Genomic DNA, 57671 nt, shown 5'->3' on the forward strand with positions numbered 1-57671 from the left:
CGCCACGCTCACCAGCTGGCCCAGCACCGCACGTACCGCCTGTTCGAAGGCATCCAGCGCCCCCGGCAGGCGCAGCCCCGGCCGCGCCTCAGCCAGAGAGCCCAACGCCCCGGCGACCTGCCGCGGATCGCAGGCTAAATCAAACAGCTGGCCAATTCGCGCATAGCAGATCTCCGCCACCGGTTGCAGCCCCGGGGAGAGGGTCACCCGCAGGCCCTGCGCCTCTTCGTCCGCCACCAGATGAATCAGCCCGTGGTGGCCTGCAATGCCAAAGCTGCGACTATAGCCTCCTTCATCAAAGCGCTCGACGCCGGCGACAGCACGCGCCTGCAGAAAACCAACCATCCACGCCCAGTCGTAAGGCGGGGTCCAGGGTAACAACACCATAAGCTCTCCTTTATATAGCGTTTCAATGATAGTCGCCCTTGACCGTCAGCGCCTTGCTTTTAAATTCCAGTTGTCGCCATGGCGACGATCCGCTAAAGTCGCCCCCCTTCTTCACCGGCATGGGGATTTTGCAGACGATGTTTATTGGTTTTGACTACGGCACCGCCAACTGTTCGGTAGCCGTGATGCGGGAAAATACCCCTCAGCTGTTGACGCTGGAAAACGGCAGCGCGCTGCTGCCCTCGATGCTCTGTGCGCCAACGCGCGAAGCGGTCAGCGAGTGGCTCTATCGCCATCATGACGTCCCCACCCACAGCGATGAAAACCAGGCGCTGCTGCGCCGGGCCATTGCCGCCAACCGCGACGAAGACATCGAGGTGCTGCGCAACAGCGTGCAGTTCGGTCTCGCCTCACTGCATCAGTATGTTGAAGATCCGGAAGAGGTCTACTTCGTTAAATCGCCAAAATCCTTCCTCGGCGCCAGCGGGCTGAAGCCGCAGCAGGTGGCCCTGTTTGAAGACCTGGTCTGCGCCATGATGCTGCACATCAAACTGCAGGCTGAGAGCCAGCTGCCCGAGCAGATCGACCAGGCGGTGATTGGCCGACCGATTAACTTCCAGGGCCTCGGCGGCGACGACGCGAACGCCCAGGCGCAGGGGATCCTTGAGCGGGCGGCTCTCCGCGCCGGTTTCCGCGATGTGGTCTTCCAGTTTGAACCGGTTGCCGCCGGGCTCGATTTCGAAGCGACCCTCAATGAAGAAAAGCGGGTGCTGGTCGTCGATATCGGCGGTGGGACCACCGACTGTTCTTTGCTATTGATGGGCCCGCAGTGGCGGGAGCGCGCCGACCGCCAGCAGAGCCTGCTCGGCCACAGCGGCTGCCGCATCGGCGGTAACGACCTCGACATTGCCCTGGCCTTCAAATGCCTGATGCCCCTCCTCGGCATGGGCGGCGAAACGGAGAAAGGCACCGCGCTGCCGATCCTCCCGTGGTGGAACGCGGTGGCCATCAACGACGTGCCAGCGCAGAGCGATTTCTACAGCACCGCCAACGGCCGTCTGCTTAACGATCTGCTGCGCAGCGCCCGGGATGCCGACAAGGTGGCTCTGCTGCTGAAGGTCTGGCGCCAGCGTCTCAGCTATCGTCTGGTACGCAGCGCCGAAGAGAGCAAAATCGCCCTCTCCAGCGCCGCCAGCGTCGAAACCGCGCTGCCGTTTATTCAGGACGAGCTGGCCACCGCCATCGCCCAGCAGGGTCTGGAAGCCGCGCTGGATCAACCGTTGACTCGCATTATGGAACAGGTGCAGCTCGCGCTCGACAGCAGCCAGACCACCCCGGACGTGATCTATCTTACCGGCGGCAGTGCCCGCTCGCCGCTGATCAAAAAGGCGCTGGCCGCCCAGCTGCCGGGTATTCCGCTGGCTGGTGGCGATGATTTTGGCTCGGTAACCGCCGGGCTGGCCCGCTGGGCGCAGGTGGTTTTCCGCTAACCCCCTCCTGGCGCTGCCACACAGCAGGTCTGTCCTGATCGTGGCGCTGCAGATTACGCTGGAATATTCCTGGTCTCCCACGCAAAATGGCCTGTTCGTCCGGACAGGCCTGTCCATTCTCCCCCGCTTCCGGGGACGTATTATCCATACCGTAGCCAGACGTCTGCGGTCTGTATCGTTGGCATGCCGCAAGGGGGCGTGATTGAAAAGGGTGTCTGCGATCTTCGCAGCGGTCCGGCGTTGCCGGCCGCAGTTCCTGGCAGGCTGGCTGGTCAGCTGTGGATTACTCTTGCTGCTGGCCGCCCCACAGGCGCAGGCAACAACGTGCCAGGTGGGCATTGATATTCCGGTCCAGTGGTACGCGGACGCCAGCGGCCAGATGACGGTCGATCGCTTCGCCGCCCTGCCCGCGGACCAGCTCGCCACCACCCGGCAGATCCCCTCCTTTGGTTATTCGCGAAAAACCTGGTGGCTGCGCAGCGAGCTGCCGGGAACGTGGTTTGCCGGGGAGCCGCGCTGGCTGCAGCTGGGCCCCTCTTTTGTCGACCATCTGACCATTTACTACCGGCCACTGGGCAGCGATGCCCCCTGGACACAGCGCACCTTTGGCGACCGCGACGTCGCCCGCGAGAGCGACCTGCACTACCGGGAAAGCGTGCTGATCCTCCCCCCGCCGCCGACCGACGCCGGCTATGAGGTGGTCTTTCGCCTGCACAGCACCAGCACCCTGATCCTGCTGGCCTCGCTCTCCTCGCCGCAGGAATTTGTGCAGCGGGCGACCGCCGACACCGCTTTCTGGAGCTTCTATTTTGGTCTCGCCGCCGTCGCCAGCGGCGTGGCGCTGTGGCTGGCGCTGGCCCTGCGCCGACGCCTGCTGTGGGGCATTTGTCTTTTCTCGCTCAATTATCCGTTGGTCGCCGCGCTGCACGGCTTCCCGGAGTGGTTTTTCGGCAGCGCCGCGCTACCGTACCAGGACTTTATGATCAGCAGCCTCTCTCTGTTCAGCTATGCCACCGCCCTCTGGCTGCACAGCGAGATTTTTGATTTGAAGAAGAATATGCCGCGGCTTCATCAGCTACTGATCGCCGCGGTGGTCCTCAACCTGGTGCTGCAGGTCAGTATTCCGCTCGGGTTTTACGGCTTCGCGATGCAGATTGAAGGGGTGATATTTATCATTATCACCCCGGTGCTGCTGTTCACTTCCTGGTGGCTGTGGCGCAAGAAAGCCATCGACCGTAACACCCTGCTGCTGGGTCTGCTGCCGCCGTTCTACGTCGCCGCCGCGGTGCTGGTGCAGTTGTCGATCCACGGGATTATCCCGTTCCATATGGCGATCTATTCCCTCTGGCAGTATGCGCTGATCGTCCACATCATTACGGTACTGATCATTGCCATCCTGCGGGTACGCGCTGAGAACCGGCAGTTGGAGCAGAAGCAGCGCCTGTCGCGTGAACTGCAGATTGAGCGCGAAGCCAGCTTCCACCAGCGGCAATTTATGGGCATGGTGGCGCACGAATTCCGCACGCCGCTGGCGGTGATCCAGGCGGCGCTGGAGAATCTCCGCCTCTCGGCGGCCTCTGCCAGCCAGGAGGCGCGCTTCGATCGCATCGGGCGCGCCGCCACCCGTCTGGTCCAGCTCACCGATAACTGCCTCGCCGACGCGCGTCTGGCCTCCCACGACCTGCACGTCGACCGCCAGCAGACCGCCCTGCTAACGGTGATCAATATGGCGGCCTCGGTGGTGGCCATCTCCCACGACCATTACCTGAACATTCGCCATTACGGCGCGGTGGAAAGCCCGCAGCTGCAGGCCGATGCCGGTCTGCTGTGCATCGCTATCGCCAATTTGCTGGATAACGCGGTGAAGTATTCGCCCCCCGGTGAAATCGCCATCGATATCCGCTCCGATGCCGGGCACACCGAGTTGCGCATTCGCGACCACGGCCCGGGCCTGCCCGATGGGCAGGCAGAGCTGATCTTTGAGCGCTACCGTCGCGGCGAGCACACGTCGCCGGTGCCGGGCGGTACCGGTCTCGGTTTGTATGTTGCGCGTCAGATCGTGCAGGCCCATGATGGCAAACTGTGGCTGGCCGAGCATGGCCCGGACGGCTGCACCTTTATTCTTACCCTCCCCACGGTTGCTTAAGAGGAGAATGATCCATGGCTTTACGACTGGCAATAATTGAAGATAACCCCGATCTGCTGGATGAATTGCTGGCCTGGCTGGGCTATCGCGGCTTCGAGGTGTGGGGCACGCGCAGCGCCGAAGCCTTCTGGCGGCAACTGCACAGCCATCCGGTGGACATCGTGCTGATTGATATTGGCCTGCCCGGTGAAGATGGCTTCAGCGTGCTGAACTACCTGCATGAGCTGGGGAACTACGGCCTGGTGGTGGTCAGCGCCCGCGGCCAGCAGCAGGATAAACTGCAGGCGCTGAGCCTTGGGGCCGATGCATACCTGATTAAGCCGGTTAACTTCGCCCATCTTGCGGAGACCCTCACCGCCCTTGGCGCCCGCCTGCAGCAGGATCGACCGGCCGTCCTCCAGCCGGAGCCAGTCAGCGCCGCGTCCTCCGCTACCACCGGCCTGTGGCGTTTGCATGAAGATAAACTGATCTCGCCCGACGCCCGGACGCTGGAGTTAACCCAGCAGGAGTACCGTCTGGTGGAGCTGTTGATGCGCAATCGCAACGAGGTATGCAGTAAGCTGGACCTCCATGCCTGCCTGTTTTCCCACGAAAGTGAGCCTGACCTGCACCGCATCGACGTGGTGATTAGCCGCCTGCGCCATAAGGCGCGCCAGCAAGGGATCCACCTGCCCGTTCGTGCGATCTTTGGCAAAGGACTGGCGTTTATTTCCTGATCGAAAGCGCGATCTGGCCGCTGCGCGGGGTGTGAATGACTCGCAAGTGTTAATTTTTCTCATTTTCTGAGAGAAATGAGAGGAATGAGACTGACGACGCGCTTAAGAACTTTCTTATAGTGCTAGCACATCAGGATGATGTCGTATGATTTTCAGTGGACAGGAAAGCATATAACAAAACGTAATAGCCGTTCGCGGTAAATTCTGACAGCATACAGCACAAACAAGGTAAAAAAGATGGCCATGCAAACGTGGTTAATATTATTGCTATGCATTTTTTTCTTCAGCATCTCTGTATACAGTTTTATTTCCTATCTGAAAGACAGGAGACGGCAGAAGTTTACGTTTAACGATAAGCGTTCGACTCGTCGTAAATAATTCACTTTATAATAATAAAAAACGATTGCAGGTACTTTTATAAAATCAAAACACCGCATACGCCCGGAGGATTTGTCACAGCATGGCGTTATGTTTTGCATAAGGAAATAACGCCATGAGAAACATTAATGTCACCATCAACACCCGCAACACCTTTGTGCGCGAATCGCTGGTCGCCATGGTTAATGACCTCGCCCGCGACGATATGCGGGCCCGTTTCTCCTGGCGCAATAACGACCTGTCAGGCGAAGACATTATTATTTGCGAAGTGATCCCTGGTGAAATTTACCTGTGTAATGCCTTGATTAAAAACAGGAAAAAAGGCAGCTCCCTGATCATTCTCCACAGCTATGACCAGCTGCCGGAAGACGATTTCATGATTAATTGCCTGAAAGGGGTGATTTTTGTTTCGCTGAAAACGGCCAGTATTCCTCAGCTGCTGGCAATCATCAAAAGCGAGCTACAGCATTGCATGGACCCGTCGGCCACCGACGCTGCGAGCCGGGAGCTGAGCTGCGCCAGTTGTCCGCATCGCGTACTGTCGCGATCGCAGACCGCTGTAGTGCACGGTATTCTTGAAGGGCTGGATATGAGTAAAATCGCCGCCCTGCAGCGCGTCAGTCCCCGCACCGCGGCTTACCATAAGAATAAGATTATGGAAAAATACAGCCTGAATAATAACCATGACTTTTTCCAGTTTATGAATCTGTTACGTGAGCGCTGGTAGGCAAATAGCGAACGGAAGAGAATAAGATATTCCCGTAGTGATATTGTCGGGAATCCGAAAATAGCCGCAGGATGCTAAAAAAGCGCCAGCGCTGCCGAACATAACGTTAAACTCTGACGCTTCCTCGGTATAAAGACGTTACCGCGCGTTTTTATATAAGAAAAAAGACTATTTACGAGGAAAACTGATACTTCGTCACATTGCCCCTGGCGTGCCTGTCAGGGGCCTTTTTTTCTGTGTGGAATAGCGCCCTCAGTGGAAGGGCGCGGCAGGATCAGGCTTCCGCTTTCTCTGCCTCCCATGCCGGTTCATTCCCCTCTTCGGCCAGCAGACCTTCGTTTTTCGACAGCATGGCGGTGGCGATGCCGTTACCCAACACGTTGATGGCGGAACGCCCCATGTCGAGGAAATGGTCGATACCCATCAGCAGCAGGATCCCGGCGACCGGAATATTGAAGCTGGGGATCGTGGCCGCCAGCACCACCAGCGCCGAGCGCGGCACCCCGGCGATGCCTTTCGAGGCCAGCATCAGGGTCAACATCATGACCGTAATCTCGCTAAAGCTCAGCGGTACGTTATAGGCCTGGGCGATAAACATCGCGGCGAAGGAGCAGTAGACCATCGAGCCAACGAGGTTAAACGAGTAGCCAATCGGCAGGACGAACGAGACGATATTGCGCGAGCAGCCAAACTTCACCAGGCGCTCAAGGGTTTTCGGATAGGCCGCTTCGGAGCTGCTGGTAGTAAACGCCACCAGCACCGGGTCCTTCAGCATGTTCAGCAGACGGAAGACCTCTTTCTTCAGCACCATATAGCCGACGGCAATCAGCACCGCGCTGGTCAACAGCACCGCCAGGTAGTAACCGCCAATAAATGAAGCGTAGTTGAGCAGGATCCCCAGCCCCTGGGAGGCAATCACCGAGGAAATGGCGGCGAAGATAGCCAGCGGCGCAACGTACATCACATAGCCCGTCACCTTCAGCATAATGTGCGACACCACGTTGAGCGCCGCCACCAGTGGGGCATTAAACTTCTCGCCCAGCGACGCGCCGGCGATGCCAAAGAACATCGAGAACACCACGATCTGCAGGATCTCGTTGTTGGCCATCGCCTCGGTGATGCTGGTGGGGATGGTGTGCGACAGGAATCCTTTCAGGCTCATACCGCTGACCGCCAGACCGGTATCCACCGCCTCTTTCGGCACCGCCAGGTTTAACCCGGCGCCCGGGTGCTGGAAGGTGACGATCACCAGCCCGACGAGAATGGATAATACCGAGGAGGTGATGAACCACACCATCGCCTTCCCGCCTACCCGGCCAATGGTCGCCGTCTCGCCGAGGCGCATAATGCCGACCGTCAGGGTGCTGAACACCAACGGCGCGATGACCATTTTGATCAACCGCAGAAACAGATCGGTCAGCAGCGTAATGTTGTCCGCCCAGGCGGAGATAGTGGTCGGCGTCGCGTAGGCATGGATAGCCGCGCCGGAGAGGATCCCCATCAGCATAAAGATGACGATGAAGAGCGTGAGTTTGTTTGCGTTTGCCACAGCAATGACCCCTGATTATTTAACACGTTGATTTTTAAGTGCATATTTTATTATTATGGAAATGCACTGATTTATTCACCGCATAAATCTAATTAAAGCCCTCCCGGATACAACTGTTTTTTACTTTTTTAAACTAAAAGTTGATATCACCACAGGAATCGGTTGCGAGACCGCCCGGCGTCGCGGCGGTTATCCAGACATTTCTCAACCTTCTTTTCATAATTCCTCCATTTTTACGGCCCCTTCCCTCACTAAACTAGTATCATTCAGCGAAACGCTTCAGGATGAGACCGTAAACTAATGAAAGGCAGTAACATACGTCGTTGGGGCGCCGCGCTGGCGGTAGTGATGATCGCCGGAGCCGCCTACTGGTTCTGGCACGATCGTGGAACGAGCAGCAGCAGCGCTCCCGCCGCCGGGCAAGGCCCACAGGGGCCGGGCGGCGCGCGCCATGGCCGTTTCGGCGGCGCGCTGGCGCCGGTGCAGGCGGCGACCGCGACCGAACAAGCGGTGCCGCGCTATCTCACCGGGCTGGGTACCGTGACGGCGGCCAATACCGTGACCGTGCGCAGCCGGGTCGACGGCCAGCTGCTGAGCCTTCACTTCCAGGAGGGACAGCAGGTCAAAGCCGGCGACCTGCTGGCGCAGATCGACCCCAGCCAGTTTAAAGTCGCCCTCGCCCAGGCGCAGGGTCAGCTGGCGAAAGATAACGCCACCCTGGCGAACGCCCGCCGCGATCTCGCCCGTTACCAGCAGCTGGTGAAAACCAATCTCGTCTCCCGCCAGGAGCTGGACACCCAGCAGTCGCTGGTGGTGGAATCCGCCGGCACCGTGAAGGCCGATGAAGCCGCCGTCGCCAGCGCCCAACTGCAGCTCGACTGGACGCGCATCACCGCGCCGATTGATGGCCGCGTCGGCTTAAAGCAGGTGGATATTGGCAACCAGATCTCCAGCGGAGATACCACCGGGATTGTGGTTCTCACCCAGACGCACCCGATCGATGTGGTCTTCACCCTGCCGGAAAACAGCATCGCCACGGTGGTGCAGGCGCAGAAAGCGGGCAAAGCGCTCAGCGTCGAAGCCTGGGATCGCACCAATAAGCAGAAAATCAGCGTCGGCGAGCTGCTGAGTCTCGACAACCAGATCGATGCCACCACCGGGACCATTAAGCTGAAGGCGCGCTTCAGCAATCTGGATGACGCGCTGTTCCCCAACCAGTTCGTTAACGCCCGCCTGCTGGTGGATACCGAAGAGAACGCGGTGGTGATCCCCGCCGCCGCCCTGCAGATGGGCAACGAAGGGCATTTTGTGTGGGTGCTGAACGACGAGAACAAGGTCAGCAAACACAGCGTGACACCCGGCATCCAGGACAGCCAGAAAGTGGTCATCAGCGCCGGGCTTTCCGACGGGGATCGCGTAGTCACCGACGGGATTGACCGTCTGACCGAGGGGGCGAAGGTGGAAGTTGTCACCGCCAGCGGCAGCGAGCAGGCGCAGCCCGCTCCGCGCCAGAGCGGTAAACACGGAGCGCGTTCCTGATGCAGGTGTTACCCCCAGGCCGCACCGGCGGCCCGTCCCGGCTGTTTATTATGCGTCCGGTCGCCACCACTTTGCTGATGGTGGCGATCCTGTTAGCCGGGATCATCGGCTACCGCTTCCTGCCGGTCTCCGCTCTGCCGGAAGTCGATTACCCGACCATTCAGGTGGTTACCCTCTATCCGGGCGCCAGCCCGGATGTGGTGACCTCCGCTATCACCGCCCCGCTGGAGCGCCAGTTCGGCCAGATGTCCGGCCTTAAGCAGATGTCGTCGCAAAGCTCTGGCGGCGCCTCGGTAGTCACGCTGCAGTTCCAGCTGACCCTGCCGCTGGACGTCGCCGAGCAGGAAGTGCAGGCGGCCATTAACGCCGCCACCAACCTGCTGCCGAGCGATCTGCCCAACCCGCCGGTGTACAGCAAGGTGAACCCGGCGGATCCGCCGATCATGACCCTCGCCGTCACCTCCTCCGCGATCCCGATGACCCAGGTAGAGGACATGGTGGAGACGCGGGTGGCGCAGAAGATCTCCCAGGTTTCCGGCGTCGGTCTGGTGACCCTCGCCGGCGGTCAGCGCCCGGCGGTGCGGGTGAAGCTTAACGCCCAGGCCATCGCCGCCCTCGGCCTGACCAGCGAAACCGTGCGTACCGCTATCACCAGCGCCAACGTTAACTCGGCGAAAGGCAGCCTCGACGGCCCGGCCCGCGCGGTGACGCTTTCCGCTAACGATCAGATGCAGTCCGCTGAGGATTATCGCCGGCTGATTATCGCTTATCAGAACGGGGCGCCGATCCGTCTCGGCGATGTCGCCAGCGTCGAACAAGGGGCCGAAAACAGCTGGCTCGGGGCGTGGGCCAACCAGCAGCGGGCCATCGTGATGAACGTCCAGCGTCAGCCGGGGGCCAACATCATCGACACCGCCGACAGCATTCGCCAGATGCTGCCGCAGCTCACCGAGAGCCTGCCGAAATCGGTGAAGGTGCAGGTCCTCTCCGACCGGACCACCAATATTCGCGCCTCGGTGCGCGACACCCAGTTTGAGCTGATGCTGGCCATCGCCCTGGTGGTGATGATCATCTATCTGTTCCTGCGCAATGTCCCGGCGACCATTATTCCCGGCGTCGCGGTGCCGCTGTCGCTGGTGGGCACTTTCGCGGTGATGGTGTTCCTCGACTTCTCGATCAATAACCTGACGCTGATGGCCCTGACCATCGCCACCGGCTTTGTGGTGGATGACGCCATCGTGGTGATCGAGAACATCTCGCGCTATATCGAAAAAGGCGAGAAGCCGCTGGCCGCCGCGCTGAAAGGCGCCGGGGAAATCGGCTTCACCATTATCTCCCTCACCTTCTCGCTGATCGCGGTGCTGATCCCGCTGCTGTTTATGGGCGATATCGTCGGCCGTCTGTTCCGCGAATTCGCCGTCACCCTTGCCGTCGCTATTCTTATCTCGGCGGTGGTCTCCCTGACCCTGACGCCGATGATGTGCGCCCGTATGCTAAGCCACGAATCGCTGCGCAAGCAGAACCGTTTCTCCCGGGCCAGCGAGCGCTTCTTCGAACGGGTGATCGCCGTCTATGGCCGCTGGCTGAGCCGGGTGCTGAACCATCCATGGCTGACGCTCGGCGTCGCGCTGAGCACCCTGGCGCTGTCGATTATCCTGTGGGTCTTTATCCCGAAAGGCTTCTTCCCGATCCAGGATAACGGCATTATTCAGGGCACCCTCCAGGCGCCGCAGTCGGTCTCCTTCGCCAGCATGGCCGAGCGCCAGCGGCAGGTGGCCAGCATTATCCTTAAGGACCCGGCCGTGGAGAGCCTGACCTCGTTCGTCGGCGTCGACGGCACCAACCCGGCGCTGAACAGCGCCCGTCTGCAGATCAACCTCAAGCCGCTGGATGAACGCGATGACCGCGTCCAGACGGTGATCAGCCGCCTGCAGCAGGCGGTGGACGGCGTCCCGGGCGTGGCGCTCTACCTGCAGCCGACCCAGGATCTGACCATCGACACCACGGTGAGCCGCACCCAGTACCAGTTCACCCTGCAGGCAAACTCCCTCGAGGCGCTGAGCACCTGGGTGCCGCCGCTGCTCAGCCGCCTGCAGGCCCAGCCGCAGCTGGCCGACGTCAGCAGCGACTGGCAGGACAAAGGCCTGGCCGCCTATATCAAGGTGGATCGCGACAGCGCCAGCCGCCTCGGCATCTCAATGGCCGATGTCGATAACGCGCTGTACAACGCCTTCGGCCAGCGGCTGATCTCCACCATTTACACTCAGGCGAATCAGTATCGCGTGGTGCTCGAGCAGGATACCGAGGCGACGCCGGGCCTGGCGGCGCTGGATAATATCCGCCTGACCAGCAGCGACGGCGGCATCGTGCCGCTGACCGCCATCGCCACGGTGGAGCAGCGTTTTACCCCGCTGTCGGTGAACCACCTCGATCAGTTCCCGGTGACCACCATCTCGTTTAACGTCCCGGACAACTATTCGCTGGGCGAAGCGGTGGACGCGATCCTCGCCGCCGAACAGTCGCTGGATTTCCCGACCGATATCCGCACCCAGTTCCAGGGCAGCTCGCTGGCCTTCCAGTCGGCGCTCGGCAGCACTGTCTGGCTGGTGGTCGCCGCGGTGGTGGCGATGTATATCGTGCTGGGGGTACTGTATGAAAGCTTTATCCATCCGATCACGATCCTCTCCACCCTGCCCACCGCCGGGGTCGGGGCGCTGCTGGCGCTGTGGCTGGCGGGCAGCGAGCTGGACGTGATCGCCATCATCGGCATCATTCTGCTGATCGGCATCGTGAAGAAGAACGCCATCATGATGATCGACTTCGCGCTGGCCGCCGAACGCGAACAGGGCATGCCGCCGCGGGAAGCGATCTACCAGGCCTGCCTGCTGCGTTTTCGGCCGATCCTGATGACGACCCTCGCCGCCCTGCTCGGCGCCCTGCCGCTGATGCTGAGCACCGGCGTCGGCGCGGAGCTGCGGCGTCCGCTGGGGATCGGCATGGTCGGCGGTCTGATGCTCAGCCAGGTGCTGACCCTGTTCACCACCCCGGTGATCTATCTGCTGTTCGACCGCCTGTCGCTGCACCTGAAGCGCCGCTTCCCGCGTCAGGAAGAGGAGGCGTAAGTGAAGTTTTTCGCCCTCTTCATTTACCGCCCGGTGGCGACGATCCTCATCTCGCTGGCCATCACCCTGTGCGGCATTCTTGGCTTCCGGCTGCTGCCGGTAGCCCCGCTGCCGCAGGTGGACTTCCCGGTGATCATGGTTAGCGCCTCGCTGCCGGGAGCCTCCCCGGAAACCATGGCCTCGTCGGTGGCCACCCCGCTGGAACGCTCCCTGGGACGGATAGCCGGGGTCAATGAGATGACCTCCTCCAGTTCGCTGGGCAGTACGCGCATCATTCTTGAGTTTAACTTCGACCGCGATATCAACGGCGCGGCGCGCGACGTTCAGGCGGCGATCAACGCCGCGCAAAGCCTGCTGCCGAGCGGGATGCCCAGCCGGCCGACCTACCGCAAAGCCAACCCGTCGGATGCGCCAATCATGATCCTGACGCTGACCTCGGACACTTACTCCCAGGGTGAGCTGTATGATTTCGCCTCCACCCAACTGGCGCAGACCATCGCGCAGATTGACGGCGTGGGTGATGTCGACGTCGGCGGCAGCTCCCTGCCGGCAGTGCGCGTCGACCTCAATCCGCAGGCGCTGTTCAACCAGGGCGTGTCGCTGGACGCGGTGCGCACCGCCATCAGCGACGCTAACGTGCGCAAACCGCAGGGGGCGCTGGAGGACAGCGCGCACCGCTGGCAGGTGCAGACCAACGATGAGCTGAAGACCGCCGCCGACTATCAGCCGCTGATCGTCCACTACCAGAATGGCGCCGCAGTGCGACTGGGGGATGTCGCCACCGTCTCGGATTCGGTGCAGGACGTGCGCAACGCCGGGATGACCAACGCCAAACCGGCGATCCTGCTGATGATCCGCAAACTGCCGGAAGCCAATATTATCCAGACAGTGGACAGCATCCGCGCCCGCCTGCCGGAGCTGCAGCAGACCATTCCGGCGGCTATCGACCTGCAGATCGCCCAGGACCGCTCGCCGACCATCCGTGCTTCGCTGGAGGAGGTGGAGCAGACGCTGGTGATATCGGTGGCGCTGGTGATCCTCGTGGTGTTCCTGTTCCTGCGCTCGGGGCGCGCCACGCTGATCCCGGCCGTCGCCGTCCCGGTTTCCTTAATCGGCACCTTCGCCGCGATGTATTTGTGCGGCTTCAGCCTCAATAACCTGTCGCTGATGGCTCTGACCATCGCCACCGGCTTCGTGGTGGATGACGCTATCGTGGTGCTGGAGAATATCTCCCGCCATCTGGAAGCGGGGATGAAACCCCTGCAGGCGGCGCTGCAGGGGAGCCGCGAGGTCGGCTTTACCGTGCTGTCGATGAGCCTGTCGCTGGTGGCGGTGTTTCTGCCGCTGCTGCTGATGGGCGGCCTGCCCGGCCGCCTGCTGCGCGAGTTCGCCGTCACCCTGTCGGTGGCGATCGGCATCTCGCTGGCGGTGTCCCTCACCCTGACGCCGATGATGTGCGGCTGGCTGCTGAAAAGCGGTAAGCCCCACCAGCCGACGCGCAACCGCGGCTTTGGCCGCCTGCTGGTGGCCGTGCAGGGCGGCTATGGGAAATCGTTAAAATGGGTGCTCAGGCACAGCCGGCTGACCGGCCTGGTGGTGCTCGGCACCATCGCCCTCAGCGTCTGGCTCTACATTTCGATCCCGAAAACCTTCTTCCCGGAGCAGGACACCGGGGTGCTGATGGGCGGCATTCAGGCCGACCAGAGCATCTCCTTCCAGGCGATGCGCGGCAAGCTGCAGGACTTTATGAAGATCATTCGTGAAGATCCGGCGGTGGATAACGTCACCGGCTTTACCGGCGGCTCGCGGGTCAACAGCGGGATGATGTTTATCACCCTCAAGTCGCGCGACCAGCGCCACGAGACGGCGCAGCAGGTGATCGACCGGCTGCGCAAAAAGCTGGCCAACGAGCCCGGGGCCAACCTGTTCCTGATGGCGGTGCAGGATATTCGCGTCGGCGGCCGGCAGTCGAACGCCAGCTATCAGTACACCCTGCTGTCCGACGACCTGTCGGCGCTTCGCGAGTGGGAGCCGAAGATCCGCAAAGCGCTGGCGGCGCTGCCTGAGCTGGCGGACGTCAACTCGGATCAGCAGGACAATGGCGCCGAAATGGACCTGGTCTATGACCGGGACACGATGTCGCGCCTCGGCATCAGCGTCCAGGACGCCAACAACCTGCTGAACAACGCCTTCGGCCAGCGGCAAATCTCCACCATCTACCAGCCGCTCAACCAGTACAAGGTGGTGATGGAGGTGGATCCGGCCTACACCCAGGACGTCAGCGCCCTCGACAAGATGTTTGTTATCAATAGCGAGGGCAAGCCGATCCCGCTGGCTTATTTCGCCAAATGGCAGCCGGCCAACGCCCCGCTGTCGGTGAACCACCAGGGGCTGTCGGCGGCGTCCACTATCTCCTTTAACCTCCCCACCGGCCGCTCGCTGTCGGAAGCCAGCGACGCCATTAACCGCACGATGACCCAGCTCGGGGTGCCGTCGAGCGTGCGCGGCTCCTTTGCCGGTACCGCTCAGGTGTTCCAGCAGACCATGAACGCGCAGGTGATCCTGATCCTCGCGGCCATCGCCACGGTCTATATCGTGCTGGGGATGCTGTATGAGAGCTATGTGCATCCGTTGACCATCCTCTCGACGCTGCCCTCCGCCGGAGTGGGCGCCCTGCTGGCGCTGGAGATATTCGATGCCCCGTTCAGCCTAATCGCCCTTATCGGGATCATGTTATTAATTGGCATCGTGAAGAAAAACGCCATCATGATGGTTGATTTTGCCCTTGAGGCGCAGCGCACCGGCAATCTGGCGCCGGAAGAGGCGATTTTCCAGGCCTGCCTGCTGCGTTTCCGGCCGATTATGATGACCACCCTGGCGGCGCTGTTCGGCGCCCTGCCGCTGGTGCTCTCCGGGGGCGATGGCTCTGAGCTGCGCCAGCCGCTGGGGATCACCATCGTCGGCGGTCTGGTGATGAGCCAGCTGTTAACGCTCTACACCACGCCGGTGGTCTATCTTTTCTTTGACCGTTTGCGGCTGCGTTTTTCGCGTCACTCCTCTCAACCGGTAAGCGAATAACATGACAGACCTCCCGGCCAGCGTGCGCTGGCAGCTATGGATAGTGGCGTTCGGCTTCTTTATGCAGTCGCTGGACACCACCATCGTTAACACCGCCCTCCCCTCGATGGCCAAAAGCCTCGGGGAGAGCCCGCTGCATATGCATATGATCATCGTCTCCTATGTCCTGACGGTGGCGGTCATGCTGCCGGCCAGCGGCTGGCTGGCCGACCGGGTTGGGGTGCGCAATATCTTCTTCACCGCCATCGTGCTGTTTACCGCCGGGTCGCTGTTTTGCGCCCAGGCCAGCACCCTTGACCAGCTGGTGATGGCGCGGGTGCTGCAGGGCGTCGGCGGCGCGATGATGGTGCCGGTCGGTCGCCTGACGGTGATGAAGATCGTCCCGCGCGATCAGTACATGGCGGCGATGACCTTCGTGACGCTGCCAGGTCAGGTCGGCCCGCTGCTCGGCCCGGCGCTGGGCGGGGTGCTGGTGGAGTACGCCTCCTGGCACTGGATCTTCCTCATCAATATCCCGGTGGGGATCATCGGCGCCATCGCCACCCTCTGCCTGATGCCCAACTACACCCTGCAGACCCGGCGCTTCGATCTCTCCGGCTTTCTGCTGCTGGCCGCCGGGATGGCGACCCTGACCCTGGCGCTCGACGGTCAGAAAGGACTCGGTATATCGTCACGCTGGCTGGCGGGGCTGGTGGCCATCGGCCTCGCCGCCCTGCTGCTGTACCTGTGGCACGCCCGCGGTAACGCCCGGGCGCTGTTCAGCCTCGACCTGTTTCGTAACCGCACCTTCTCCCTCGGCCTCGGCGGCAGCTTCGCCGGACGCATCGGCAGCGGCATGCTGCCGTTTATGACTCCGGTGTTTCTGCAGATCGGCCTCGGCTTTACCCCCTTCCACGCCGGGCTGATGATGATCCCGATGGTGCTCGGCAGCATGGGCATGAAGCGGATCGTGGTCCAGGTGGTCAACCGCTTTGGCTACCGCCGCGTACTGGTCGTCAGCACCCTGGGCCTGGCCGCCGTCAGTCTGCTGTTTATGTTTAGCGCCCTGGCCGGCTGGTATTACGCGTTGCCGCTGGTCCTGTTTCTGCAGGGGATGATCAACTCCAGTCGATTCTCCTCGATGAATACCCTGACGCTGAAAGATCTCCCGGACGATTTGGCCAGCAGCGGCAACAGTCTGCTGTCGATGGTGATGCAGCTGTCGATGAGTATCGGCGTAACCATCGCCGGGCTGCTGCTGGGGCTGTATGGCCAGCAGCATATGAGCCTCGACGCCGCCAGCACCCATCAGGTCTTTCTCTATACCTATCTGAGCATGGCGACGATCATCGCCCTCCCGGCGCTCATTTTTTCCCGGGTACCGGATGACGTCGGCAGTAATACCGTCATCCGTCGACGCAACAGGAGTGGATCGTGAAATTTTGGCGCCCGGGCATTACCGGTAAGCTGTTCCTCGCTATTTTCGCCACCTGCATCGTGCTGCTGATCAGCATGCACTGGGCGGTACGTATCAGTTTCGAACGTGGGTTTATCGACTACATCAAGCGCGGTAATGAGCAGCGGTTAACCATGCTCGGCGACGCGCTGAGTGAGCAGTATGCCCAGCACGGCAGCTGGGCGTTTCTGCGCAACAACGACCGCTTTATCTTCCAGCTGCTGCGCACCTTCGAACGGGACAACGACGACCGCTCGCCGCCGGGACACGGCATGAAGCCGGGTCCGATGGAGGGTCAGGGGCCAGATGGGCCACCGCCGGATGGGCCGCCCGACGGCCCCAGCGACACCCCGCCGCCGAGGCCGGAAATGCCGCCCCACGGCTGGCGCACCATGTTCTGGGTGGTTGATCAGTCGGGCCGCGTGCTGGTGGGGCCCCGTGAGCGCGTACCGGAGGACGGCACCCAGCGCAGCATTATGGTCAACGGCGTGGAGGTAGGCAAAGTGATCGCCTCGCCGGTAGAGCGGCTGACGCGCAATACCGATATTAACTTCGACCGGCAGCAAAAGCGCACCAGCTGGCTGATTGTCGCCCTTGCCACCCTGCTTGCCGCGCTGGCCACCTTTCCGCTGGCCCGCGGCCTGCTGGCGCCGGTGAAGCGGCTGGTGGAAGGCACCCATAAGCTGGCGGCGGGCGACTTTTCCACCCGCGTGACGGTGACCGGCGGCGACGAGCTCGGCCGCCTGGCGCAGGATTTCAACCAGCTCGCCAGCACCCTGGAGCGCAACCAGCAGATGCGTCGCGACCTGATGGCCGATATCTCCCATGAACTGCGCACCCCGCTGGCAGTGCTGCGCGGCGAGCTGGAAGCGATTCAGGACGGGGTCCGGCGCTTCACCCCCGAGTCCATCCCCTCCCTGCAGGCCGAGGTGGCTACCCTCACCAAGCTGGTGGACGACCTCCATCAGCTGTCGATGTCCGATGAGGGGGCGCTGGCCTACCAGAAAACGTCGCTGGATATCATCACCCTGCTGGAGGTGGCCGCGGGCGCTTTTCGCGAGCGCTTCGCCAGCCGGCAGCTGAGTATTCAGGTGTCGTTCCCGGAGCAGGCGATGATCTTCGGCGACCGCGACCGCCTGATGCAGCTCTTCAACAATCTGCTGGAGAACAGCCTGCGCTATACCGACAGCGGCGGCAGCCTGCTGATCACCGCCAGCCGCAGCGGCCGGATGCTGGTGATCGACTTTGCCGACAGCGCCCCCGGGGTCAGCGATGAGCAGCTGGCCCGCCTGTGCGAGCGCTTTTACCGGGCGGAAGGATCGCGCAACCGCGCCAGCGGCGGCTCCGGCCTCGGGCTGGCGATTTGCCTCAATATTGTCGCGGCCCACGGCGGCACCCTGCGTGCCGACCATTCGCCTTTTGGCGGGGTTAGCATTAAAGTTGAGTTACCTCTGGAACATGATTTACCGAGAGACGTATGACTGAATTGCCTGTAGATGAAAACACCCCACGCATTCTTATCGTGGAAGATGAACCGAAGCTCGGCCAGCTGCTGATTGATTATCTGCAAGCCGCCGGCTATGCGCCTACGCTGATTAACCACGGCGACAAGGTCCTGCCCTACGTTCGGCAGACGCCGCCGCACCTGATCCTGCTGGACCTGATGCTGCCCGGTACCGACGGTCTGACGCTGTGCCGGGAAATTCGCCGCTTCTCCGACGTTCCGGTGGTGATGGTGACGGCGAAAATCGAAGAGATCGACCGACTGCTGGGGCTGGAGATTGGCGCCGACGACTATATCTGCAAGCCCTACAGCCCGCGGGAAGTGGTCGCCCGGGTGAAAACCATCCTCCGCCGCTGCAAGCCGCAGCGCGATCTGCAGGCGCTGGACGCCCAGAGCCCGCTGATTGTCGATGAAAGCCGTTTTCAGGCCTCCTGGCGCGACAAGCTGCTGGACCTCACCCCCGCCGAGTTCCGGCTGCTGAAAACCCTCTCCCAGGAGCCGGGCAAGGTCTTCTCCCGCGAACAGTTGCTCAACCACCTGTATGACGATTATCGGGTTGTGACCGACCGCACCATCGACAGCCACATCAAAAACCTGCGGCGCAAGCTGGAGGCGCTGGACGCCGAGCAGTCGTTTATTCGCGCGGTGTATGGCGTTGGCTATCGCTGGGAAGCAGACGCCTGCCGACTGGCGTAGTTAGCCTTTTCCCGGCTCGCGCTGCGCTTAGCCGGGCTACACGTTCACCGCCATCTGCACACCGTAGCCCGGGTAAGGTGTTTACGCCGCAACCCGGGGAATTCCATAGAGCCTATCCCACCAGGCGTTATGAGTGCGGTCAGTGTCAGCACTGCCCAGGTTCAAAATGGCAAACAAATTAGCCATACTGAAAGATATCCATCCGATATTTACTCCCCTTCGCCGCGGCGCTACAATGCCCGCCCTTAATGTGGGGACACTCCCCAACTCGCCGCGCCAGGTGCGGCGAATCTGACCTGTCATCAGAACGAGAACACCATGTTTAAACCAGAACTCCTCTCCCCGGCGGGAACGCTGAAGAATATGCGTTACGCTTTCGCCTATGGCGCCGATGCCGTTTATGCCGGCCAGCCGCGCTACTCGCTGCGCGTGCGTAACAACGAATTCAATCACGAAAATCTGCAGCTCGGCATCAATGAAGCCCACGCGCTGGGTAAAAAATTCTATGTGGTGGTCAACATCGCCCCGCATAACGCCAAGCTGAAAACGTTTATTCGCGATCTGAAGCCGGTGGTGGAGATGGGGCCGGACGCGCTGATCATGTCCGATCCGGGTTTAATCATGCTGGTGCGGGAACACTTCCCGGAGATGCCGATCCATCTTTCAGTGCAGGCCAACGCCGTCAACTGGGCGACGGTCAAATTCTGGCAGCAGATGGGCCTGACCCGTGTGATCCTCTCCCGTGAACTGTCGCTGGATGAAATCGAAGAGATTCGCCGCCAGGTGCCGGAGATGGAGATCGAGATTTTCGTCCACGGCGCACTGTGCATGGCCTACTCCGGCCGCTGCCTGCTCTCCGGGTATATCAACAAGCGCGACCCGAACCAGGGGACCTGCACCAACGCCTGCCGCTGGGAATACAACGTGGCGGAAGGCAAAGAGGACGACGTCGGTAACATCGTCCACAAATATGAGCCGATCCCGGTGCAGACCGTGGAGCCCACCCTCGGCATCGGCGCGCCGACCGATAAAGTCTTTATGATTGAGGAAGCCAAACGTCCGGGCGAGTACATGACCGCCTTTGAGGACGAGCACGGCACCTACATCATGAACTCGAAAGATCTGCGGGCTATCGCCCACGTTGAGCGTCTGACCCAGATGGGCGTTCACTCGCTGAAGATCGAGGGCCGCACCAAATCCTTCTACTATTGCGCGCGCACCGCTCAGGTTTACCGCAAGGCGATCGACGATGCCGCCGCCGGCAAACCATTCGATACCAGCCTGCTGGAGACCCTGGAAGGACTGGCCCACCGCGGGTACACCGAAGGCTTCCTGCGCCGCCATACCCATGACGATTACCAGAACTATGAGTACGGCTACTCCCTGTCCGAGCGCCAGCAGTTTGTCGGCGAATTCACCGGGGAGCGTAACGGCCCGCTGGCGGCCGTGGCGGTCAAAAATAAGTTCAGCGTCGGCGACAGCCTCGAGCTGATGACCCCGCAGGGTAACGTCAACTTTACCCTCGAGCATATGGAAAATGGCAAAGGTGAAGCCATGCCGGTGGCCCCGGGCGATGGCTATACCGTATGGTTGCCTGTGCCGGACGACCTGCCCCTGCAGTATGCGCTGCTGATGCGCAACTTTACTGGTCAGACAACCAGAAATCCGCACGGTAACTAGTTAATTTGCGTTATTTTTTCACGAAGTAAGGATATTAGAATCGGATCACATACCGTTTCGATCGAAACAGGTATCATCCATTTCGCTGAAAAACATAACCCATAAATGCTAGTTGTACCAGGAACCACCTCCTTAGCCTGCGTAATCTCCCTTACGCGGGCTTATTTTTTTGCCTCTCCTCCGGTCTTCGCTTTCGTCATGCGGTACACTTTATGCAACATTGCGCAATAAAGGTTCCCTTGATGATGTCTACGTTTCCTGCCAGCTTACTGATCCTTAACGGCAAAGGTGCCAATGAACCGCAGTTACGCGAGGCGGTTAACCTGTTACGCAACGAAGGGATCGATATTCACGTCCGCGTCACCTGGGAAAAGGGCGATGCCGTGCGGTTTATCGATGAGGCCCTGCAGCTGAACGTTGAAACGGTGATCGCCGGCGGCGGCGACGGCACCATTAATGAAGTGGCGACCGCGCTGGTGGAGCGCGGCAGCAAGATGGCGCTGGGGATTTTACCGCTGGGCACGGCGAACGACTTTGCCACCAGCGTCGGTATTCCGCAGGATCTGGCCAGCGCCCTCAAGCTGGCGATCGTCGGCCGCGATGTGCCGATAGATATCGCCCGGGTGAATGATAAAACCGGCTTTATTAATATGGCAACCGGCGGGTTCGGCACCCGGATCACCACCGAAACGCCGGAAAAACTCAAAGCCGCGCTCGGCGGTGTCTCTTATTTAATCCATGGTCTAATGCGTATGGATACCCTGAAGCCGGACCGCTGCGAGATCCGCGGGGAGAACTTTCACTGGCAGGGCGATGCGCTGGTCATTGGCATCGGCAATGGCCGCCAGGCCGGCGGCGGCCAGCAGCTGTGCCCGGAGGCGTTGATTAACGATGGTCTGCTGCATCTGCGCATTTTCACCGGCGAAGAGCTGATCCCTGCCCTGTTCAGCACCCTGGCGAATCCGGAAAACTCGCCGAATATTGTTGACGGAGTCTCCTCATGGTTTGAGATCACCGCCCCCCATGAGATGACGTTTAACCTCGACGGCGAGCCGCTCAGCGGCAAAACCTTCCGTATGGAGCTGTTACCGGCGGCCCTGCGCTGCCGGCTGCCGCCCGACTGCCCGCTGCTACGTTGATCAGGCTTCGCAAAGCAAAGACGGCGCCCGGCTGGTATACAGCAGCCGGGTTCGTTGATTGAGCCTCTGAATGTTAAGGTAAAACGGCACCTGCGGCTGCAGGAAAAACCTGTGCAGGATATCGATCCAAACACCGCACTTACATTAATAGACGATATCTACAACCTCAAACCCCTATAATATCAAATAGTTAACCATTAAAATGGGCGCATCTGCCGTGAGACAATGCGCCATAAAGCTTAGTATTCCGCCACCTCGCGCGCCATTTCGCGCGTATATTGCCGACTGGCGTTAACCAGCATCTGCGAATAGGCCGTCCGCGCCTCGCCGCTGACCAGCGCATCGACCGTCAGGGTTTCGAGGATCTTCCCGTACTGCATCACCGCCACTTTCTGGCATAAGTGGGCAATAACCCCGAGATCGTGGGTGACCATCAGGTAAGTGAGCTTAGCCTCCCGCTGCAATTCTGCCAGCAGGTTAAGGATCTCAGCCTGCACCGACACATCCAGCGCCGACGTCGGCTCATCCAGCAGCAGCACCTGAGGCTCAAGAATCAGCGCTCTGGCTATCGCCACGCGCTGCCGCTGCCCGCCGGAGAGCTGATGCGGATAGCGCTCACGAAAGGCGCGGTTGAGGCCAACTTTATCCAGCAGCGCATTGATCCGCCGGTCGCGGTCGTTGATACGATGGATCTGAAGCGGCTCTTCGAGGATATCGCCAATGGTGTGACGGGGATGCAGCGATCCGTAGGGGTCCTGAAATACCATCTGCACCTGACGGCAGCGCTCGCGGCTAATTTCATGCCCTAAGGGCTGAGCATCGATGGTCAGTTCCCCCTGCCAGTGGGTAAACAGCCCCGCCAGGCACTTGAGCACCGTCGTTTTACCGGAACCGGACTCTCCTACCAGACCGTAGATCTCGCCGGGCTTAACGTGGAAACTGACGTCATACAGCACCTGGTTACGCTTCTCCCCCTCGCCAAACGCGAGGTTGAGATGTTGAACTTCAATCATTATCCGCTCCTTAATCCGTTAACCAGCTGGCCTGACGCTGCAGCACCGGCAGTATCGGGCGACGATGCTGCATATCCGGCAGCGAGTTAATCAATCCCTGAGTGTAGGGGTGACGGGCGTTATCGAGATCTTTAGCGGCGATGGACTCCACTACCCGTCCGGCGTACATCACCAGTACGCGGTCGCAGAAGCTGCGCACCAGGTTGATATCGTGGCTGATAAAAATCAGCCCCAGCCCGCGCGACTGAACCAGGTCATCCAGCAGGCCCAGCACCTGCAGGCGCACCGACACGTCCAGCGCGGAGGTGGGCTCATCGGCAATGATCAGTTCCGGGTCGGTAATCAGCATCATGGCGATCATGATGCGCTGCCCCTGTCCGCCGGATATTTCATGCGGATAAAGCTGATAAACGCGCTCCGGCTGGCGAATACGCACCACCTCCAGCATCTCCAGCGCCCTGGCTTTCGCCTCATCTTTGCGCCCGGGATGATGAGTAAGCCAGGCCTCGGCGATTTGCTTACCCACGCAGACCACCGGATTAAGCGAATATTTCGGGTCCTGCATAATCATAGAGATACGTTTGCCGCGTACGCCGCGCATCTGCGCTTCGCTAAGATGCTGCAGATCGAGGTCGGCAAACTGCATCCGGCTGGCGCTGACGCGGGCCTTTTTCGGATGCAGCTGCAGCAGCGCGCGCCCAACGGTGGACTTACCCGAACCGGACTCGCCGACAATGGCCAGCTTCTCATGCCCCAGCTGGAAGGAGACGCCGCGCACGGCGTGGGTCACCGCGCTACCGTTAACAAAGTCGACGCACAGATCGCGCACGTCGAGCAGCGGAGCATTATTCACTGCGGGGATCGAGGATGTCACGTAGGCCATCTCCTAAGAAGTTGAACGCTAAGCTATTGATCAGAATCGCCAGCCCCGGAATGGTTACGACCCACCAGCACTCCATCATATAAGTGCGCCCGCTGGAGATCATCGCTCCCCACTCCGGCTCTGGCGGCTGCGCGCCGAGGCCGAGAAAGCCGAGGCCGGCCGCGGTCAGAATGATCCCGGCCATATTCATGGTGATACGGATAATGACCGAGGGCAGACACAGCGGCACGATATGGCGCCAGAGGACGCGGGCCGATGAAGCGCCCTGCAGACGCACGGCGGAGATAAAATCGGCCTGGCGCAGAGAGAGCGTTTCGGCGCGCGCCAGACGGGCTATCGGCGGCCAGGCGGTCAGTGTGATGGCGATAACCACGTGCTCCAGCCCCGGTCCTAAAGCGGCGACAAACGCCAGCGCCAGGACCAGACTCGGGAAGGAGATGAAAATATCGGTGACGCGCATCAGCACCATATCGACTTTACCGCCGAAATAGCCAGCGCTGACGCCCAGCAGCAGCCCGAGCGGACCGACAGTCACCGAGACCAGCAGCACGATATAGAGCGTGATGCGGGAGCCGTACACCAGGCGACTAAAGATATCCCGGCCAAACTCATCGGTGCCGAACCAGTGCTGTGCATTCGGCGCGACCAGCGCACTATTCAGGTCCTGTACCAGCGGGTTATAAGGCGCAATCAGCGGCGCGAAAATCGCCACCACCAGCAGCAGAAAGATAATGCCTCCGCCGATGGCCGTGAGCGGATTGCGCGCCATTTTGCCGATAAACCCGACGGCCCGCGCCGCCGCGCGTTGCAGCCGCTGACGGCCTTCGCCCGCACCGCCCGAAAGCGGCGAATCTAGAGAAACGGTCATGATTTTGTCCTCGGGTCAAAGAATTGATACAGCATGTCGGAGAGCAGGTTGAGCATCACGAAGATCACGCCCACCAGCAGCACGCAGCCCATCACCGCATTCATATCGCCCAGCAGCAGGCTACCGGTAAGGTAGGAGCCGAAACCCGGCCATGAGAAGACGGTTTCAATCAGCACCGCGCCTTCCAGCAGCGCGCCGTAGGCCAGCGCCACTACCGTCAGCAGCTGCACGAGGATGTTACGAAACGCATGGTTCCAGATAACCTGACGCTCGGTCAGCCCTTTCACCCGCGCGGTAATAATGAACTCCTGCGACAGCTGGGCCAGCATAAAGCTGCGGGTCATACGGCTGATATAAGCCAGCGAGTGAAAACCCAGCAGCGAGGCGGGAAGAATCAGATGATTAATAGCGTTCCAGAACACCTGGCCGTTGCCTGCCAGCAGCGCATCAACGGTCATCAGGCCGGTGCGGCGCGGCACCACACCATCCAGCCCGAGATCTACCCTCCCGGCGCCGCCTACCCAGCCAAGCCAGGCATAGAACACCAGCAGTCCCATCATTCCGACCCAGAAGATCGGCGTCGAGTAGCCCGCCAGGCTGATAATGCGTACCACATAATCGGAGACGCTATTGCGCCGCGCCGCCGCCAACACGCCCAGCGGAATACCAAGACCCGCGCCGACAATAATCGCCATCGTTGCCAGCTCCATGGTGGCCGGGAAGACGCGGATAATATCGTCCACCACCGGTTTCCCGGTCAGCAGCGCGTTGCCCAGATCGCCGTGCAACAGGTTGACGAAATAGATGCCAAACTGGGTGGTCAGCGATTTATCAAACCCCAGCTGCTGGTAAACCTGCTGATAGGTACTCTGGTCAGCATCCGGGCCGACAATCGCCAGCACCGGGTCGATGGGCATGACGCGGCCAATGGTAAAGGTCAGCAGCAGCAGGCCGAACAGCGTAATCACCACCTGCAGCAGCCGTTTGGATAAGCGCCGGCCGCGTGAGCCGGGCGTAAGGATTGCGGTACTCATCCTTTCTCTCCTTCGCGGACTTTATAGACGTCACGCAGAAAAGTGGTGGCGGAGGGGTGCGGCTGATACTCCCGTACCTCGTTGCGCACGACGACCGAATCAACCATCTGCGAAAGCGGAATTAAAGCCGGAACCAGCTGGTCGTAGCGTGCCTGGATGGCCTGGTAGTCAGCCACCTGTTTTTGCGGATCGCGTTCCAGCAGGGCCTGGTCAATCATCGTATTAAGCTGCGGGTCGTAAAAACCGGTACGCCAGCCCTGGAAGTTGGTCAGACGCGCCTTATCGCTGTTATCCGGGTTATAGACCAGCGCGCGCAGGCTGGAGTGCGGATGCGGCTCCATCCCGCTGCCGCCGCGTCCCACCAGCAGATCAAATTTACGCTCGCGCATCGCGCCGTAGATCTGGTTACCAGTGCCGGTGATGATTTTGGCATTAATCCCCGCCTGCATCAGCGTCGACTGCACGGCGATAGCGATGTTAAGAAATGGCTGATCGGAGAGTACCCGCAGCGTGGTATCAAAGCCGTTGGGATATCCCGCTTCCGCCAGCAGCTTTTTCGCCCGCGGCACGTCCAGCTTATAGCCAGGGTCGGGCAGCGTGGACGGCATTCCCGCTTTGATAGGCCGCTGGTGCAGCACGCCGTAGCCCGGCATCAGCGCTTTATTGATACCCTGATAATCAATCAGATAGCGCACCGCCTCGCGCACTTTCGGATTGGCGAAGTGCGCCTCTTTCATGCTCATCGCCACGTAGTACATGGTGCCGCGCTGCACCGCATCGACGGTCAGCTGCGGGTCGCTGCGCAGGGCGTTGATATCGGAAACCGCCATGTTGTTGGCAATATCAAGGTCGCCTTTTTCGATCATCAGACGCAAGGTTTGCGACTCCTGGAAATGGCGCAGCACCACGCGGCTCATTTTCGCCTCGCCGCGCCAGTAGTCAGGATTACGCTTCATGCGCAGCACCTCTTTTGCCTGCCAGGTTTCCAGCGTAAACGGCCCGGAACCGGCTTCATGGGTGGTTAGCCAGCGGTTTCCCCAATCGTTATCCTGCTGGTGGCTTTGCACCGTTTTACTGTCCAGCACCCCGAGGTTGCCCAGCGCCGCCAGCGAGTAAATCACCAGTTGCGGATCGTTATCTTTGGGTAATACGATTTGCACCGTGAAGCGGTCCGGCGCGCTGACCTGGCTGTCGATATTTTTCTTACTGAAGCCATAGGATTTCCATACCGAGGCCTGGGCCAGGTTGAGGTGCAGGATGCGCCGCATTGACCACACGACGTCGGCGGCGGTCAGCGGGTTGCCGGAGTGAAACTTAACGTCATCGCGCAGATGAAAGGTCAGGGTTTTGCCGTCGGGGCTGATATCCCAGGATTTCGCCAGCGCGGGCTTAACGGTGGTGAGCTGCTCAGGGTCAAGCTCCACCAGCGAGTCGTAGAGGTTGACCACGATCCCCACCACTTCGTTACCGGTCATCGCCGCCGGGTCAAGGGTGAGCAGGTTATTCATATTCATCCCGATGATCAGCTGGTCGGGCGGGGTTTTCGCCACCGCCGCCCCGCTCCCCATCGACATGGCGAGCGCGAGAATACACGCTCCCAGTAAGGAGGTTTTTTTCATATCTCTGTTTGCCTGTACTGTAGGGTACATGTTGCCGGATGGCGGCATTTTCGCCTTATCCGGTCTACCGGGCCGCAGACCCGATAAGCGCAGCGCCATCGGGCATTTATTTTTTTAAATCAGTCGTGGCTAACGGTATTGGCTTCGATATACGCAAAATTAATGTCTTCGCCGAGGCCCGGACGTTGTGATAAATGCACAAATCCCTGATCATCCATCGGGTCGACAATGCTGTTGAGATAGGCCGCCGGTTCATCGTAGTCGAGGAACGGATGCAGCAGGCCGCGCTCATACCAACGGCAGTTACGGATCGCGCCGACCACCGCCAGGCTTGCCGCGCCGTTGCCGTGGACTTCGCAATCCATGCCGAAAGATTCCGCCAGCGCCGCGACCTTCATGGTCGGGGCAATACCGCCCACGCCGTTAGCGCCGGCGCGCAGAATGTCGCAGGCTCCGGCTTTCACCCATTCGGCGCGCATGTGGTGCTTGCCGCCGAAGCTCTCCGGCCCGACGATGGGAATCGACAAGTTTTCCGCCAGCCACGCGTAGGAGGACATCGAATCCTCCTCCATCGGCTCTTCAAACCAGGCGAAATTGAGTTTTTCCAGCGCTTTGCCTATCCACAGCGCCTCGGCGCGGCTGTACCAGTGATAGCCATCAATCATCAGGTCAATATCCGGCCCTACCGCTTCGCGCACCGCCGCGCAGGCTTTAATATCCATTTTGGGATTGGGCGCAAAAGAGATTGGCGGCATCCAGGTGTGCAGTTTGATGGCCTTGTAGCCGCGGGCGACCAGCTTTTCGGCAAAGGCGGCATACTCTTCCGGGGTCGACAGGCCGCCCGGTAGATCGTCGCCGCACATGGTGCTACCGTAAGCCGGGACGGTGTCGCGATAGCCGCCAAGCAGCTTGTAGACCGGCATCCTGAGGCTGCGGCCAATCAGGTCCCACAGCGCTTGTTCAACAAACGACAGCGCGCGCTCCGTTAGCTGATGTGCGCTGCCGCGCTGCCAGTGGTTAAGATCCTGCCAGATACGCTCGCGGTTAAACGGGTCCTGTCCCACCAGCACTTTGCGAAAAAAAGTATTCACCACGAACGGGCGCACGACTTCCGGAGGCGCAAACGAAAAACCCTGCGCCCCATCATCAGCGGTGATGGTCAGCATCGCCATTTTGGCCATGCTTTCAGCCCCCGGATGGGAGTGCCCGGCGCTGTCGGAAACCCGACGAGTGGGATACTGGAAAACGGTGACATTCACAGATTCAATTTTCATGCTCAATCCTTATCACGGCCAAATCCGATCGACAGAAGTAAATCGGCAAAGCGGTTTCACATTATTGAAAATACGTTTCAATATATAATCTAAGCACAATTACGTAGCAGTGCCTCGGACAAACACCGCTAAGCAAAGCCATAAATTTGGGCATTGGCACAACAAGACGTGACTGTTTTCACAAAAGATGAGCGAAATGTGAGGCGGATCGGCATGGAGAAAAAAGGGCGTGAGCGCAGAAAAGAGAGTGACCGACCGTGTACATCCCGGGATTTTCTGCGCTCACGAAAGCGTAAGTTATGCGACCGCCGCTGGCTCGGCGTTAAGCGCTTCCAGCAGTTCAGGTAAAGTTTGATAGCGGCCGACAGCGGCCTGATAGCGCCCCTGTCGGCTATCTTCGGCAACCACCGCCGTGGGAATACCGGCGGCCTGAGCCGCGCAAAAACCGTTGTAACTGTCTTCAATCACCAGGCACTGGCTGGCGTTGAGATTGAGCTTGCGCAGCGTCGTCAGGTACACCGCCGGGTGCGGTTTGCCGCGTGGTTCATCATCCGCGCTGGAAACCACGTCGAAAAAGTGCCAGAGCGAGAGCTTGTTCAGCACAGCGGCAATAACCTGGCGGGATGATGACGTGGCGAGCGCAATCTGATAGCCCGCCTCGCGAAAATAGCGTAACGCCTCATGCACGCCGTGCATCGGCTCGCCTTCGGTGGCGATCAGGCCGGTAATACGCTGCAATATCGCGGCTTCAAGCCGCTGCGGGTCAAGATCAAGCTGAAAATAGCGGCACCAGGTGCCAGCGATTTCGTCGAGGCGTTTGCCTTTGGTGAGGGTTTCACACTCATCCACGCTCGCCGTTGCGCCCCACTGCGCGAGGGCGTCAATCTGCGCCTGGCGCCACAGCGCCTCGGAATCAATAATCACGCCATCCATGTCAAAAATAACCGCCTGCATACTCATTCGTTCACCTCATTAAGGCTGGCATGCGCTTCATGCCAGCCGCATCACCTAAGAGAATTCAACCTGCTCGCGGGCGGTTGCTTCCTTGTGGGAGAACCCCGGCTGCTCCACGCGGATAAAGGCGCAGAGGAAAAAGGCCACCACGTACAATGCGGTGTAGGCGATCACCACCCCGATGGTGCTGAAGAACGGCAGCAACACCACGGCAATCGCCGGCGCGAGAAAGTTCGACATCCCCGCCGACAGGTTATAGACCGAAATCGCCGCGCCTTTGTGCTTCGGCTCCAGCGCCGGGAACACGGCGGCCAGCGGCACGAAGGCGGCGACAAAGATCCCGAGGGCGATGGCGGGGATCAGCGCCATCGCAAAGCTATGGCCAAAGTGCTGAGGGATGTAGTAAAACGCCAGGCTGGAGAGCGCCATCCCGATGCAGCCGAACCAGCGCACCACCTTCATCCAGCCCAGTTTTTCCCCCAGGATCCCCCACAGCACGTTAGAGAAAATGGTGGTGAAGAAGAAGACTGCCCATACCTGGAGCCATTCTGAAGTGGTGAAGCCCAGCTCATCGACAAACATCATCGGCATAATGACCGCAAAACCGAACAGCGAGAGGGTATTGATAATCCTGACCATGCTCGACAGCAGAATATTGCGGTTGGTATAGAGCAGCGTCGCGGCGCGTCCCAGCTCGGAAAATTTCTGGCGAGTGGTGAGATTCTGCATATGCTGCGGCGTTTGAATATGGCGCAGGGAAGCCAGGGCAATCACGCCCCCGGTGACGCAGAAGGCCAGCGCCAGCCATAAAGTCCCCAGTTCGCCAATGTGCGGAATGGTGAAGCTCGGAATATAACTGCCGAACACGCCGATGCCGATGGAATAGACCGCCCAGAACCAACCGATGGCCGAGCTGGCATTGTCGCTTTTGACGTTATGGACAATCGCCACGATAAACGAGTAGAGGAACAGCGGATAGGCGAAGCCGCGGATGCCGTAGAAAATCAGGATCAGCGCATAGTTGGCGTGACCGAGGCCGAAAACGAGGAACAGCACGTGGAACACGCACCACAGCACGAAGCCAATCATCATCGTTTTCAGCGGGGTGATAATTTCCGCCACCACGCCGGAAATCCACGCCGATAGCGCGGCGGCCAGGCCGTAGAGGGTAAAGGCAAAGGAGGCCTCCGCCGGAGAGAAGCCGAGCGCTTTGATATAGTGCGACAGAAAGGCTAATTCAAAACCGTCGCCGGTCATAAATACGGCAATGGCGATGTATCCCCAGAGCAGGTTCAGGGGTAAACCGAGCCACTGTTTATTATTGATAGACATAATGACCTCGTTTTCAGGGTACAGGGTGGCCGCTCCGCGATGTGCAACGAAGCGGCTGTTATGATGAAAATCAGTGCTGCCGGTAATTCAGGTCGTTTAAATACAGGTCTTTAAACTGCGCGTAGCGTTGCATCAGGGTGTGGTGGCGAACGGGATCCGTACGCCAGGTCTGCCAGACTTCCGGTTTTTCACACACCGCGGCAATCGGTTTGCCCACCGCCAGGCAGGCCAGCCGCGCCGCGCCCAGCGCGCCGCCGGTCTCTCCCCCTTTATGGGTCACCACCGGCATAGCGAGAATGTCGGCCAGCAGCTGGGCCCAGAAAGGACTGCGGGCGCCGCCGCCCACCAGCGAGCACTGCGCGATCGGCGTACCGCTCTCTTTCAACGCCTGCAGGCCGTCGTTGATACCGAAGCTCACCCCTTCCAGCACCGCGTAGCCAAGCTGAGCACGCAGGCTGGCGTGGGTCATGCCCCAGAACATGCCGCGCGCGTCAGGATCGTTATGCGGGGTACGTTCGCCGGAGAGATAGGGCAGGAAGAACGGGGCGTGGGCTTTCTCCTCCTCGCTGAGCTCGGCAATTTCCGCCAGTAGCGCCACCTCCGTGGTGCCGGTCAGGCGGCAGAACCACTGCAAACAGCTGGCGGCGCTCAGCATGACGCTCATCTGGTGCCACAGGTTCGGCAGCACGTGACAAAACGCATGTACCGCCGACTGCGGCGCCGGACGATAGGCGTCGGTCACCACAAACAGCACCCCGGAGGTGCCGAGCGAAATAAACGCATCCCCCGGCGAGACCGCGCCGACGCCAATGGCGCTAACCGCGTTATCCCCCCCGCCCCCGGCCACCACCACCGAGGCGTTCAGCCCCCAGCGCGCCGCCACCTGCGGATCAAGGGTGGCGGAAACCTCGCAGCCTTCGACCAGTGCCGGCATTTGGCTGCGCGACAGGCCGCACTTGTCCAGCAGAGCGTCGGACCAGTCGCGCTTCGCCACGTCCAGCCACAGCGTCCCGGCGGCGTCCGACATGTCGGAGACTTTCTTCCCGGTCATCCGATAGCGCAGATAATCCTTCGGCAGCAGCACCGTGGCGGTGCGCTGAAAGTGTTGCGGCTCATGACGGCGCACCCACAGCAGCTTCGGCGCGGTAAAGCCTGGCATCGCCAGGTTTCCCGCCACCTGATGCAGCTCCGGCGCCATCGCCTCCAGCTCGGCGCACTCTGCGGCGCAGCGGGTGTCGTTCCACAGAATGGCCGGACGGATCGTCTCCCCCTTTTCATCCAGCAACACCGCGCCGTGCATCTGCCCGGAGAGGCCAATCGCCTTAATGGCCGGCCAGTGCTGCGCGCATTTTTCCCGTAGCGTGTTCATCAGGTACTCCGTCGCCTCCCACCATAACTCCGGCGATTGTTCTGACCAGTGCGGATGGGGCCGCTGAATACTCAGCGGCGCGCTATGGCTGGCGATAACCTCATAGTTCTCATCAATGACCAGCGCTTTGACTTCTGATGTGCCGAGATCGATACCCAGATACATAGCCACCTCTTATTTAATCAGCGTGTAAACGGCGGCGACTTTCTCGCGCATCAGCGCCAGAAAATCCGCGTTGTTGGCCAGGTCGCCAAACAGGGCTTTATCGCGGGCGTAGACAGCCACCGGATCCTGAGCCTCATACATCTCATGCACCGCCTGCGCGTCCAGGATGCCGTCCTGGTACTGATACGGCAGCGTTCCCTTATGCCACTGCTCCATAAAGACGAAGAACAGCGCCGGCAGCATGGCGGTCGCCTCAGGGCGGACGCCGCGCTGATAGCACTCCTGCAGCGTGGGGGCGATCATCGCCGGAATTTTCGAGAAGCCGTCGGCGGCGACGCGCTGGTTGGTGTCCTGGATATACGGGTTGGTAAAGCGCTTAAGCACCACATCCCGGTAGGTCGGCAAATCAATGCCGTTATCGCCGAGGCAGGGAATGACATCCTCCGTGACGTAGCGGTCGGCAATGGTGTAGATAGCATCGGTGAGCGTGCTTTCATGAATATACTGCTGGCCGATTAAGGTTCCCGCCCAGGCAATGCAGCTGTGCGACGCGTTCAGAATGCGGATTTTCGCCTCTTCATACGGGATGACCGACTCCACCATCTCCACGCCGACCGACTCGAGGTTCGGGCGGGCATCGCGGAAGTGGTTTTCCACCACCCACTGGATAAAGGTCTCCCCCATCACCGGCGCTTTGTCATCAATCCCGGTTTGCGCTTTGATGCGGGCCGGCAGATCGGCCGCCGGACGCGGGGTGATGCGGTCTACCATGGTGTTCGGACAGGTGGTATTGGCCGCCATCCAGTCAATCACCGCCTGTTTGCCGGTGAGCTGCAGGAACTCCACCATGCCGTCGTGGAAACGCTCGCCGTTGTGGCGCACGTTGTCGCAGTTGAGCAGGGTCAGCGGCCCGGCGTTGTCGGCCATGCGCTTCTCCAGGATCCGCGCGAGGGTGCCGTAAATGGTTTTGCACTCGCCTTGCAGGTCGGCCTGCAGATCGGGGTTACTGGTTTCCAGCTGATGGTGGGTGTTCAGGTAGTACCCCCCTTCCGTCACGGTAAAGGCGATAACTTTGGTTTGCGGGTTCGCCCCTTCGTTAATCAGCGGCTGCAGCCCGGCCTGCCACGGCAACAGTTTCTGAATAGAGGTGATTTCTTCATATTCGCGCTCCCCTTCCGGGCTGACGGTCTCCAGGACGTAACGTCCTCCCTGCGCCGCCAGCGCCTGCACCACCTGCTCGGCGTCGTTACGAATGTTTCCCGCCGCGATGTGCCAGCGCTTATCCCCGGACGCTATCAGACGATGCAGATACCACGCCTGATGCGCGCGATGAAAAGAACCCAGACCAATGTGAAGCCATGTGAATTGATTGTTCATGTTCTGCTCTCCTTGAGTTGATGGCGCCACTGTAATTGATCATTTGACCAAAATAAGAGCCACGGATCACAAAAGAACAATTACCCAATTAAATTACAAATGACCAAATAAGAGCAAAAGCTTGCCAGTTATGCCAACCACGGCGAGAATGCGGGTATTCGCCGGGCCAATTGCGAGTCCTGGTCAGCAACTTAGGGCGGGAAACCATGAGTAAAGAAGACGATATCCGGTTGGATCAGAAGGTGCGTGCCGCATGGATGTACTACATCGCCGGTCAGAATCAGAGCGAGATCGCCAGCCAGCTGGGCACCTCCAGACCGGTGGTGCAACGGCTGATCGCCGCCGCGAAAGAAGAAGGGATTGTATCGATTAATCTGCACCATCCGGTAGCGAACTGCCTCGATTATGCGCAGTTGTTGCAGGAAAAGTACGGCTTGATCGAGTGCAATGTGGTCCCCGCCTTTAGCGAAGAAAGCACTCTCGACAGCGTGTCGTTTGGCTGCTATCAGCTGATGGCTCGCTATCTGCAGGATGATAAAGAGAAAATCATCGGCCTGGGCTCGGGCCTGACCCTGAAAAAAGCGCTGCAGCGCATCGATTTTGACAGCCTGAATACCCGCTGCGTGGCGCTGATCAGCGCCATGAACGCCGACGGGGAGTGCAACTATTACGATGACGTGCCCCTGCTGCTGACGCGCAAAATAAAAGCCAAGTACTATCAATGGCCGGCGCCGCGCTACGCCCACAGCGCAGAGGAGTATGAGATGTGGTGCACCAACCGCTTATTCCGCAGCGTCTCCGGCGTCGCCCGAGAGGCGGACGTGATTTTTGTCGGCATTGGTCCCCTGGGCACGCAAAGTCCGATCTTTAAAGACGGGTTTATCAATCAGGCGCAAATGGATGAGCTGACCGCGCGCGGCGGCATCGGAGAGATCCTCGGACGGTTTATCGATGCGGAAGGCGACGTGGTAGACAGCGAGATCAACCGCATGATCACCAGCTATGATATCCGTCAGAACCACTGCCCGCGTATTGCCGCGGCGTGCGGAGAATACAAACGACCGGCGATCCTGGCCGCCCTTAAAGGCGGCTGGATCAATGGTCTGGTGACCGATGAACATACCGCCCGCTGGCTGCTGACGCGGTAACCGCGCGGCCTGAAGGCGCATACACAACGGTAACCCCGGTGCGCGTCGCGCCACCGGGGAGCCCAACGATACTCGTGCTTATCAGGCGATAGTCACTTTCCCGTCGAGGTAGACGTCCTGCACGGCATTGATCAGCTTCACGCCGTCAGCCATCGATTTCTTAAACGCCTTCCGGCCGAGGATCAGCCCCATACCGCCGGCGCGTTTATTGATCACCGCCGTGCGCACCGCGTCGGCAAGGTCGGTCTCCCCGCCCGCCGCACCGCCGGAGTTAATCAGCCCGGCGCGCCCCATATAGCAGTTGGCCAGTTGGTAGCGCACCAGATCGATGGGGTTATCGCTGGTCAGTTTGCTGTACACCCGATCGTCGGTATAGCCGAAGTTAACCGCTTTGTAGCCGCCGTTATTCTCCGCCATTTTTTGCTTAACGATATCGGCGCCGATGGTGGCCGCCAGATGGTTGGCCTGACCGGTCAGGTCCGCGGAGACATGATAGTCGACACCGTCTTTCTTGAACGCCGAATTGCGCAGATAGGCCCACAGCACGGTGACCAGGCCCAGCTCATGCGCCCGCTCAAAGGCGGCGGAAATCTCTTCTATCTGGCGACGCGATTGTTCCGAGCCGAAATAGATCGTCGCTCCCACGGCCACCGCCCCCATATTGAACGCCTGCTCAACGCTGGCGTAGAGGGTCTGGTCGTATTCGGTGGGGTAGCTCAGCGTTTCGTTATGGTTGAGCTTCACCAGAAAAGGGATGCGATGCGCGTAGCGGCGCGACACCGAGGCCAGCACGCCGTAGGTCGACGCCACGCAGTTACAGCCGGCTTCGATCGCCAGCTCGACGATATTTTTCGGATCAAAGTACAGCGGGTTGGCGGCGAAGGAGGCCCCCGCCGAGTGCTCCACGCCCTGGTCAACCGGCAGAATGGAAAGGTAGCCGGTCCCCCCCAGACGTCCGGTATTGTACAGGGTCTGCATATTGCGTAGCACCGCCGGTGGTCGGTTATTATCCACCATTACCCGATCAACATAATCTGCGCCAGGCAGATACAGCTGGTCGGCCGGAATGGTTATACAACGGTGCTGCAACAGGCTCTCGGCATCTTTGCCCAGCAACTGCGTAATATCAGTCATAGCAATCTCCCGTAAGGCCGGCCGAAGCCGGCATGCATTATCCCAACCCAATTTTTTTGGGCAGGTTAAGCCTGGTACCGACTGCGAAGATTTTCCAGCCAAAGGCCTATTTTTGGTTTATCAAATTTTATCAGGAAATTCTGCGAGAAGTAGGCATGTAACGGCTGATGATCTTCCAGTAGCCAGTAGCCAGTAGCCAGTAGCCAGTAGCTCTGTCAGCTTATCATCAGGAAGGTTCATCGAACTACTAGTGACTCCGTTTGATGAACTTTCGGGGCTTTGGTTTATCACATCTCTGATTTACCCGGACGATACTGACACAGTCAATATCCGCAAAACTAAACTTCGCGAACACATTGAACATGCTCATACACTACATCAGCCTACAACCTACAAGTAGGGTTCCCTGACCTCTAGGTTGAATGTGGTATCCATGGACACGGATTCGATGGCGCGACATCCCGCAGAGCCCGGTCTGGTAAAGATGGTCTAAAAATCGCTCTGCTGCGTCCTCCACTAACAATGTGGCCCATCACCAACTGTCGATTTCGCGGTGATCTGCTGTTAGGTAGATAAAACATATGTATTCCCGTACTATCACGATTTTTGCCTCTAGCTCGGAAAAATGATGTTTAACCTTTGAAATGTACTAATTAAATCAATAACATGAAGACATTCCTACTCCTTTAAGTTGCGAAAAATAGATTCGAAACACGCCGCATCGATATATACTGTTTAAGTCTAAACGCATCTCTAATATGTATATATGAACAGTAATTTTAGGGTAAAAGTTCAACAACAGACATTCCATCTATCTTTGCTGCTGAGGTAACACATTGCTTTTTATGAGTTGCGAAACCTAGGAAATCTGTAAATCCTCACTCATTACAAAATGCGATGCTCAAATCGACTAATGATACTAATGATAATTAATCGCAGATCATCACAGATAATTTATTGACATTTCATAAAATTTAAATACGATCCATCATATTTTCAATGCAATTGTGAAATCGTGGGTGTCAGAATGTTTCGACTTGATATAAATGGGTTAAGATTTATAGCCGTATCCATGGTTGTTCTTTTCCACTTCAAGTTTAGTGGTTTTTTAGGTGGATATGCTGGTGTTGATGTTTTTTTTGTCATTTCTGGATTTTTAATGCAGGAAATTTGCAGCAGAGAAATCGGAAAAAAAGGCTGGGTTCTTACCTTCTATAAAAAACGATTCAGACGAATTTATCCCGCTTTATTATTTTCTGTTATCTTTACAAGTTTTCTAATACTCTACTCAGAAACACCTTCCGGAGTGAACGAGGGTTTTAAACAAACTATTAGTGCACTCACATTTACATCAAATTTTTACTATCAGCTTGTTACCGGCGATTATTTTTCCACTACTGCTGAATTCAATTGGCTCTTACATACCTGGTCATTATCAGTAGAATGGCAATATTACTTGATCTTTCCTTTAGCACTTTGGATTGCAACAAAACTTGGAAAGTATAACTCATTATTCTATGCAATAATCCTAGTCACTTCAGTGTTAATTTGTCTTTATCTTGGCCCTCAACACGCCAAAGCAAATTTTTACTTGCTACCGACGCGAGCCTGGGAGCTAATGGCTGGAGCTTTCGTTTCAACCCTCACTGTCAGGAACAAGTTGCCAAGATTAACTGAGTTACTGTCAATACTGACACTGATAGCTTTTACTGTTTTTTCAAAAGATAGTGGTACATGGCCTGGGTTGATGACATTCATTCCTGTGACTGCTACAGCGCTACTTTTGCATGCAAATGTCGGTAACGAAAAAACTCTTCTCAGACATTTTATTTTCCAGAAAGTTGGCTCAGCTTCTTATTCAATTTATTTATTTCACTGGCCTGTGGTAGCCTTCATGGCCAACAATACCATCGAGTTTACCGCGGTCAATTCAATTTTGGCGCTTCTGATTTCAGTAATTCTTGGATTTATTTCGTATAATTATTTTGAATCTTTGTATGTCAAAAGAGACAAAGCACTGTTAGCTAGCGTGCTTACATTTTCTGTCATATTTCTCATTTTTGATAGAGTTCAAATTTCAAAACATTGGTTTTCAGAAGAAGTCATTGCTCTTGATGAATACAAAACCTATACATCACGTACCAGCAATAAGGAGCAGTTTGGATTGGATGTAGGAGATTGTTTTATCTCCAGTACGAATGAAAAAACGGCCAAACTGGATAAAAGTTGTGTGACTTCGTCAAATAAAAAACCAAATATCCTATTAATTGGTGATAGTCACGCCGCTGAATTTGCCGGTTCGATGCGCAAAATATTCCCTGAATATAATGTGATGCAGGCTACTGCATCAGGATGCATGCCGGTTAGCGGAACAACTGGTGAGCCTCGCTGTGTAAAAGTAATGAACTACGTTTTTAATGATTTAATAAAAGATACAAATATTGATTATATCTTTATCAGCGCATTTTGGAGTTCAGCGAAAGATAAAGAAACAAATGAAAAATTGGTTAAAACTATTAGATCAATAAAAAATGCAAAGGTTTTTGTTATTGGACAAACCAAGTCCTTTTCAACAGCATTCTATAAGATAGCTCAAAAAACCAATGAAGCAAATATAGAGGGTTTGGTACAGAAAAAAGCAATTGACACAAATAACTCAATGATACAGTTATTCAACAAGCAGGGATTGAATTACCTTGATGTGTTCAACACAAACTGTGATGCTAATATATGCTCATATTTCACAAAAGACCGTATCCCTATGCTGTTTGATGATAACCATCTGACACGCGAATGGGCTGATCTATACGTTAAAAGGATAAAGCTGCTATCTGGTCTGTAGTCTAGACAATAGCCCGCATAAGTGCGGGCTATTGTCTACTCAGGAACATCTCTAATAAAATGATTATGCCGAATTGTATGTCATTTTAAGGGTACCAAAACTAGATTACGCGACATACACAATCGACAAGTATTATAAATTGCCAACCAGACCGAACAACGCTGATATAACAACAATCTCCTGTGCACAAAGCGATTAATAAAACACACAATAAAAATTGTGTTTATTACATTCCAGCTGTAAATATCCCTGCAAAACACATCATAGACCTTCAAAACTACCGTCACTATGAATGCTAACCTGACTTCATTTTTTGGAAAAAATGTTCCAGTGTATCTTCATATTCTGAAATTGTACCCAATTCACTGCTTATTCACCTCATCCCTTGACTTCACAGCCGCCGTGCTGTCGAGGCAGAGGTCAGCCAACTCATAGCATCCACGATTTTTCCTGCCCGGCTCCGGGAGGTCAAACTCTTTCATTGGAAGGCCTTATAGAATGTTCTTTTATACCGACTGAGTTGCCGAATCCTGCAGCATCATGCCCGGAAAATTAACTGGCTGCAGGACGGCAGTAATGCATCAATAGTCAGGCTTGCGTCGCTTGCACGCCAGCTTCGGATTAAACATATCGCTCAGTTGACCAGACGGCACTGGCATACCGATAAAGGCATCGGCTACCGCCTTCTGCTAAGGGAAATACGTGAACCGCAACGACATACCCTGCCGCGCCTGAGGATGGATGAATTAGCTCTGATTAAATGACACTATCACGCCACGGTGGTAACGAATGTGGATGTGCAGCAAATGATGTGGCTATGAGTTAACAATCTTTTCCCATAACTTGGTGGTTGGTCGATAAAATCGACACAATCTCACTCGCTAGTGAGAGACGAGCTTCTGGTAGCGGTCTGGCGGAATAAATTCGCAGAAAACGTTTTTATGCACAGCGAGCAGGTAATCAATATGACAGTGATGACTAACAGCAGTTCTAATGGCTCAATAAGCAGGTACCAAACATAAGTCGCCGTGGTAACCACAGAGAACATGCATTGATAGAATTGTCCCTTATCCTACTCAAAAAAAGAGCATAACAGCAAACGGATGTATAAAACCCTGAGTATTATCCGGACGGGTATACACACTTATATGGAAGTGTTCTAAACAGTCACTAACCCCACCGTCATCCAGGTGGTGTCAATCCGGAGGCCTTCGCAAAGGCCTCGCCGAGAAGACAGACATTGTCTAATGTATTTAGGCAAGCCATACAGCACTTTTGGAAGTCACTACCACCAGGCGTGGAAATGGTGCACCGGACCGATGCCGTGTCCCACTTCCAGAGAGTCGGCCTGCGCCAGGGCCGCCGACAGCCAGGCCTTCGCCTCGGCGACGGTGGCCGCCCAGTCCGCATGACGGGGGCGCAGCGCCGCCAGCGCGGCGGAGAGCGTGCAGCCGGTGCCGTGGGTATTTTTGGTCTGCACGCGCGGCGTGGTAAACCGCTGTTCCCCTTCGCGGGTGAAGAGCCAGTCCGGGCTTTCGGCATCGTCGAGATGGCCGCCCTTCATTAATACCGCGCCGCAGCCCAGCGCCAGCAACGCCCGCCCCTGCTCCAGCATCTCGCGCTCGGTGCGCGCATGGGGGGCATCGAGTAGCGCGGCCGCTTCCGGCAGGTTCGGGGTGATCAATGACACCTGCGGCAACAATCGTTGACGCAGGGTCTCCACCGCCGAGGCCGACAGCAGCGGATCGCCGCTTTTCGCCAGCATGACGGTATCCAGCACCACGTTGGCCACCCGGTAGCGCGCCAGCCGCTCGGCCACGGCTTCCACAATATCGGTCTCCGCCAGCATGCCGATTTTGGTGGTATCGATACGCACATCGCTGAACACCGAATCGAGCTGCGCCGCCACAAAATCCGGTTCGATGCGATAGACCGACTGCACGCCGCGGGTATTCTGCGCCACCAGGGCGGTGATCACCGAGCAGCCATAGGCCCCCAGCGCGGAGAAGGTTTTCAGATCGGCCTGGATACCGGCCCCACCGCTGGGATCGGTGCCGGCGATGGTCAGGGCGTTGATGCGTTTCATCCCTGCACCTCCTGATACAGCGCGTCGAGAAACGCCGGAATAAAGCTGCCAGGGCCTCCCTGACGGGCGGCGATCTCCCCGGCCTGCTTCATCAGCCCGCAGGCGGCGGCCACGTTTTCCAGCCGGTCTCCCGGCAGCGCCGTGCTTGCTGCCACCACCGCCGACAGCGCGCAGCCGGTGCCCACCACCCGGGTCATCAGCGGATTGCCCCCCGCCACGCTAAGCACCCGCTCGCCGTCGGTGACGTAATCCACCTCGCCAGTGACCGCCACCACGGTAGCCAGCCGACGAGCCAGCGCCTGGGCCGCCGGTAGCGCCGCGGCGGCCGTATCGGTGGTATCCACCCCGCGCCCTCCGGCGCTCATCCCGGCCAACGCCAGAATTTCAGAGGCATTGCCGCGAATGGCCGCCGGCTGCAGGGCCAGCAGCTCGTGACAAAAGGCCGTGCGCACGGTCAGGGCGCCGACCGCCACCGGATCCAGCGTCCAGGGCTTGCCGGCCTGACGGGCGTGCTCTACCGCGACGCGCATGGCCACGGCGCGATCTTCGGTCAGGGTACCGACGTTAATTAACAGCGCATCGGCGATGGCGGCAAACTGCGCCGCTTCGCGGGGATCGATCACCATCGCTGGCGAGGCGCCGACGGCCAGCAGAACGTTGGCGGTAAAGGTCTGCACCACGTCATTGGTCATGCAGTGGACAAGGGGGGAATGGGCGCGCAGCAGATGGCGCAGGTGCGCGACAGGCGCGGGATTCAGCAGCTCAGGCATGGTTTGCTCCCGCCAGACGAGGGAGAAGCAATGACCCTACGGTCTCTGACTTCCCTACGCTGGCATTATCCAGATCAGGTGGTACGGGTATTTCTCAGCCTTCAACGAAGAAGGGCACCCCGAGTCATAAAAGCGGTACAACATTTCCAGTCAGCAGGGTACGAAATGTGGCGGTGTAACACAAGCCGAGCTGATTTCTTTTCCCGTTTATGTAAGTACTACAAAAGGAGTAAAACACGCATTTTTTGTAAACAAAACTGGCTGAATGTTAATGCATGGTTATATTTAAAAAACCTGTAACAAACAACCACCTGCGTTAAATCGGTAAAACCGAATGAACCATGCCATTAATGAGGATTCCAATGAAATTGACCCCGATAGTAAAAGGGTTAGCGTTAGCGGGTTTGTTAAATAGTCTCGCTTTCGCCGCCTGGGCGGATACGTCAGCCAAAGAGGCGACCGAAGCAACCAAAAAAGCGAACGATGCCCTCTACAATCAACTTCCCTTCTCCGATAACACCGATTTCACCAATGCGCATAAAGGCTTTATTGCCGCCCTGCCGCCGGAAGTCATTAAAGGCGAACAAGGCAATGTTATCTGGGATCCGGGCCAGTATGCCTTCATCAAAGAAGGGGAAAAAGCGCCGGAGACAGTGAACCCGAGCCTGTGGCGCCAGTCGCAGCTGATCAACATCAGCGGCCTGTTTGAAGTGACGGACGGGGTCTACCAGATCCGCAACCTCGATCTCTCCAATATGACGATTATTGAGGGTAAAGAGGGGATCACCGTCGTTGACCCGCTGGTCTCGGCAGAAACCGCCAAAGTGGGCATGGACCTGTATTACAAAAACCGCGGTAAAAAACCGGTCGTCGCGGTGATCTACACCCACAGCCACGTTGACCACTACGGCGGCGTGCGCGGTGTGGTTGATGAAGCGGATGTGAAGTCCGGCAAAGTGAAAATCTACGCGCCGTCTGGCTTTATGGAAGCCGCAGTGGCGGAAAACATCATGGCCGGGAACGTCATGAGCCGCCGCGCCAGCTATATGTACGGCAACCTGCTGAAACCAGACGCCAAAGGCCAGGTGGGCGCCGGTCTGGGCACCACCACCTCTGCGGGTACCGTCACCCTGATTGCGCCAACCAACATTATTGACAAGGACGGTCAGAAAGAAGTTATCGACGGCCTGACCTACGACTTTATGCTGGCGCCGGGATCCGAAGCGCCGTCAGAAATGCTGTGGTATATCGAAGAGAAGAAACTGATCGAATCCGCAGAAGACGTCACCCATACCCTGCATAACACCTACTCGCTGCGCGGGGCGAAGATCCGTGAACCGCTACCGTGGTCGAAATATATCAACCAGGCGATCGTTCGCTGGGGCGATAAGGCTGAGATCATTATGGCTCAGCACCACTGGCCGACCTGGGGTAACGAGAACGTGGTTAACCTGCTGAAGAGCCAGCGTGATCTGTATCGTTACATCAACGACCAGACCCTGCGGATGGCGAACGAAGGCCTGACCCGCGATGAAATCGCCGCTAACTTTAAGCTGCCGGACAGTCTGGCCAACACCTGGGCTAACCGCGGCTACTACGGCTCGGTCAGCCACGATGTGAAAGCGACCTACGTGCTGTATCTCGGCTGGTTCGATGGCAACCCGGCCACCCTCGACGAACTGCCGCCGGAAGAAGCGGCGAAGAAGTTCGTCGATTATATGGGCGGTGCGGATGCGATCCTGAAGAAAGCGAAAGAAGATTACGACCAGGGTAACTACCGCTGGGTCGCCCAGGTGGTCAGCAAAATTGTCTTCGCCGACCCCAACAACCAGCAGGCGCGTAATCTGGAAGCCGATGCCCTGGAGCAGTTAGGCTATCAGGCGGAATCCGGCCCGTGGCGTAACTTCTACCTCACCGGCGCCCAGGAGCTGCGTAACGGCGTGGTGAAAGGCCCGACCCCGAACACCGCCAGCCCGGACACCGTCCGCGCCATGACCCCGGAAATGTTCTTTGACTACCTGGCGGTCCATATCAATGGCGAAAAAGCGGGCAATGCGAAGTCGGTGTTCAATATCGATCTGGGCAATGACGGCGGCAAATATAAGCTGGAACTGGAAAACGGCGTGCTGAACCACACCGCGAATGCGGAAGCCAAAGAGGCGGATGCCACCCTGACGCTGGATCGCGCCACCCTGAATAAAATCATTCTCAAAGAAGAGACCCTGAAGCAGGCGGAAGAGAAAGGGGAAGTTAAAATCAGCGGTAACGGGGCTAAACTCGATGAAATGCTGGGCTATATGGACAAGTTTGACTTCTGGTTTAACATCGTGACGCCGTAATGATCTGCTGACGGCTATCCTGAGTAACAAGGCGGCGATCCCGCCTTGTTACCCTTCTCAGCGTCGTTCAATAGTCCGCGGGCAGCGGGCGATCGATAGAGATAAGCTTGCCCCGTTTCATGGTGATGTATCCTCCCGCCTTTAAATCCGCCAGCACGCGAAACACATGGGTGCGCGAAAGATTGGTACGTCTGATGATAAATAACGCCAGTCCCTCATTTTCACCCTCATGGGTGTGCTGTCGATAAAGATAGCGATATAGCATCGGGCGAATCGTCTGATAGCTGGTCACCTGACGGCGTTCATTGTGCAGGTCGATGGTAAAGATACTCATGAACACCAGCACTTTCGCCAGCGTCTCAACGCGCTGCGGATGATTTTCAATAAACAGACGATCGAAGGCCGCGTAAGTGATTTTTCGCAGCGTCACCGGGCCACTGCCTGTATATTCAAATTTCGCCAGCGGGCAATACCGCTCCATCAGGCCAATCGGCATATACTCAATGGAATTACCGATACTCAAGCCATCATCCGGCATTAATATTGATAACGAACCCTCGGTACAAAAATAAATATAACCCGACTCCGGGCGCCATTTTTTATTAGCCGTGAGAATAATCTCTTCACCTTCCGTAACGATATCGGCAAAAAAGTCGGCTATGGCTAATCTTTTATAATAACTATGTATTTCCTGGAAATTCATCCTCTGCCCTCGCCTGCGCCGTTAGCAACAGTATAGCAGCCCTCGTCCGGCGAAGACGAGCGGATCCTTAAGCAATACCCTGTCAGTCCCATATGGGACTATTCAGCACAATATTTGTCTTTAGAATAAACCGCAAGCCATTCATTTTTAAAAACGGAAAATATTTCTTTATTTCCGCGGAATAAATTACCTGAGAGGTAGTCATGAAATTAAATCAGATAGCCAAAAATCTGGCCCTGGCCGGAATGTTATCGTCTTTGTCGATAACCGCCTTCGCCGCCGCGCCACAACAGGATGCCACACCGGCCACGCGTGAGGCGAATCAGGCGCTATACAACAAACTGCCGTTTGCGGATAAAACCGACTTTAACAACGCCCATCAGGGTTTTATCGCCCCCCTGCCGCCAGCGATGCTCAAAGGCGCACAGGGAAATATTATCTGGGATCCCGCCAAATATGATTTCGTCAAAGAAGGCGAAAAGGCGCCGGACACTGTTAATCCCAGCCTGTGGCGACAGTCACAATTACTCAATATCGGCGGCTTGTTCAAAGTTACCGACGGCGTTTACCAGATCCGTAATCTCGATCTTTCCAATATGACCATTATCGAAGGCAAAACCGGGATTACAGTCATCGACCCCTTGCTGAGCGCCGAACCGGCCAAAGAGGCTCTGGCGCTCTATTTTGCCCACCGGCCGAAAAAACCGGTGGTGGCGGTGCTGTTTACCCACAGCCATGTGGACCACTACGGCGGTATCCGTGGCGTAGTCGATGAAGCTGACGTGAAAGCCGGTAAAGTGAAGATTTACGCCCCTGCCGGCTTTATGGAGGAAGCGGTTTCCGAGAACATCATGGCCGGTACTGCGATGAGCCGCCGCGCCAGCTATATGTATGGCAACCTGCTGAAGCCGAACGCCAAAGGTCAGGTTGGCGCCGGTCTCGGCACCACCACCTCCGCGGGTACCGTCACGCTGATCCCGCCGACCCACTACATTACCCATACCGGTCAGCAGGAGGTGATCGACGGCCTGACCTATGACTTTATGATGGCTCCGGGCTCGGAAGCGCCGTCGGAAATGCTGTGGTATGTCAAAGAGAAGAAAATGATCGAGGCGGCAGAGGATGTGACCCATACCCTGCATAACACTTACTCGCTGCGCGGCGCCAAAATCCGCGATCCGCTGGCGTGGTCGAAATATATCAACGCCGCCATCGACCGCTGGGGCAACGAAGCGGAAGTGATTATCGCTCAGCACCACTGGCCGACCTGGGGGAACGACAATATCGTTAAACTGATGAAAGGTCAGCGCGATATGTATCGCTATATCAACGACCAGACCCTGCGTATGGCGAACTTAGGCATGACCCGCGATGAGATCGCCGCCAACTTCAAGCTGCCGGATTCGCTGGAGAAACAGTGGTCCAGCCGCGGCTACTACGGTTCCGTCAGCCACGATGTAAAAGCGACCTACGTCTTCTACCTCGGCTGGTTCGATGGCAACCCGGCCACCCTCGACGAGCTGCCGCCAGAGCAGGCGGCGAAGAAGTTCGTGGAATATATGGGCGGCGCCGATGCCATCATGCAGAAAGCCAAAGCCGACTACCAGCAGGGGAACTACCGCTGGGTGGCCCAGGTGACCAGCAAAATCGTCTTCGCCGATCCGCACAATCAGCAGGCGCGTGATCTGGAAGCCGATGCCCTTGAGCAGCTTGGTTATCAGGCGGAAGCCGGTACCTGGCGCAACTTCTACCTCACCGGCGCCCAGGAGCTGCGAAACGGCGTGCAGAAACTGCCGACACCGAACACTGCCAGCCCGGATACCGTGCGGGCGATGACGCCAGAAATGTTCTTCGATTACCTCGGGGTGCATATCAACGGCGAAAAAGCCGGGGCAGCTAAAGCGGTCTTTAATATCGACCTGGGTAAAGATGGCGGCAAGTACAAACTGGAGCTGGAAAACGGTGTGCTTAACCATACCGCCAACGCGGTGGCGGACAACGCCGACGCCAGCATCATCCTGAGTCGCGATACCCTGAACAAGATTATCCTCAAGCAGGAAACGCTGAAGCAGGCTGAAGCTCAGGGCGAGGTCAAGATTAGCGGCAATGGCGCTAAGCTCGACGAGATGCTGAGCTACATGGACACGTTTGCCTTCTGGTTCAATATCGTGACACCGTAAGCGTTTAACGCGGACATCCCCCGTCGCCGGTCAGGCCGCGGGGGATTTTTTGATCCCCCCGCCACGATAATCAATGTGCGGATCAGGCATCAGCGCGACGCAATTCTCCCTGCAGCAGGGAAAAACAGGCTTCGATAAGTGGCGGCAGCGCCTGCGGGCCGCGCATCAGGGCCACCGTACGGGTCAGCGCCGGCTGCTGCAGCTGGGCGACCGTAAGCGCCGGGTCCTGCAGATGGGTGGTGTACAGCGCCGGCAGAATGGCCACCGCTAAGCGCGAGCGCACCAGTCCATACAGGGTTTCGATATAGTCCACCTGATAGCGGGTGGTCAGCGTCAGGCGATGGCTCTCCACTAATGCCGCCACCAGCCGCTGAATATTACCTTTCGAGAACACGGCAATATCCCGCCCCACCAGCTGCTTCCACGGCAAGTGCGCCTGCGCGGCCAGCGGATCGTCGCGGTGCAGCACCGCCACGAAGGGATCTTCGCGTAGCGGATAGACCAGCAGTTCACCAGGCAGAGAGCTATCGATCGCCCCGATGCCGAAATCAATCTCGCCGCGCTGCAGCGCCTGGATAAGAGCATCGTTGGTCTGATCGTGAAATTCAATGCGCAGACGCGGAAAGGCCTGAGCCAGGGTCTGCGGCAGCAGCGGAAACAGCAGCGAACTGACCGACGGCACCAGACCGATGCGCACTGTCCCGTCGCCGCCCGCCTCGACGATCTGCTGCATATCGAAAAAGGCCGCCTGCGCCACGCTGAGGATCCGCTGGGCGTGGGGTAAAATCGCCGCCCCCAGTTCAGTCAGGGTGACCGCCGAAGCGGTACGGTTGACCAGCTTGCCGCCGAGCACCGTTTCAATCTGCCGCAGCGCGCTGCTCAACGCCGGCTGGCTAATCGCCAGCCGACTGGCGGTATCGGTAAAATGGCGCAGCTGGGCCAGAGTGACGAAATACTGAAGCTGTTTAAGAGAGAGCGCGGGCAGCCGCTGCCAGGGTTCGTTCATTATCGGGTTCGCTACGGTGGTCCTGCACAATAACCCGAGCTTATCGGGTGATAAATTTATTCATCTGGGCAAACGTTTGCTGTGCCCATAGAGTATCCGCATTATCCTTGTGCCGGAGTGGTTATGTCCAGCAATGCTCAAGTCCGTCGTCGCGCCGTGCAGGCCGCGCGCGGCGAATCCCCGTTTGATCTGCTGCTGGTCGATGCGCAGATCGTCGATATGGCCACGGGCGAAATTCGCCCCGCTGACGTCGGTATCGTCGGCGAAATGATCGCCAGCGTCCACCCGCGCGGCAGCCGCGCCGACGCCCATGAAGTGCGTTCCCTTGCCGGTGGCTACCTGTCCCCCGGCCTGATGGACACCCACGTACACCTCGAAAGCTCGCACCTGCCGCCGGAGCGCTACGCGGAAATCGTCCTCACCCAGGGCACCACCGCGGTGTTCTGGGATCCGCATGAGCTGGCCAACGTCCTCGGCGTCGATGGCGTGCGCTACGCGGTTGACGCCAGCCGCCATCTGCCGCTGCAGGTGATGGTCGCCGCGCCGTCCAGCGTCCCCTCCACGCCAGGCCTCGAAATGTCCGGCGCCGATTTCGCCGGCGCGGAGATGGAGACCATGCTCGGCTGGCCGGAAGTGCGCGGTGTGGCGGAAGTGATGGATATGCACGGCGTGCTACACGGTAGCGAACGGATGCAGGAGATTGTCCAGGCCGGTCTCAACAGCGGCAAACTGATTGAAGGCCACGCCCGCGGCCTGAGCGGCGCTGACCTGCAGGCCTACCTCGCCGCCGGCGTCACTTCCGATCATGAACTGACCTCAGCGGACGACGCGCTGGAAAAACTGCGCGCCGGTCTGACGATCGAGATCCGCGGTTCGCACCCCTATCTGCTGCCGGATATCGTCGCGGCGTTAAAAACGCTGCCGCACCTCTCCTCGCAAATCACCGTCTGCACCGATGACGTGCCGCCGGATATGCTGCTGGAGAAAGGCGGGATCATCGCCCTGCTTAATCTGCTGATCGAGCACGGTTTACCGGCGGTCGATGCGCTGCGATTCGCCACCCTCAACGCCGCTATTCGCCTGCAGCGCCATGATCTCGGGCTGATTGCCGCCGGGCGGCGCGCGGATCTGGTGGTGTTTGATTCCCTGGAGAAACTGGTGGCCCGTGAAGTCTACGTTGGGGGGGAACGGCTGGCCTATGCTGGCCGCCTGCTGAAGCCGATCGCCCCCGCGCCGGGCGTGACGCCGCCACGCGATACTTTGCAGATCGCCCCCCTCCGCGCCGATGACTTTGTTCTGCGCGTCCATGGCATTCGTCACGGCGTCGCCCGCCTGCGCCATATCCGCGGCGCGCGCTTCACCCAGTGGGGCGAAGTGGAAGTGCAGGTTCGTGACGGGAAAGTCCAGTTGCCCGCCGGCTTCAGTCTGATCTGGGTTAAGCACCGCCATGGCCGCCACCAGGCGACGCCGCAAATCGCCCTGCTCGAAGGCTGGGGTGAGCTGCGCGGCGCCATCGCCACCAGCTACTCCCACGACTCGCACAATCTGGTGGTGCTCGGGCGCGACGCTGATGATATGGCGCTGGCGGCCAACCAGCTTATCGCTTCCGGCGGCGGGATGGCGCTGGCGCAACAGGGCGAGATCCTTGCCCATGTGGCAATGCCGATTGCCGGCATGCTGTCGGATCTCCCGGCCGCCGAGCTGGCGCGTCAGTTCCGCGAGCTGCGCGATCTGAGCAGCCAAGTCGCCGACTGGGAGCCGCCGTACCGGGTGTTCAAGGCCATTGAAGGGACCTGCCTTGCCTGTAACGCCGGGCCGCATTTAACCGATTTGGGTCTGACCGACGGCGGCAGCCGTCAGATAGTGGACCCCTTGATAGCCTGCCGGGAGACCCCGGAGCCAACCGATCACAACAATAATCCTCAGGGAGCCTGAGCATGGCCGATAACACACTTCACTCTTCCGACCGCGCTAACTGGCTGGAGCGCCGCTTTGCACTGCGCTCGCGCGGCGGTACGCTACGCACCGAATGCCTGGCCGGGATCACCGGTTTTCTCGCCGCCGCCTATTTACTGGTGGTCATCCCGGGGCTGCTGGCGATCGGCGGGATGGACAAAGGCGCCGCCACCACCGGCACCATTCTGGTCTTCGTCGTCGGCTCTCTGCTGATGGCGTTTTATGCCAACCTGCCGTTTATCGTTGGCCCGGGGATTGGCGGCTCGGTGCTGGTGGGGGTGACGCTGGCCGGTAGCGAAGGGATTGGCTGGCAGACTGGTCTCGGGATTGCCTGCTGGTCGGGGATCCTCTTCTTTCTGCTGACCCGCTTTGGCTTGCGTGAAGTGGTCACCCGCTCGGTGCCGCAGTCGATCAAGCTGGGGCTCACCGCCTCCATCGGCCTGTTTGTCGCCGTGCTCGGCTTTCGCAATGCCGGGCTGGTGCTGGCCAATGCTAAAACCAATGCACTGATGCTCGGCGACTTTCTCGCCCCCGACGCGCTGGTGGCGCTGTGCGGCCTGTTCCTGGCGATAGCCCTGCAGGCGCGTAAGGTACCGGGCGCGATTTTGTGGGCCATTCTGTGCGCCACGCTGGTGGGCATCCCCTTCGGCGTCACCCATCTGCCGACAAGTTTTATCGATGTTCCCCATTCGCTAACCCCGGTGCTGGGGCAGGTTGACCTGTTGGGGGCGTTAAACATCGCCTTCCTGCCGTTCCTGTTCGTCTTTTTCGCCTCTGAGTTTTTCTCCACCATGGGGACGACGCTGGCGGTGGGCGGCGAGGCGGGTCTGCTGGATGAAGAAGGCAACATGCCGCAGATTAATCGCCCGTTTATGGTCGATTCGATTGCCGCCGCGCTCGGCCCGTGGGTGGGCATTCCGGCGGCGACGGCGCTGATTGAGTCTTCGGCGGCAGCGGAAGCCGGCGGCAAAACCGGCCTCACCGCGCTGTCGGCGGCGGTAATGTTCCTGCTGATGCTGCTGTTCACGCCGGTGGCGTTGATGATCCCGAAAGAAGCCACCGCCCCGGCGCTGATCCTGATTGGCCTGAACATGTTCAGCGGCCTGCGCAAAGTGGATCTTGGCAACTTCACCGACGGGCTGCCGGTGCTGATGATGGTGATGATTACGCTTATCGCCAACAGCTTTGGCACCGGGATTGCCGGCGGGCTGCTGTTTTACATTGTCATCAAGGCCATCGCCGGTAAGTGGCGGGAAATCCCGATTGGCCTGTGGGTGCTGGCTGTCCCGCTGGTGTATTACTTCGCGACCTTAGTCAGGCATTAAGCCCTTCACAATGTGATTTCACCTCTTCATATAACAAACGCACCGCGGCAGAGAGCTGTTTGCGGTGCGGACAAATCAGATTCAACGGCACCACATCCCCCTGATAACGCGGCAGCAGGCGCCGCAGGCGCCCCGCCCGCAGATCGTCGCTGACATCTAGCATCGATTTATAGGCAATGCCCTCCCCGGCCACCGCCAGCCGACGGATCACCTCGGCGTCGTCGCTCATCACCGTGCCGGAGACCTTCTGCTGCTGAACCACGCCGTCGAGGCTCAGCGACCAGCGGTCGAAAGGACGGCCGCGCAAAATGTAGATCAACGCATTGTGCTGGCTGAGCTCCTCGAGGGTCTGCGGCTCGCCGTGGCGGGCGATCCACTCAGGCGAGGCCACCAGCACGCGACGATTTTCCGGCGCCACCGGCAGCGAGATAAACGAGGCATCGTCGTTATTGCCATAGCGAAACGCGACGTCCACCGGATCTTTAAACACGTCGGTTAACTGATCGGAAAAGAGCAGCCGCAGACGCAGCGCCGGGTGGCGTTGGCGGAAATCGCGGAACAGGGTCAGGAGCAGGTTACGCCCGAGGTCCGACGGCACGGCAATTTGCAACATGCCGCGAACTTCATCGTCCGGGGTCTGGATCTTCTGCAGACCGGCCTCGAGGGTATCGAGCATCTGGGTGGCGTAGGGCAGCCAGGTCTCCCCCTCCGGCGTCAGGCGCAGGCTGCGGGTCGAACGGGCAAACAGGCGAATATTGAGGATCGTCTCCAGACGCTTAATCGCCGCGCTGACCTGCGCCGGCTGCTGCCCGGACTCGCGCGCCGCATCGCTAAAACTGCCCAGTGCCGCGGCGCGGACAAATAAGGTCAGATCTTCCAGCCTGAACATGCCGATTCTCCCCTGCTTCAGATTGCTCCCAAAATACGCATCACCGTCGCTGCAACGCAAGCGGCGCAAGACTTGTGCCGTGTTTTGCTTACACTTTTTAAAAATCCAGTGCTTGCCATTTCAGCAACGCATCAGGAATGATACGAGGCTGCTAATTTGAGTCCAGGTAATATTGAGGAAATTATGCGTAAAACAAAAATGATGCTTCTGGGCGTACTTCTTGCCACCGCTGGCGCCAGCTGGACGGCTACTGCCGCGGGGATCGATCAGTATGCACTGAAAGAGTTCACTGCCGATTTCACCCAGTTTCACATCGGCGACACCGTTCCGGCGATGTACCTCACCCCGGAATACAACATCAAACAGTGGCAGCAGCGTAACCTGCCTGCACCGGACGCCGGTAGCCACTGGACCTACATGGGCGGTAACTACGTGCTGATCACCGATACCGAAGGCAAAATCCTCAAAGTGTACGATGGCGAGATCTTCTATCATCGCTGATCCGCGCAACCTCCACGTCCGCCCCGGCGAGCCAGCGGACTCTCCGGCGCTGTGCCAGATCTTCCTGCGGGCGCGCAGTTTGTCGTGGACCTGGCTTCCCGCCGCGGCGTGGCGGCTGGAGGATTTCGATGCCGCCACCGCGGATGAACAGCTGTGGGTCGCGGAATGCGACGGCCAGCTGGTGGGCTTTGCCGCCGTATGGACCGCCGATAATTTCCTTCACCATCTGTTTGTCGACCCCGACTGGCAGGGCAAACATATCGGCAGCGCGCTGCTGGCGCAGGTCGAACGGACCTTTACCGCCAGCGGAACGCTGAAGTGCCTGATGGAAAATAAAAACGCCCTGCGCTTCTACCAGCGTCATGGCTGGACCATCGAAGCACAGGGCGCGTCACCCGAGGGCAGATACTGGCTGATGCGCTCGCCGCGGCCTTAAACGGCGCGGAAGGCAATCTCACCCGGGATCACTTCTCCCTGCCAGTACATCTGGGCCGCCACCCGGCCCGCCAGCTGGCGGTAGATGTCGGTAAATTCGCTATCCGGACGCGCCACCACCGTCGGCGTGCCGTTATCCAGATCTTCCCGCAGCGTAATATGCAGCGGCAGCTGGCCCAGCAGCTGGGTGTGATATTTCTCGGCCAGTTTTTGCGCGCCGCCGGTGCCGAAGATAGGCTCGTGGTGCCCGCAGTTGCTGCAGATATGCATGCTCATGTTTTCCACGATCCCCAGCACCGGCACTTCCACTTTCTCAAACATCACGATGCCTTTTTTGGCGTCGATCAGCGCGATGTCCTGCGGCGTGGTGACCACCACCGCGCCGGTCACCGGAATGTTCTGCGCCAGGGTCAGCTGGATGTCGCCAGTGCCCGGCGGCATATCCAGCACCAGGTAGTCGAGATCCGGCCACAAGGTCTCCTGCAGCATCTGCATCAGCGCCTTGCTGGCCATCGGACCACGCCAGACCATGGCGTTGTCGTCGGTCACCAGGTAGCCGATAGAGTTGGTGGCCAGGCCATACTTGATGATCGGCGCCATATGGGTGCCGTCCGGCGAGGTCGGGCGACTGTCTTCGGCGCCCAGCATGGTCGGAATCGACGGACCGTAGATATCGGCATCCAGAATGCCCACCTTCGCCCCTTCCGCCGCCAGGGCCAGCGCCAGGTTTACGGCAGTAGAAGATTTACCAACGCCGCCTTTGCCGGAGCTGATGGCGATAATGTTCTTCACGCCGTTGACCCCGGGCTGGTTTTTCACGCGCTTGAGGGTCGCGATGCTGTGGGTCAGCTTCCAGTCGATGGCCTTCGCGCCGGTGATGCGCAGCAGCTCGGCGCTGCACTGCTCTTTCAGCACTTCGAAGGCGCTGCTCCAGACGAACGGCATCTGCAGCTCAATATGAACGGTATCGTCCAGCCAGGCGACATGGTGCAGCGCCTTGAGGGCGGTGAGATTATGCTTCAGGGTTGGGTGCTGGAAATTGGCCAGCGTCCCGGCGACCATCGCACGTAGGCGCTCAGGGGATTTGGCCTGGGATTGCGAATTCATCCCGACTCCTTTGTTGTTTTGAGATGCTTTCAGTAATCACAGAGTTTATCACAGCTAACGATTATCCATATATGGGCAGCCATTTATGGCGCACCCACAGCCCTTTTGGTAATATCGGAAGCCCTTTTTACAACAGAAGATGTAATGCTCACTATGACTCAAGTCGCGAAGAAAATTCTGGTAACGTGCGCCCTGCCGTACGCCAACGGCTCCATCCACCTCGGCCACATGCTGGAGCACATCCAGGCTGATGTCTGGGTCCGTTACCAGCGAATGCGCGGCCACGAGGTCAACTTCATCTGCGCCGACGACGCCCACGGCACGCCGATCATGCTCAAAGCGCAGCAGCTCGGTATCACTCCGGAGCAGATGATTGGCGAAATGAGTCAGGAGCATCAGACCGATTTTGCCGGCTTCGACATCAGCTATGATAACTATCACTCGACGCACAGCGACGAGAACCGCGAGCTGTCGGAGCTTATCTACACCCGTCTGAAAGAGAACGGTTTTATTAAAAACCGCACCATCTCTCAGCTCTACGATCCGGAAAAAGGCATGTTCCTGCCGGACCGTTTTGTGAAAGGCACCTGTCCGAAGTGCAAATCTCCGGACCAGTATGGCGATAACTGCGAAGTGTGCGGCGCGACCTACAGCCCCACCGAACTTATCGACCCGAAATCGGTGGTCTCCGGCGCCACGCCGGTGATGCGTGACTCCGAGCACTTCTTCTTCGACCTGCCGTCGTTCAGCGAAATGCTGCAGGCGTGGACCCGCAGCGGCGCGCTGCAGGAGCAGGTAGCGAACAAGATGCAGGAGTGGTTCGAATCCGGCCTGCAGCAGTGGGACATCTCCCGCGATGCGCCGTACTTCGGCTTCGAAATTCCCAACGCGCCGGGCAAATATTTCTACGTCTGGCTGGACGCGCCGATCGGCTACATGGGCTCCTTTAAGAACCTGTGCGACAAGCGCGGCGACACCACCAGCTTCGACGAATACTGGAAGAAAGACTCCACGGCCGAGCTGTATCACTTTATCGGCAAGGACATTGTCTACTTCCACAGCCTGTTCTGGCCGGCGATGCTGGAAGGCAGCAACTTCCGTAAACCGACCAACCTGTTCGTGCACGGCTACGTGACGGTTAACGGCGCGAAGATGTCCAAGTCGCGTGGGACCTTCATTAAGGCCAGCACCTGGCTGAACCATTTCGATGCCGATAGCCTGCGCTACTACTACACCGCCAAGCTCTCTTCGCGCATCGATGACATCGACCTGAACCTGGAAGACTTTATCCAGCGCGTTAACGCCGACATCGTCAACAAGGTGGTTAACCTCGCCTCGCGCAACGCCGGCTTTATCAGCAAGCGTTTCGACGGCGTGCTGGCCGCTGAACTGGCCGACCCGGCGCTGTACAAAACCTTCACCGACGCGGCAGAAAGCATCGGCGAAGCATGGGACAGCCGCGAGTTCGGTAAGGCAATCCGCGAAATCATGGCCCTCGCCGACGTGGCTAACCGCTACGTCGACGAGCAGGCGCCATGGGTGGTGGCGAAACAGGAAGGCCGTGACGCCGACCTGCAGGCCATCTGCACCATGGGCCTGAACATGTTCCGCGTGCTGATGACCTGGCTGAAGCCGGTGCTGCCGCAGCTGGCGGCGCGTGCGGAAGCATTCCTCAACAGCGAACTGAGCTGGGATGCCATTCAGCAGCCGCTGCTGGCGCATAAGGTAAATCCGTTTAAAGCGCTGTATAACCGCATCGAGCTGAAACAGGTGGAAGCGCTGGTGGAAGCGTCTAAAGAAGAGGTGAAAGCCACTGCGGCACCGGTCACCGGTCCGCTGGCGGACGATCCGATTCAGGAGACCATCACTTTTGACGATTTCGCTAAAGTTGACCTGCGCGTGGCGCTGATTGAAAACGCGGAATTCGTCGAGGGCTCCGACAAGCTGCTGCGCCTGACGCTGGATCTTGGCGGCGAGAAACGTAACGTCTTCTCCGGCATCCGTTCCGCTTACCCGGATCCGCAGCCGCTGATTGGTCGCCTGACGGTGATGGTCGCCAACCTGGCGCCGCGCAAAATGCGCTTCGGCATCTCCGAGGGCATGGTGATGGCCGCCGGCCCTGGCGGGAAGGATATCTTCCTGTTAAGCCCTGACGACGGCGCGAAGCCGGGTCAGCAGGTGAAATAACAAAAAAGCCGGAGAGTATCTCCGGCTTTTTTTTGCCCGGCGGCGCTACGTTTGCACGGGCCTACGGGTTTTGTCGGCCGGGTAAGGCGAAGCCGCCACCCGGCTAAACATCACGCCTTCGGGTGATGCACCCGGTGGGTCAACCCGCGCAGGAAGTTGCGCATAAACTGATCCCCGCACTCGCGGTAGTTTTTATGCTCCGGGGCGCGCATCATGGCGGTGATTTCCGGCACCGACACGCGATATTTCTGCTCGCTCATGATCGCCTGGATATCGTCTGTTTTCAGCGAGAAGGCGATCCGCAGCTTTTTCAGCACCGTGTTGTTATTCACCCGACGCTCCAGCGCCAGCTCCGGCGCCGAATCATCTTTGCCGCGCTTGTCATAGATAAGGCCATTGAGGAAACCCGACAGGATAATATCCGGGCAGCGGACAAAACCCTCTTCATCCTCTTTCGTCATCCAGGTATCGAAGCTGGCGGCGGTGGATTCCATATCGGCAAGCGCAAGAATGCGCACCATATCGTTATTATTGGCTTTCAGGGTGTAGCGCAGGCTACGAAGAATATCATTACTGAGCATGAGTGCCTTTTACTGTCGATGTTGCAATGGGGCGCAGTGTAGCAGTTTTACAGGCCAATCGCTTCTTTCAGGCTTTTTAAATAGCGCCGGCTCACCGGCACCGTTTGCCCGGCGCGCATCAGCAGCTCCGCCTGGCCGTTCTCTTCCAGGCGAATCTCCTTCAGGTGCGCCATATTCACCAGATACTGGCGATGGCAGCGCAGCAGCGGCGTGCGGCTCTCGAGGGTGCGCAGGGTCAGCTCGGTAAAGCCCTCTTTTCCTTCGCGATCGGTCACGTAGATGCCGCTCATCCGGCTGCTGACGAAGGCCACATCCTCCATCTGCAGCAGCCAGATACGGCTGTGGCCGGTACAGGGAATGTATTTCAGCGTCTGCCGGGCATCATCCAGCAGCGACACGTCCTGCAGGCTGCGCTCCTGACGCAGGCGAGCCAGGGTTTTCTCCAGCCGCGCGGCCTCAATCGGCTTGAGCAGATAGTCAAAAGCGTGCTCCTCAAAGGCTTTCACCGCGTATTCATCAAAGGCGGTGAGAAACACGATATAGGGGCGATGCTCGGGGTCGAGCATCCCGACCATCTCCAGGCCGCTGATGCGCGGCATCTGAATGTCGAGAAACAGCACGTCAGGGCGCAGCTTATGTACTGCGCCAATCGCCTCCACCGCATTGCCGCACTCGCCGACGATCTCGATATCGCGCTGAGTCTCCAGCAAAATACGCAGGTTTTCCCGCGCCAGCGGCTCATCATCGACGATCAATACTCTCAGCATGCATTCTCCTCCAGGGGCAAACGTAGGGTGACACGGGTAAAGCGCTCCGGTTCACAGGTGACGCTGATGCCGCAGTCGGCGCCAAAACGCGCCCGCAGACGCCTGTCCACCAGATTCATCCCCAGCCCGCTGGCCTGGGGGTTGGCCCGGTACAGTCCGGCGTTATCTTCGATATCCAGCTGCAGCCAGCGATCGTCCTGGCTGGCGCGAATGGTAATTTCGCCGACGCCAAGATGTTGCG

Annotated in this window: 44 protein-coding genes and 1 riboswitch (2 of these 45 cut by a window edge); of the genes, 22 read left to right on the forward strand and 22 right to left on the reverse strand. The window is 58.5% G+C overall.

The genetic code is table 11. The features are described 5' to 3' along the window. A protein-coding gene (alkA, locus tag CWM57_RS21925) for a DNA-3-methyladenine glycosylase 2 (RefSeq protein WP_100676374.1) crosses the window boundary here: on the reverse strand, positions 1-387 show its 5' end (the start). Its footprint begins 462 nt before the window's first position; the window shows 387 of its 849 coding nt (coding positions 1-387); the start codon lies at positions 385-387; its stop codon lies off the left edge, out of view. A 137-nt stretch (positions 388-524) separates the two neighbouring features. Between alkA and yegD the strand changes: the two genes are divergently transcribed. The 5 genes from yegD to CWM57_RS21945 all read left to right on the forward strand — a co-directional run bounded on the left by yegD (position 525) and on the right by CWM57_RS21945 (position 5844). Further along, a complete protein-coding gene (yegD, locus tag CWM57_RS21930) occupies positions 525-1877 on the forward strand; it encodes a molecular chaperone (RefSeq protein WP_023322982.1) in 1353 nt (450 codons plus the stop codon). Positions 1878-2166: 289 nt separating this feature from the next. Beyond that, positions 2167-4023 carry a sensor histidine kinase gene (locus tag CWM57_RS21935; protein WP_100676403.1) on the forward strand — a complete coding sequence of 619 codons (1857 nt, stop codon included), beginning with the start codon at positions 2167-2169 and terminating at the stop codon, positions 4021-4023. A 14-nt stretch (positions 4024-4037) separates the two neighbouring features. Beyond that, on the forward strand, positions 4038-4739 hold the full coding sequence (locus CWM57_RS21940) for a response regulator transcription factor (RefSeq protein ID WP_061153908.1): 702 nt from the start codon (positions 4038-4040) through the stop codon (positions 4737-4739). A 237-nt stretch (positions 4740-4976) separates the two neighbouring features. After that, on the forward strand, positions 4977-5117 hold the full coding sequence (locus tag CWM57_RS27905) for a small membrane protein (protein WP_046621842.1): 141 nt from the start codon (positions 4977-4979) through the stop codon (positions 5115-5117). Between the two features lie 115 nt (positions 5118-5232). Beyond that, entirely contained in the window at positions 5233-5844 is a 612-nt protein-coding gene (locus tag CWM57_RS21945) for a helix-turn-helix transcriptional regulator (protein ID WP_074388080.1), read from the forward strand. A gap of 274 nt (positions 5845-6118) precedes the next feature. Here the strand turns inward: CWM57_RS21945 and CWM57_RS21950 are convergent, their stop codons facing one another. Beyond that, the gene (locus CWM57_RS21950) at positions 6119-7393 is read right to left on the reverse strand and encodes a dicarboxylate/amino acid:cation symporter (RefSeq protein WP_100676375.1); all 1275 of its coding nucleotides are present in this window, start codon (positions 7391-7393) and stop codon (positions 6119-6121) included. Positions 7394-7693: 300 nt separating this feature from the next. Here CWM57_RS21950 and CWM57_RS21955 point away from each other — a divergent pair, with 300 nt between their 5' ends. From CWM57_RS21955 to yegS, 8 genes are all read left to right on the forward strand, one after another. Further along, entirely contained in the window at positions 7694-8932 is a 1239-nt protein-coding gene (locus CWM57_RS21955) for an MdtA/MuxA family multidrug efflux RND transporter periplasmic adaptor subunit (protein WP_100676376.1), read from the forward strand. Further along, positions 8932-12054: an MdtB/MuxB family multidrug efflux RND transporter permease subunit gene (locus CWM57_RS21960; RefSeq protein ID WP_012541066.1), complete on the forward strand. Its 3123-nt coding sequence runs from the start codon at positions 8932-8934 to the stop codon at positions 12052-12054. Before CWM57_RS21955 ends, CWM57_RS21960 begins: the two co-directional genes overlap by 1 nt. After that, positions 12055-15132, forward strand: a complete 3078-nt coding sequence (mdtC, locus tag CWM57_RS21965) for a multidrug efflux RND transporter permease subunit MdtC (protein WP_008804079.1) — start codon at positions 12055-12057, stop codon at positions 15130-15132. A 1-nt stretch (position 15133) separates the two neighbouring features. Continuing rightward, positions 15134-16549, forward strand: a complete 1416-nt coding sequence (locus CWM57_RS21970; RefSeq protein ID WP_100676377.1) for an MFS transporter — start codon at positions 15134-15136, stop codon at positions 16547-16549. Then, complete coding sequence (gene baeS, locus CWM57_RS21975; RefSeq protein ID WP_061153901.1) at positions 16546-18048, forward strand: two-component system sensor histidine kinase BaeS; 1503 nt, start codon at positions 16546-16548, stop codon at positions 18046-18048. The genes CWM57_RS21970 and baeS overlap by 4 nt, the downstream gene beginning before the upstream one ends. Continuing rightward, positions 18045-18767 (forward strand): two-component system response regulator BaeR, encoded by a 723-nt coding sequence (gene baeR / locus CWM57_RS21980; protein ID WP_074388074.1) that lies wholly within the window; start codon positions 18045-18047, stop codon positions 18765-18767. The genes baeS and baeR overlap by 4 nt, the downstream gene beginning before the upstream one ends. Positions 18768-19085: 318 nt before the next feature. Then, positions 19086-20447, forward strand: a complete 1362-nt coding sequence (gene yegQ / locus CWM57_RS21985) for a tRNA 5-hydroxyuridine modification protein YegQ (protein ID WP_008804076.1) — start codon at positions 19086-19088, stop codon at positions 20445-20447. 242 nt (positions 20448-20689) lie between these two features. Continuing rightward, positions 20690-21586 (forward strand): lipid kinase YegS, encoded by an 897-nt coding sequence (gene yegS / locus CWM57_RS21990; protein WP_165784240.1) that lies wholly within the window; start codon positions 20690-20692, stop codon positions 21584-21586. A gap of 239 nt (positions 21587-21825) precedes the next feature. Here the strand turns inward: yegS and CWM57_RS21995 are convergent, their stop codons facing one another. The 10 genes from CWM57_RS21995 to dalD form a co-directional block, all read right to left on the reverse strand. After that, the gene (locus CWM57_RS21995; protein WP_100676378.1) at positions 21826-22599 is read right to left on the reverse strand and encodes an ABC transporter ATP-binding protein; all 774 of its coding nucleotides are present in this window, start codon (positions 22597-22599) and stop codon (positions 21826-21828) included. Between the two features lie 10 nt (positions 22600-22609). Next, positions 22610-23473: an ABC transporter ATP-binding protein gene (locus tag CWM57_RS22000; RefSeq protein WP_032736203.1), complete on the reverse strand. Its 864-nt coding sequence runs from the start codon at positions 23471-23473 to the stop codon at positions 22610-22612. Then, the gene (locus CWM57_RS22005) at positions 23445-24350 is read right to left on the reverse strand and encodes an ABC transporter permease (RefSeq protein WP_002912641.1); all 906 of its coding nucleotides are present in this window, start codon (positions 24348-24350) and stop codon (positions 23445-23447) included. Before CWM57_RS22005 ends, CWM57_RS22000 begins: the two co-directional genes overlap by 29 nt. Further along, entirely contained in the window at positions 24347-25384 is a 1038-nt protein-coding gene (locus CWM57_RS22010; protein ID WP_046881741.1) for an ABC transporter permease, read from the reverse strand. The genes CWM57_RS22005 and CWM57_RS22010 overlap by 4 nt, the downstream gene beginning before the upstream one ends. Beyond that, on the reverse strand, positions 25381-27003 hold the full coding sequence (locus CWM57_RS22015) for an ABC transporter substrate-binding protein (RefSeq protein WP_100676379.1): 1623 nt from the start codon (positions 27001-27003) through the stop codon (positions 25381-25383). Before CWM57_RS22015 ends, CWM57_RS22010 begins: the two co-directional genes overlap by 4 nt. Positions 27004-27122: 119 nt before the next feature. Further along, positions 27123-28277: a mandelate racemase family protein gene (locus CWM57_RS22020; RefSeq protein ID WP_074388072.1), complete on the reverse strand. Its 1155-nt coding sequence runs from the start codon at positions 28275-28277 to the stop codon at positions 27123-27125. A gap of 297 nt (positions 28278-28574) precedes the next feature. Further along, positions 28575-29237, reverse strand: coding sequence for an HAD family hydrolase (locus tag CWM57_RS22025; protein ID WP_023340529.1), 663 nt, complete (start codon positions 29235-29237; stop codon positions 28575-28577). Positions 29238-29285: 48 nt separating this feature from the next. Continuing rightward, the gene (gene dalT / locus CWM57_RS22030) at positions 29286-30563 is read right to left on the reverse strand and encodes a D-arabinitol transporter (protein ID WP_008804068.1); all 1278 of its coding nucleotides are present in this window, start codon (positions 30561-30563) and stop codon (positions 29286-29288) included. A 70-nt stretch (positions 30564-30633) separates the two neighbouring features. After that, positions 30634-32097, reverse strand: coding sequence for a xylulokinase (xylB, locus tag CWM57_RS22035; protein ID WP_100676380.1), 1464 nt, complete (start codon positions 32095-32097; stop codon positions 30634-30636). 9 nt (positions 32098-32106) lie between these two features. Next, entirely contained in the window at positions 32107-33474 is a 1368-nt protein-coding gene (gene dalD / locus CWM57_RS22040) for a D-arabinitol 4-dehydrogenase (protein ID WP_100676381.1), read from the reverse strand. Positions 33475-33680: 206 nt separating this feature from the next. Between dalD and CWM57_RS22045 the strand changes: the two genes are divergently transcribed. After that, on the forward strand, positions 33681-34622 hold the full coding sequence (locus tag CWM57_RS22045) for a sugar-binding transcriptional regulator (RefSeq protein WP_100676382.1): 942 nt from the start codon (positions 33681-33683) through the stop codon (positions 34620-34622). Positions 34623-34703: 81 nt separating this feature from the next. Here the strand turns inward: CWM57_RS22045 and fbaB are convergent, their stop codons facing one another. Further along, positions 34704-35756 carry a class I fructose-bisphosphate aldolase gene (gene fbaB, locus CWM57_RS22050; RefSeq protein WP_004201578.1) on the reverse strand — a complete coding sequence of 351 codons (1053 nt, stop codon included), beginning with the start codon at positions 35754-35756 and terminating at the stop codon, positions 34704-34706. A gap of 1027 nt (positions 35757-36783) precedes the next feature. Between fbaB and CWM57_RS22055 the strand changes: the two genes are divergently transcribed. After that, the gene (locus CWM57_RS22055) at positions 36784-38598 is read left to right on the forward strand and encodes an acyltransferase family protein (protein ID WP_100676383.1); all 1815 of its coding nucleotides are present in this window, start codon (positions 36784-36786) and stop codon (positions 38596-38598) included. Positions 38599-39883: 1285 nt separating this feature from the next. On the opposite strand, the gene thiD is transcribed toward CWM57_RS22055, so the two are convergent. Both thiD and thiM read right to left on the reverse strand, forming a co-directional pair. After that, a complete protein-coding gene (gene thiD, locus CWM57_RS22060; protein ID WP_008804064.1) occupies positions 39884-40684 on the reverse strand; it encodes a bifunctional hydroxymethylpyrimidine kinase/phosphomethylpyrimidine kinase in 801 nt (266 codons plus the stop codon). Beyond that, positions 40681-41454 carry a hydroxyethylthiazole kinase gene (gene thiM / locus CWM57_RS22065; RefSeq protein WP_100676384.1) on the reverse strand — a complete coding sequence of 258 codons (774 nt, stop codon included), beginning with the start codon at positions 41452-41454 and terminating at the stop codon, positions 40681-40683. The genes thiD and thiM overlap by 4 nt, the downstream gene beginning before the upstream one ends. Positions 41455-41488: 34 nt before the next feature. Further along, positions 41489-41586, reverse strand: a riboswitch (TPP riboswitch). A gap of 230 nt (positions 41587-41816) precedes the next feature. On the opposite strand from thiM, the gene CWM57_RS22070 reads away from it, so the two are divergent. After that, positions 41817-43793, forward strand: a complete 1977-nt coding sequence (locus tag CWM57_RS22070) for an alkyl/aryl-sulfatase (RefSeq protein WP_100676385.1) — start codon at positions 41817-41819, stop codon at positions 43791-43793. Positions 43794-43860: 67 nt separating this feature from the next. Here CWM57_RS22070 and CWM57_RS22075 read toward each other — a convergent pair whose 3' ends face one another. After that, complete coding sequence (locus CWM57_RS22075; RefSeq protein WP_100676386.1) at positions 43861-44496, reverse strand: helix-turn-helix domain-containing protein; 636 nt, start codon at positions 44494-44496, stop codon at positions 43861-43863. Between the two features lie 203 nt (positions 44497-44699). On the opposite strand from CWM57_RS22075, the gene CWM57_RS22080 reads away from it, so the two are divergent. Continuing rightward, positions 44700-46676 (forward strand): alkyl/aryl-sulfatase, encoded by a 1977-nt coding sequence (locus CWM57_RS22080; RefSeq protein WP_100676387.1) that lies wholly within the window; start codon positions 44700-44702, stop codon positions 46674-46676. 82 nt (positions 46677-46758) lie between these two features. On the opposite strand, the gene CWM57_RS22085 is transcribed toward CWM57_RS22080, so the two are convergent. Then, positions 46759-47685: a LysR family transcriptional regulator gene (locus CWM57_RS22085; RefSeq protein ID WP_165784243.1), complete on the reverse strand. Its 927-nt coding sequence runs from the start codon at positions 47683-47685 to the stop codon at positions 46759-46761. A 120-nt stretch (positions 47686-47805) separates the two neighbouring features. Between CWM57_RS22085 and CWM57_RS22090 the strand changes: the two genes are divergently transcribed. After that, positions 47806-49617, forward strand: coding sequence for an adenine deaminase (locus CWM57_RS22090; RefSeq protein WP_100676389.1), 1812 nt, complete (start codon positions 47806-47808; stop codon positions 49615-49617). Positions 49618-49619: 2 nt separating this feature from the next. After that, positions 49620-50963: an NCS2 family permease gene (locus tag CWM57_RS22095; RefSeq protein WP_100676390.1), complete on the forward strand. Its 1344-nt coding sequence runs from the start codon at positions 49620-49622 to the stop codon at positions 50961-50963. On the opposite strand, the gene CWM57_RS22100 is transcribed toward CWM57_RS22095, so the two are convergent. Next, on the reverse strand, positions 50953-51852 hold the full coding sequence (locus CWM57_RS22100; protein ID WP_023323022.1) for a LysR family transcriptional regulator: 900 nt from the start codon (positions 51850-51852) through the stop codon (positions 50953-50955). The genes CWM57_RS22095 and CWM57_RS22100 overlap by 11 nt on opposite strands. A 183-nt stretch (positions 51853-52035) precedes the next feature. Between CWM57_RS22100 and CWM57_RS22105 the strand changes: the two genes are divergently transcribed. Beyond that, on the forward strand, positions 52036-52353 hold the full coding sequence (locus tag CWM57_RS22105) for an RcnB family protein (RefSeq protein ID WP_002912749.1): 318 nt from the start codon (positions 52036-52038) through the stop codon (positions 52351-52353). Continuing rightward, positions 52328-52789: a GNAT family N-acetyltransferase gene (locus tag CWM57_RS22110; RefSeq protein ID WP_074388060.1), complete on the forward strand. Its 462-nt coding sequence runs from the start codon at positions 52328-52330 to the stop codon at positions 52787-52789. Before CWM57_RS22105 ends, CWM57_RS22110 begins: the two co-directional genes overlap by 26 nt. On the opposite strand, the gene apbC is transcribed toward CWM57_RS22110, so the two are convergent. Next, positions 52786-53895 (reverse strand): iron-sulfur cluster carrier protein ApbC, encoded by a 1110-nt coding sequence (gene apbC, locus CWM57_RS22115; protein ID WP_008804054.1) that lies wholly within the window; start codon positions 53893-53895, stop codon positions 52786-52788. The two genes, CWM57_RS22110 and apbC, sit on opposite strands and share 4 nt — an antisense overlap. 153 nt (positions 53896-54048) lie before the next feature. Between apbC and metG the strand changes: the two genes are divergently transcribed. Beyond that, complete coding sequence (gene metG, locus CWM57_RS22120) at positions 54049-56082, forward strand: methionine--tRNA ligase (RefSeq protein WP_100676404.1); 2034 nt, start codon at positions 54049-54051, stop codon at positions 56080-56082. Positions 56083-56192: 110 nt separating this feature from the next. Here the strand turns inward: metG and CWM57_RS22125 are convergent, their stop codons facing one another. The 3 genes in view from CWM57_RS22125 to CWM57_RS22135 are tightly spaced (at most 47 nt apart) and all read right to left on the reverse strand, a layout consistent with a single transcriptional unit that may run on beyond the window. Then, complete coding sequence (locus tag CWM57_RS22125) at positions 56193-56663, reverse strand: DUF1456 family protein (protein ID WP_008804053.1); 471 nt, start codon at positions 56661-56663, stop codon at positions 56193-56195. A gap of 47 nt (positions 56664-56710) precedes the next feature. Further along, entirely contained in the window at positions 56711-57430 is a 720-nt protein-coding gene (btsR, locus tag CWM57_RS22130) for a two-component system response regulator BtsR (protein ID WP_061153886.1), read from the reverse strand. Next, a protein-coding gene (locus tag CWM57_RS22135; RefSeq protein ID WP_002912760.1) for a sensor histidine kinase crosses the window boundary here: on the reverse strand, positions 57424-57671 show its final stretch. It continues 1441 nt past the right edge of the window; 248 of the gene's 1689 nt are visible here — the last part of the coding sequence; its start codon lies beyond the right edge, outside the window — the gene reads right to left on this strand; it ends in the stop codon at positions 57424-57426. The genes btsR and CWM57_RS22135 overlap by 7 nt, the downstream gene beginning before the upstream one ends.

The organism is Klebsiella sp. G-Nf4 (assembly GCF_002810615.1).
GTDB lineage: Bacteria > Pseudomonadota > Gammaproteobacteria > Enterobacterales > Enterobacteriaceae > Klebsiella > Klebsiella variicola.

Coding starts and splice junctions, on each gene's coding strand:
- CWM57_RS22125 (WP_008804053.1), bottom strand. CDS start 56,663: ATGCTCAGTAATGATATTCTTCGTAGCCTGCGCTACACCCTGAAAGCC.
- CWM57_RS22075 (WP_100676386.1), bottom strand. CDS start 44,496: ATGAATTTCCAGGAAATACATAGTTATTATAAAAGATTAGCCATAGCC.
- CWM57_RS21970 (WP_100676377.1), top strand. CDS start 15,134: ATGACAGACCTCCCGGCCAGCGTGCGCTGGCAGCTATGGATAGTGGCG.
- CWM57_RS21940 (WP_061153908.1), top strand. CDS start 4,038: ATGGCTTTACGACTGGCAATAATTGAAGATAACCCCGATCTGCTGGAT.
- dalT (WP_008804068.1), bottom strand. CDS start 30,563: ATGTCTATCAATAATAAACAGTGGCTCGGTTTACCCCTGAACCTGCTC.
- btsR (WP_061153886.1), bottom strand. CDS start 57,430: ATGCTGAGAGTATTGATCGTCGATGATGAGCCGCTGGCGCGGGAAAAC.
- CWM57_RS22010 (WP_046881741.1), bottom strand. CDS start 25,384: ATGAGTACCGCAATCCTTACGCCCGGCTCACGCGGCCGGCGCTTATCC.
- CWM57_RS22105 (WP_002912749.1), top strand. CDS start 52,036: ATGCGTAAAACAAAAATGATGCTTCTGGGCGTACTTCTTGCCACCGCT.
- CWM57_RS21960 (WP_012541066.1), top strand. CDS start 8,932: ATGCAGGTGTTACCCCCAGGCCGCACCGGCGGCCCGTCCCGGCTGTTT.
- CWM57_RS22090 (WP_100676389.1), top strand. CDS start 47,806: ATGTCCAGCAATGCTCAAGTCCGTCGTCGCGCCGTGCAGGCCGCGCGC.
- yegQ (WP_008804076.1), top strand. CDS start 19,086: ATGTTTAAACCAGAACTCCTCTCCCCGGCGGGAACGCTGAAGAATATG.
- metG (WP_100676404.1), top strand. CDS start 54,049: ATGACTCAAGTCGCGAAGAAAATTCTGGTAACGTGCGCCCTGCCGTAC.
- dalD (WP_100676381.1), bottom strand. CDS start 33,474: ATGAACAATCAATTCACATGGCTTCACATTGGTCTGGGTTCTTTTCAT.
- baeR (WP_074388074.1), top strand. CDS start 18,045: ATGACTGAATTGCCTGTAGATGAAAACACCCCACGCATTCTTATCGTG.
- CWM57_RS22045 (WP_100676382.1), top strand. CDS start 33,681: ATGAGTAAAGAAGACGATATCCGGTTGGATCAGAAGGTGCGTGCCGCA.
- CWM57_RS22005 (WP_002912641.1), bottom strand. CDS start 24,350: ATGACCGTTTCTCTAGATTCGCCGCTTTCGGGCGGTGCGGGCGAAGGC.
- CWM57_RS21945 (WP_074388080.1), top strand. CDS start 5,233: ATGAGAAACATTAATGTCACCATCAACACCCGCAACACCTTTGTGCGC.
- CWM57_RS22070 (WP_100676385.1), top strand. CDS start 41,817: ATGAAATTGACCCCGATAGTAAAAGGGTTAGCGTTAGCGGGTTTGTTA.
- yegD (WP_023322982.1), top strand. CDS start 525: ATGTTTATTGGTTTTGACTACGGCACCGCCAACTGTTCGGTAGCCGTG.
- apbC (WP_008804054.1), bottom strand. CDS start 53,895: ATGAATTCGCAATCCCAGGCCAAATCCCCTGAGCGCCTACGTGCGATG.
- CWM57_RS22110 (WP_074388060.1), top strand. CDS start 52,328: ATGGCGAGATCTTCTATCATCGCTGATCCGCGCAACCTCCACGTCCGC.
- thiM (WP_100676384.1), bottom strand. CDS start 41,454: ATGCCTGAGCTGCTGAATCCCGCGCCTGTCGCGCACCTGCGCCATCTG.
- CWM57_RS21995 (WP_100676378.1), bottom strand. CDS start 22,599: ATGATTGAAGTTCAACATCTCAACCTCGCGTTTGGCGAGGGGGAGAAG.
- CWM57_RS22080 (WP_100676387.1), top strand. CDS start 44,700: ATGAAATTAAATCAGATAGCCAAAAATCTGGCCCTGGCCGGAATGTTA.
- CWM57_RS22055 (WP_100676383.1), top strand. CDS start 36,784: ATGTTTCGACTTGATATAAATGGGTTAAGATTTATAGCCGTATCCATG.
- CWM57_RS27905 (WP_046621842.1), top strand. CDS start 4,977: ATGGCCATGCAAACGTGGTTAATATTATTGCTATGCATTTTTTTCTTC.
- fbaB (WP_004201578.1), bottom strand. CDS start 35,756: ATGACTGATATTACGCAGTTGCTGGGCAAAGATGCCGAGAGCCTGTTG.
- CWM57_RS22025 (WP_023340529.1), bottom strand. CDS start 29,237: ATGAGTATGCAGGCGGTTATTTTTGACATGGATGGCGTGATTATTGAT.
- CWM57_RS22095 (WP_100676390.1), top strand. CDS start 49,620: ATGGCCGATAACACACTTCACTCTTCCGACCGCGCTAACTGGCTGGAG.
- yegS (WP_165784240.1), top strand. CDS start 20,690: ATGATGTCTACGTTTCCTGCCAGCTTACTGATCCTTAACGGCAAAGGT.
- CWM57_RS21955 (WP_100676376.1), top strand. CDS start 7,694: ATGAAAGGCAGTAACATACGTCGTTGGGGCGCCGCGCTGGCGGTAGTG.
- xylB (WP_100676380.1), bottom strand. CDS start 32,097: ATGTATCTGGGTATCGATCTCGGCACATCAGAAGTCAAAGCGCTGGTC.
- CWM57_RS22015 (WP_100676379.1), bottom strand. CDS start 27,003: ATGAAAAAAACCTCCTTACTGGGAGCGTGTATTCTCGCGCTCGCCATG.
- CWM57_RS22020 (WP_074388072.1), bottom strand. CDS start 28,277: ATGAAAATTGAATCTGTGAATGTCACCGTTTTCCAGTATCCCACTCGT.
- CWM57_RS22100 (WP_023323022.1), bottom strand. CDS start 51,852: ATGTTCAGGCTGGAAGATCTGACCTTATTTGTCCGCGCCGCGGCACTG.
- thiD (WP_008804064.1), bottom strand. CDS start 40,684: ATGAAACGCATCAACGCCCTGACCATCGCCGGCACCGATCCCAGCGGT.